Source organism: Pseudomonas sp. JDS08PS003, assembly GCF_045013505.1.
In the GTDB taxonomy this organism is placed as follows: Bacteria; Pseudomonadota; Gammaproteobacteria; order Pseudomonadales; family Pseudomonadaceae; genus Aquipseudomonas; species Aquipseudomonas protegens_B.
Window position 1 is genome coordinate 969,190 of the sequence record NZ_CP120724.1, and the last position, 56,284, is coordinate 1,025,473.

The 56,284-nt window shown below is 60.5% G+C and carries 49 protein-coding genes and 4 pseudogenes (2 of these 53 running past the window's edge); 22 read left to right on the forward strand and 31 right to left on the reverse strand.

What is annotated here, in order from left to right; translation table 11 throughout:
* Positions 1–1,283: pseudogene (locus tag P7C00_RS04345) on the forward strand (amino acid permease) (its annotated part extends 131 nt beyond the left edge of the window); the annotation flags it as partial.
* A 708-nt stretch (positions 1,284–1,991) separates the two neighbouring features.
* Here P7C00_RS04345 and P7C00_RS04350 read toward each other — a convergent pair.
* The 3 genes from P7C00_RS04350 to P7C00_RS04360 all read right to left on the reverse strand — a co-directional run bounded on the left by P7C00_RS04350 (position 1,992) and on the right by P7C00_RS04360 (position 3,939).
* Entirely contained in the window at positions 1,992–2,363 is a 372-nt protein-coding gene (locus P7C00_RS04350) for a MerR family transcriptional regulator (RefSeq protein WP_346633715.1), read from the reverse strand.
* A gap of 62 nt (positions 2,364–2,425) precedes the next feature.
* Complete coding sequence (locus P7C00_RS04355; protein ID WP_346633714.1) at positions 2,426–3,001, reverse strand: NAD(P)H-dependent oxidoreductase; 576 nt, start codon at positions 2,999–3,001, stop codon at positions 2,426–2,428.
* 56 nt (positions 3,002–3,057) lie between these two features.
* Positions 3,058–3,939, reverse strand: coding sequence for a LysR substrate-binding domain-containing protein (locus tag P7C00_RS04360; protein ID WP_404938193.1), 882 nt, complete (start codon positions 3,937–3,939; stop codon positions 3,058–3,060).
* A gap of 214 nt (positions 3,940–4,153) precedes the next feature.
* Here P7C00_RS04360 and P7C00_RS04365 point away from each other — a divergent pair, with 214 nt between their 5' ends.
* Positions 4,154–4,918, forward strand: coding sequence for a sulfite exporter TauE/SafE family protein (locus P7C00_RS04365; RefSeq protein WP_346633712.1), 765 nt, complete (start codon positions 4,154–4,156; stop codon positions 4,916–4,918).
* Here P7C00_RS04365 and P7C00_RS04370 read toward each other — a convergent pair.
* A complete protein-coding gene (locus P7C00_RS04370; protein ID WP_346633711.1) occupies positions 4,908–5,222 on the reverse strand; it encodes a putative quinol monooxygenase in 315 nt (104 codons plus the stop codon). The two genes, P7C00_RS04365 and P7C00_RS04370, sit on opposite strands and share 11 nt — an antisense overlap.
* 203 nt (positions 5,223–5,425) lie before the next feature.
* On the opposite strand from P7C00_RS04370, the gene P7C00_RS04375 reads away from it, so the two are divergent.
* The 8 genes from P7C00_RS04375 (at position 5,426) to P7C00_RS04410 (ending at position 15,051) form a co-directional block, all read left to right on the forward strand.
* Positions 5,426–6,016, forward strand: coding sequence for an NAD(P)H-dependent oxidoreductase (locus P7C00_RS04375; protein ID WP_404938194.1), 591 nt, complete (start codon positions 5,426–5,428; stop codon positions 6,014–6,016).
* Positions 6,017–6,091: 75 nt separating this feature from the next.
* Positions 6,092–7,003 carry a LysR family transcriptional regulator gene (locus tag P7C00_RS04380; protein ID WP_346633709.1) on the forward strand — a complete coding sequence of 304 codons (912 nt, stop codon included), beginning with the start codon at positions 6,092–6,094 and terminating at the stop codon, positions 7,001–7,003.
* A 342-nt stretch (positions 7,004–7,345) separates the two neighbouring features.
* The gene (ggt, locus tag P7C00_RS04385; protein WP_404938195.1) at positions 7,346–9,013 is read left to right on the forward strand and encodes a gamma-glutamyltransferase; all 1,668 of its coding nucleotides are present in this window, start codon (positions 7,346–7,348) and stop codon (positions 9,011–9,013) included.
* A gap of 212 nt (positions 9,014–9,225) precedes the next feature.
* Positions 9,226–10,671, forward strand: a complete 1,446-nt coding sequence (locus tag P7C00_RS04390; protein WP_346633707.1) for a SulP family inorganic anion transporter — start codon at positions 9,226–9,228, stop codon at positions 10,669–10,671.
* Positions 10,672–10,887: 216 nt separating this feature from the next.
* Entirely contained in the window at positions 10,888–12,237 is a 1,350-nt protein-coding gene (locus P7C00_RS04395) for a gluconate:H+ symporter (RefSeq protein WP_346633706.1), read from the forward strand.
* The gene (locus tag P7C00_RS04400; RefSeq protein ID WP_346633705.1) at positions 12,238–13,098 is read left to right on the forward strand and encodes a MurR/RpiR family transcriptional regulator; all 861 of its coding nucleotides are present in this window, start codon (positions 12,238–12,240) and stop codon (positions 13,096–13,098) included. It begins immediately after the preceding gene.
* A 1-nt stretch (position 13,099) separates the two neighbouring features.
* A complete protein-coding gene (locus P7C00_RS04405; RefSeq protein WP_404938196.1) occupies positions 13,100–14,566 on the forward strand; it encodes an amidohydrolase family protein in 1,467 nt (488 codons plus the stop codon).
* Positions 14,567–14,682: 116 nt separating this feature from the next.
* A complete protein-coding gene (locus tag P7C00_RS04410) occupies positions 14,683–15,051 on the forward strand; it encodes a glyoxalase superfamily protein (protein WP_123727367.1) in 369 nt (122 codons plus the stop codon).
* 6 nt (positions 15,052–15,057) lie between these two features.
* Here P7C00_RS04410 and P7C00_RS04415 read toward each other — a convergent pair whose 3' ends face one another.
* The 3 genes and pseudogenes from P7C00_RS04415 to P7C00_RS04425 form a co-directional block, all read right to left on the reverse strand.
* The gene (locus P7C00_RS04415) at positions 15,058–16,086 is read right to left on the reverse strand and encodes an AraC family transcriptional regulator (protein WP_404938197.1); all 1,029 of its coding nucleotides are present in this window, start codon (positions 16,084–16,086) and stop codon (positions 15,058–15,060) included.
* Positions 16,087–16,258: 172 nt separating this feature from the next.
* Complete coding sequence (locus P7C00_RS04420; RefSeq protein ID WP_372342433.1) at positions 16,259–17,122, reverse strand: methyl-accepting chemotaxis protein; 864 nt, start codon at positions 17,120–17,122, stop codon at positions 16,259–16,261.
* Between the two features lie 42 nt (positions 17,123–17,164).
* A pseudogene (locus tag P7C00_RS04425) lies at positions 17,165–18,178 on the reverse strand (methyl-accepting chemotaxis protein); the annotation flags it as partial.
* A 359-nt stretch (positions 18,179–18,537) separates the two neighbouring features.
* Here P7C00_RS04425 and P7C00_RS04430 point away from each other — a divergent pair.
* Positions 18,538–19,215, forward strand: coding sequence for a histidine phosphatase family protein (locus P7C00_RS04430; protein ID WP_346633701.1), 678 nt, complete (start codon positions 18,538–18,540; stop codon positions 19,213–19,215).
* Between the two features lie 53 nt (positions 19,216–19,268).
* On the opposite strand, the gene P7C00_RS04435 is transcribed toward P7C00_RS04430, so the two are convergent.
* The 3 genes from P7C00_RS04435 to P7C00_RS04445 form a co-directional block, all read right to left on the reverse strand.
* The gene (locus P7C00_RS04435; protein WP_123727372.1) at positions 19,269–19,853 is read right to left on the reverse strand and encodes a DUF2589 domain-containing protein; all 585 of its coding nucleotides are present in this window, start codon (positions 19,851–19,853) and stop codon (positions 19,269–19,271) included.
* A gap of 75 nt (positions 19,854–19,928) precedes the next feature.
* Positions 19,929–20,585 (reverse strand): DUF2589 domain-containing protein, encoded by a 657-nt coding sequence (locus tag P7C00_RS04440; protein ID WP_346633700.1) that lies wholly within the window; start codon positions 20,583–20,585, stop codon positions 19,929–19,931.
* Between the two features lie 81 nt (positions 20,586–20,666).
* Complete coding sequence (locus P7C00_RS04445; RefSeq protein ID WP_102861053.1) at positions 20,667–21,050, reverse strand: transcriptional regulator; 384 nt, start codon at positions 21,048–21,050, stop codon at positions 20,667–20,669.
* A gap of 168 nt (positions 21,051–21,218) precedes the next feature.
* Here P7C00_RS04445 and P7C00_RS04450 point away from each other — a divergent pair, with 168 nt between their 5' ends.
* Positions 21,219–21,776 carry a pesticin C-terminus-like muramidase gene (locus P7C00_RS04450; RefSeq protein ID WP_346633699.1) on the forward strand — a complete coding sequence of 186 codons (558 nt, stop codon included), beginning with the start codon at positions 21,219–21,221 and terminating at the stop codon, positions 21,774–21,776.
* A 42-nt stretch (positions 21,777–21,818) separates the two neighbouring features.
* On the opposite strand, the gene P7C00_RS04455 is transcribed toward P7C00_RS04450, so the two are convergent.
* From P7C00_RS04455 to P7C00_RS04470, 4 genes are all read right to left on the reverse strand, one after another.
* A complete protein-coding gene (locus P7C00_RS04455; protein ID WP_346633698.1) occupies positions 21,819–22,277 on the reverse strand; it encodes a hypothetical protein in 459 nt (152 codons plus the stop codon).
* An 84-nt stretch (positions 22,278–22,361) separates the two neighbouring features.
* Positions 22,362–22,910 carry a hypothetical protein gene (locus P7C00_RS04460; RefSeq protein WP_346633697.1) on the reverse strand — a complete coding sequence of 183 codons (549 nt, stop codon included), beginning with the start codon at positions 22,908–22,910 and terminating at the stop codon, positions 22,362–22,364.
* Between the two features lie 148 nt (positions 22,911–23,058).
* Positions 23,059–24,525 carry an ArnT family glycosyltransferase gene (locus P7C00_RS04465; RefSeq protein ID WP_404938198.1) on the reverse strand — a complete coding sequence of 489 codons (1,467 nt, stop codon included), beginning with the start codon at positions 24,523–24,525 and terminating at the stop codon, positions 23,059–23,061.
* Positions 24,526–24,651: 126 nt separating this feature from the next.
* Positions 24,652–25,011 carry a winged helix-turn-helix transcriptional regulator gene (locus P7C00_RS04470; protein ID WP_404938199.1) on the reverse strand — a complete coding sequence of 120 codons (360 nt, stop codon included), beginning with the start codon at positions 25,009–25,011 and terminating at the stop codon, positions 24,652–24,654.
* Between the two features lie 106 nt (positions 25,012–25,117).
* On the opposite strand from P7C00_RS04470, the pseudogene P7C00_RS04475 reads away from it, so the two are divergent.
* Positions 25,118–26,181 (forward strand): annotated as a pseudogene (locus tag P7C00_RS04475) (zinc-binding alcohol dehydrogenase family protein).
* Positions 26,182–26,342: 161 nt separating this feature from the next.
* Here P7C00_RS04475 and P7C00_RS04480 read toward each other — a convergent pair.
* A complete protein-coding gene (locus tag P7C00_RS04480; protein WP_404938200.1) occupies positions 26,343–26,831 on the reverse strand; it encodes a hypothetical protein in 489 nt (162 codons plus the stop codon).
* A gap of 85 nt (positions 26,832–26,916) precedes the next feature.
* The gene (locus tag P7C00_RS04485) at positions 26,917–27,387 is read right to left on the reverse strand and encodes a hypothetical protein (protein ID WP_346633691.1); all 471 of its coding nucleotides are present in this window, start codon (positions 27,385–27,387) and stop codon (positions 26,917–26,919) included.
* 365 nt (positions 27,388–27,752) lie between these two features.
* On the opposite strand from P7C00_RS04485, the gene P7C00_RS04490 reads away from it, so the two are divergent.
* Positions 27,753–28,070 carry a hypothetical protein gene (locus P7C00_RS04490; protein WP_011059155.1) on the forward strand — a complete coding sequence of 106 codons (318 nt, stop codon included), beginning with the start codon at positions 27,753–27,755 and terminating at the stop codon, positions 28,068–28,070.
* Between the two features lie 47 nt (positions 28,071–28,117).
* Here P7C00_RS04490 and P7C00_RS04495 read toward each other — a convergent pair whose 3' ends face one another.
* Complete coding sequence (locus P7C00_RS04495; protein WP_346633690.1) at positions 28,118–28,900, reverse strand: helix-turn-helix transcriptional regulator; 783 nt, start codon at positions 28,898–28,900, stop codon at positions 28,118–28,120.
* Between the two features lie 115 nt (positions 28,901–29,015).
* Here P7C00_RS04495 and P7C00_RS04500 point away from each other — a divergent pair, with 115 nt between their 5' ends.
* From P7C00_RS04500 to P7C00_RS04510, 3 genes are all read left to right on the forward strand, one after another.
* On the forward strand, positions 29,016–29,900 hold the full coding sequence (locus P7C00_RS04500; RefSeq protein WP_404938201.1) for an EamA family transporter: 885 nt from the start codon (positions 29,016–29,018) through the stop codon (positions 29,898–29,900).
* A 156-nt stretch (positions 29,901–30,056) separates the two neighbouring features.
* Positions 30,057–31,697: a glycosyltransferase family 39 protein gene (locus tag P7C00_RS04505; RefSeq protein ID WP_346633688.1), complete on the forward strand. Its 1,641-nt coding sequence runs from the start codon at positions 30,057–30,059 to the stop codon at positions 31,695–31,697.
* A 70-nt stretch (positions 31,698–31,767) separates the two neighbouring features.
* On the forward strand, positions 31,768–32,223 hold the full coding sequence (locus P7C00_RS04510; protein ID WP_346633687.1) for a GNAT family N-acetyltransferase: 456 nt from the start codon (positions 31,768–31,770) through the stop codon (positions 32,221–32,223).
* Positions 32,224–32,380: 157 nt separating this feature from the next.
* Here the strand turns inward: P7C00_RS04510 and P7C00_RS04515 are convergent, their stop codons facing one another.
* From P7C00_RS04515 to P7C00_RS04525, 3 genes are all read right to left on the reverse strand, one after another.
* On the reverse strand, positions 32,381–33,436 hold the full coding sequence (locus tag P7C00_RS04515; protein WP_346633686.1) for a hypothetical protein: 1,056 nt from the start codon (positions 33,434–33,436) through the stop codon (positions 32,381–32,383).
* Between the two features lie 102 nt (positions 33,437–33,538).
* On the reverse strand, positions 33,539–33,916 hold the full coding sequence (locus P7C00_RS04520) for a RidA family protein (RefSeq protein ID WP_346633685.1): 378 nt from the start codon (positions 33,914–33,916) through the stop codon (positions 33,539–33,541).
* 26 nt (positions 33,917–33,942) lie between these two features.
* Positions 33,943–35,079: an NAD(P)/FAD-dependent oxidoreductase gene (locus P7C00_RS04525; RefSeq protein ID WP_404938202.1), complete on the reverse strand. Its 1,137-nt coding sequence runs from the start codon at positions 35,077–35,079 to the stop codon at positions 33,943–33,945.
* 165 nt (positions 35,080–35,244) lie between these two features.
* Here P7C00_RS04525 and P7C00_RS04530 point away from each other — a divergent pair, with 165 nt between their 5' ends.
* Positions 35,245–35,874, forward strand: a complete 630-nt coding sequence (locus P7C00_RS04530; RefSeq protein ID WP_346633683.1) for an XRE family transcriptional regulator — start codon at positions 35,245–35,247, stop codon at positions 35,872–35,874.
* Between the two features lie 98 nt (positions 35,875–35,972).
* Here the strand turns inward: P7C00_RS04530 and P7C00_RS04535 are convergent, their stop codons facing one another.
* Both P7C00_RS04535 and P7C00_RS04540 read right to left on the reverse strand, forming a co-directional pair.
* Entirely contained in the window at positions 35,973–36,410 is a 438-nt protein-coding gene (locus P7C00_RS04535) for a GNAT family N-acetyltransferase (protein WP_041774060.1), read from the reverse strand.
* 293 nt (positions 36,411–36,703) lie between these two features.
* Positions 36,704–37,252, reverse strand: a complete 549-nt coding sequence (locus P7C00_RS04540; protein WP_015634094.1) for a GNAT family N-acetyltransferase — start codon at positions 37,250–37,252, stop codon at positions 36,704–36,706.
* A 156-nt stretch (positions 37,253–37,408) separates the two neighbouring features.
* On the opposite strand from P7C00_RS04540, the gene P7C00_RS04545 reads away from it, so the two are divergent.
* The 3 genes from P7C00_RS04545 (at position 37,409) to avs3b (ending at position 46,088) form a co-directional block, all read left to right on the forward strand.
* Positions 37,409–38,263, forward strand: a complete 855-nt coding sequence (locus P7C00_RS04545) for a helix-turn-helix domain-containing protein (RefSeq protein WP_404938203.1) — start codon at positions 37,409–37,411, stop codon at positions 38,261–38,263.
* Between the two features lie 909 nt (positions 38,264–39,172).
* Positions 39,173–45,406: an NACHT domain-containing protein gene (locus P7C00_RS04550; protein ID WP_404938204.1), complete on the forward strand. Its 6,234-nt coding sequence runs from the start codon at positions 39,173–39,175 to the stop codon at positions 45,404–45,406.
* On the forward strand, positions 45,384–46,088 hold the full coding sequence (avs3b, locus tag P7C00_RS04555) for an AVAST type 3 anti-phage proein Avs3b (RefSeq protein WP_404938205.1): 705 nt from the start codon (positions 45,384–45,386) through the stop codon (positions 46,086–46,088). The genes P7C00_RS04550 and avs3b overlap by 23 nt, the downstream gene beginning before the upstream one ends.
* 405 nt (positions 46,089–46,493) lie before the next feature.
* Here the strand turns inward: avs3b and P7C00_RS04560 are convergent, their stop codons facing one another.
* The 7 genes from P7C00_RS04560 to P7C00_RS04590 form a co-directional block, all read right to left on the reverse strand.
* Positions 46,494–47,525, reverse strand: a complete 1,032-nt coding sequence (locus P7C00_RS04560; protein WP_404938206.1) for a type I restriction enzyme HsdR N-terminal domain-containing protein — start codon at positions 47,523–47,525, stop codon at positions 46,494–46,496.
* Between the two features lie 658 nt (positions 47,526–48,183).
* On the reverse strand, positions 48,184–48,330 hold the full coding sequence (locus P7C00_RS04565; protein WP_404938207.1) for a hypothetical protein: 147 nt from the start codon (positions 48,328–48,330) through the stop codon (positions 48,184–48,186).
* Positions 48,331–48,405: 75 nt separating this feature from the next.
* Complete coding sequence (locus P7C00_RS04570) at positions 48,406–48,681, reverse strand: hypothetical protein (RefSeq protein WP_404938208.1); 276 nt, start codon at positions 48,679–48,681, stop codon at positions 48,406–48,408.
* Entirely contained in the window at positions 48,678–49,658 is a 981-nt protein-coding gene (locus P7C00_RS04575; protein WP_404939909.1) for an integrase domain-containing protein, read from the reverse strand. Before P7C00_RS04575 ends, P7C00_RS04570 begins: the two co-directional genes overlap by 4 nt.
* The gene (locus tag P7C00_RS04580) at positions 49,636–49,995 is read right to left on the reverse strand and encodes a hypothetical protein (protein WP_404938209.1); all 360 of its coding nucleotides are present in this window, start codon (positions 49,993–49,995) and stop codon (positions 49,636–49,638) included. Before P7C00_RS04580 ends, P7C00_RS04575 begins: the two co-directional genes overlap by 23 nt.
* Entirely contained in the window at positions 49,979–51,379 is a 1,401-nt protein-coding gene (locus P7C00_RS04585; protein ID WP_404938210.1) for a YfjI family protein, read from the reverse strand. Before P7C00_RS04585 ends, P7C00_RS04580 begins: the two co-directional genes overlap by 17 nt.
* A 1,005-nt stretch (positions 51,380–52,384) precedes the next feature.
* Positions 52,385–52,666: a hypothetical protein gene (locus P7C00_RS04590; RefSeq protein ID WP_404938211.1), complete on the reverse strand. Its 282-nt coding sequence runs from the start codon at positions 52,664–52,666 to the stop codon at positions 52,385–52,387.
* Positions 52,667–53,250: 584 nt separating this feature from the next.
* On the opposite strand from P7C00_RS04590, the gene P7C00_RS04595 reads away from it, so the two are divergent.
* Entirely contained in the window at positions 53,251–53,700 is a 450-nt protein-coding gene (locus tag P7C00_RS04595) for a hypothetical protein (RefSeq protein WP_404938212.1), read from the forward strand.
* Between the two features lie 285 nt (positions 53,701–53,985).
* Here the strand turns inward: P7C00_RS04595 and P7C00_RS04600 are convergent.
* Both P7C00_RS04600 and P7C00_RS04605 read right to left on the reverse strand, forming a co-directional pair.
* Positions 53,986–55,358: pseudogene (locus P7C00_RS04600) on the reverse strand (transposase).
* Between the two features lie 480 nt (positions 55,359–55,838).
* Positions 55,839–56,284, reverse strand: the final stretch of a protein-coding gene (locus P7C00_RS04605; protein ID WP_154946590.1) for an integrase domain-containing protein. The gene runs 811 nt beyond the window's last position; 446 of the gene's 1,257 nt are visible here — the last part of the coding sequence; its start codon lies beyond the right edge, outside the window; the stop codon is at positions 55,839–55,841.

The window sequence follows — 56,284 nt, forward strand, 5'->3', positions numbered from 1 at the left end:
TGCCTACGCCATTGGCTATGCCGGCCCCAGCGTGCTGTTGAGCTACGCCATCGGCGCGCTGATCACCCTGCTGCTGATGGGCTGCCTGGCGGAAATGACCGTGGCCCATTCCACCTCCGGTTCCTTCGGCGCCTATGCCGAGTTCTACATCAGTCCCCTGGCCGGGTTCCTGGTGCGCTATGCCTATTGGGCGGCCATCGTGCTGGCGGTGGGCGCCGAGGTCACGGCCATTGCCATGTACATGAAGTACTGGTTCGCCAACGTCCCGGAATGGGTGTGGATCGTCTCCTTCTCCAGCGTGCTGGTGCTGCTCAACGCCATCAGCGTGAAGACCTTCGGCAACTTCGAATACTGGTTCTCTACCATCAAGATCGCCGCCATCGTCGGTTTCATCCTCCTGGCGGTGTACGTGGTGTTCGGCTCCGGCAATCCTGACTACGGCGTGCACAACTACACTGCCCACGGCGGCTTCTTTCCCAATGGTTTCGAAGGCATGTGGATCGCGGTGATCGTGTCGATCTTCAGTTACCTGAGCGTGGAAATGATCGCGGTGGCGGCAGGGGAGGCCAAGGACCCGCAACGTGCGGTGAAGCAGGCGTTTCGCGCCACCATCGTGCGGCTGGTGGTGTTTTACCTGCTGACCCTGGCTCTGATGCTGGCCATCGTGCCCTGGGTCCAGGCGGGCAAGGCCCAGAGCCCGTTCGTTACGGTGATGCAGACTATCGGTATTCCCGGAGCCACCGGGGTGATGAACTTCGTGATCCTGATCGCGGCCCTGTCGGCGATGAACAGCCAGCTCTACATCACCACGCGGATGATGTTCAGCCTGTCCCGCGCCGGCTTTGCGCCAAAGTCCATGGGCGCCCTGAGCAAGACCGGGATTCCGCTGAATGCCTTGCTGCTGTCCAGCTCCGGTATCGCCCTGGCGACCCTGATCAACGTGCTGTACCCGGAGAGCTCATTCGTTCTGATGATGGCGATCTCGATGTTCGGCGCGATCTTCACCTGGTTCATGATCTTCCTCACCCACTACTGCTTCCGCCGTTATCACCAGCGTCAGGGTGAACAGCAACTGTCGTTTCGCATGCGTCTGTTTCCCTACAGCACCCTGCTGGGGCTGGTACTGATGGGAGCGGTGATGATCACCACCTTCTTCACCGAGGCGTTCAAGATGACCCTGGTGTTCGGGGTGCCCTTCCTGCTGTTGCTGACCCTGGTCTACTGCCTGTGCTTCCGTAAGCCCAGGACGGTCGCCGGACTGTCCGAGGTCTGAGGCCACGCCTCCCGGATGTCCAGCAGCTTGGCCTGCTCTCGTACGTATAGCTCGTACGTATCGGTGGAGGCCGGTGTACCGGCCGATCACCCCATTCGTAGGCTTCGCATCTTGATCGATACGATTCTCCGCGAGCTGAGCGATCTGCTGGACACCCGCTATGCGGACGCTGGGCGGCCGTCGATTCCGTCTGAGCGGATTCTCCGGGCATCGCGGGTGCAGGTTGTGTATAGCGTGCGTAGTGAGCGACTAAGGAGGGTGGTTAGGTCTCGCCACCTTGCGAGGCTGGGTCACCTGGGCCTTAGCGGCTTACAATGTGATCCGCCTGGGCGCAATCGCTGGGTGGTGGCAGCCATCCCCGACTTGAGTTGTGGTGAGTGTCGCGCTTGCGACGAACGAGCTGACTTGAAAATCGAAAGCCTTCAAAGGTGCTGCGCATGACAAATTGGCAACGTGGTGACTTAGTCGAGCTAGACGGCCTTCTTGCGGTCGTGGTCGGCATTGAGGGGGACCCAAATGTCCCCGAGGAACACATCGCAGCTTGGTTTGGTGCCCCAAGTTGCATCCGAAAGTCTGAGGGCGGAGCTGGTGGAGCGAGTCCGGAGGTCTGGACGGTGCCAGCGTACTTGTTCGTGCGAGCCGCTGAGCCTGATTGGCGTCACTAATTAATTGAGTTTTCTATCGGAATGCACTTTTCTGCTCCTTTCTTAACGACCCGCTAGAGGCTGCCCAGGGGGCACTCCTCGCGAGCCTGTTGCAGGCTGGTCTCGAAGACTTCGAGCCGGCTCTGCAACTGCTGCAAGTCATCGATCTGTTGTTGCAGCTCGCGCCTCTTTTGCGCCAGGGCGGCCTGGGCCCGATCCCAGGGGAACGCCTGGCCCGCGTGCGTGGCGAACACCTGCTGCAATTCCTTGAGCTTGAAACCCAGCTGCTGGGCGCACTTGATGAACATCAGCTGTTCGACGCTCTGGGCGTCATACAACCGATAGCGGCCCTGGCGCGGCGCGGCCGGCAGCAGGCCGATGGCTTCGTAATGGCGGATGCTCTTGACTGTGGTCCCGGACAGTTGCGCGGCTTGGCCGATGTACATGAAAACTCCTTGTTCAGTACCGGTTGCGGGCGGTGGACGGCGTTGCGCATTATCCGGCGGATTCACAGCCTGGCAAGGTACTGCGCCTGCATCAGCCAATCGGCCTTGCGCTCTTCACTGGCGTCCAGCACCGGGCCAAAGGTCAAGGTGCGCAGCGGCTTGATGCCACAGAAGGCCAGGGTGGTGCGGCGCATCTGCTGCAAGCCGGGCATGCGATAGAACCAGCGGAAATACCAGGGCGGGGTGTCCATGGTCACCAGCAGGTGGGCGGTGCGGCCCTTGAGCAGTTGCTCGGGAAAGGCCTTGCCGGGGCGGTACTTGAAGGCGAAGCCCGGCAGCAGCACGCGGTCGAGAAAACCCTTCATCAGGGCCGGAATCCCGCCCCACCAGATGGGGAACACCCAGGTCAGGTGTTCGGCCCAGAGGATGTCGGCCTGAGCCTGTTGCAGATCGGTCTCCAGGGGTTGGATCTGCCGGTAGCCTTCGCGCAGCACCGGATCGAAGTGCAGGTCGCCGAGCCTGAGCTGGCGCACTTCATGACCGGCCTCTTGCGCTGCCTTCACGTAGCGCTCGCTCAATGCCGCGCACAGGCTGTGGCGCGAAGGGTGGCCGAGAATCACCAGGATGCGTTTGCTCATTGCCGTGGTCCTTGAGGAATAAACCTCAAGGCTAAAGTCTGCCCCTAAGGGGAGAGTCAAGGCGGCAGCAATGCCGCGCACAAACCTTGGGCATACAGCGGCAGTGCCGCGAAGTCGCGGGCGCACAACAGCAACCGGCGACGGGCCCAGGCTTCGCTCAAGGGGCGCGACTGCAAGGGCAGGTGACGGTTGCGCTCCAGGGCGGCCAGGGGCACCAGCGCCAGCCCGGCACCACGGGCCACCATGCGCAGCAGGGCGTCGAAACCTTCGGCGCGGATGCGCAGTTGCATGCGTCGTCCCAGGTGCAGGGCCTGTTCCTCCAGATACACCGCCAGGGCGCTGTGGCTGGCCAGGCCCACGTAGTCGTGGGCCAGGGTGTCGCTGAAACTGGGGGTGGGCTGCAGGCTCAGTGGGTGATCCAGGGGCATCACCAGGACCAGCGGATCATCACGCAAGGGTCGGCTCATCAGCCCCTGGATATCCACCGCGTCGGAGACGATACCCAGGTCTGCCGCGCCCTGGCGCAAGGCGTGGGTGATGCGCTGGCTGGGCAGTTCCTGCAGGTCGATATCCACCTGGGGATGGTTGCACAGGAAGTCCGCCAGCAACTCTGGCAGGTACTCGCTGAGGGCGGTGGTGTTGCACAGCAAGCGCACCTGCCCCTTGATTCCCTTGGCGTATTCGGCGAGGTCCTGTTGCAGGTGTTCGGCGTACAGCAGCAGCGTCCGGGCATGTTGGGCCAGGGCCTTGCCGGCGGGTGTCGGGCTGATGCCGCGGCGCCCGCGTTCGAGAAACTCGATGCCCAGGGAGGCTTCCATGGCGCGGATTCGAGCGCTGGCGGCGGCCAGGGACAGATGGCTGCGAGCGGCCCCGGCGGTGATGTTGCCGGCCTCGAGAACGTTCAGGTACAGCCGCAGGTCGATCAGATCGAAGTGCATGAATGATTCCCCAACCAGCAGTTTCTTATGCAGGAGCCGACTTGCCGGCGAAGAGGCCTTCGGATTTTGCACCGGGCTTGAGCGCGCCTTCGCTGGCAAGCCAGCTCCTACGGATGTGTGGGCAATAGGTTTTGTATGTGCCTATTGCCTGACAAGAGGCTGGCTCAGTATATGGCAGATTTCCAGCTCGGCGAGCAGGGCGCAGGATAGGCCCATGAACAGCTCTCTCGCGTTTTATCAGAATCTAGGAATGGCCCTTTCTCTGCTGGTCATCGGCACCTTCGTACTGGCCGGCATGGTCAAGGGGGTGATCGGTCTCGGGCTGCCCACCATTGCCATGGGCTTGCTGGGGTTGGCTATGGCTCCGACGCAGGCTGCGGCCTTGCTGATCATTCCGGCGACCCTGACCAACCTCTGGCAACTGGCCTTTGGCGGGCACCTGCCGGCCTTGCTCAAGCGTCTGTGGCCGATGCTGCTAGCGATTTTCGTCGGCACTGCAGCCGGTTCCCTGTGGCTGGGCCTCGATGGCGGGCATGGGGTGGTGCGGGGGCTGGGGGGTGCCTTGCTGCTGTATGCGCTGAGCGGTCTGTTGCTGCCGAGCTTGCGGCTCGCCCCTGTCCATGAGTGCTGGCTGGCACCGTTGTGCGGGCTGATTACCGGCGTCATCACCTCCGCCACCGGGGTGTTCGTGATCCCGGCGGTGCCCTATCTGCAGGCCCTGGGCTTGAACAAGGATCAGTCGGTGCAGGCCCTGGGCCTGTCGTTCACCGTCTCGACCCTGGCCCTGGCCGCCGGCCTGCTGTGGCGTGGCGCCCTGGGCAGCGCTGAGCTGGGGGCTTCATTGCTGACCCTGGCCCCGGCGCTGTTGGGCATGTGGCTGGGGCAATGGTTGCGCCAGCGCATCAGCGCGCTGCTGTTCAAGCGGGCGTTCTTTATCGGCCTGGGGCTGCTGGGCGGGCATCTGTTGATCAGCGGCTAGCTGAGGTCGCGCTAAGCATGTCGATGGCGCGGATTTCGAAGTCCTGCTCCAGGTAGTCCATGCGGGCCTCAAGGAACTGCCGCATGTGCGGCAGGTTGGAGTGGATATCCAGCGCCTCCTGTGAGGCCCAGACCTCGTAGAAAATGAACAGGCTCGGGTCCTGCCGGTCCCGCAGCATGTGGTATTCGATGCAGCCTGCTTCGGCGCGACTGGCCGCCACGTGCCCGAGGAAGAAGGCTTCGAAAGCGTCGGCGCGCTCGGGACGGGTCTTGGCGTGGAGGATAAAGGCCTGGGGCGTGGACATGCTGTAAGCGCTCGCTGCGTTGGAGGATGTTGAAAATTCTAAGGCAACAATCCGCTGTCGATTCGTGCGTTTGAGTCAAATGTATTTTGAACAACCCGGGCTTATTCTCCGGCCCTTGCCTGATTACCCTGCCGCCATCGTTTTCAATCTTCACAGCCCGCCGCTACCGATGCGCAACGGGTTGTTCCCGATGAGGCTGGATCATGAAAAAAGTACTGCTGCTCAATGGCGCCAAGCAATTCGCCCACTCCGATGGCCGCTACAACGCTACCCTGCACGACACCGCCCTGGCGGTACTGGATCGTGGCGGCCTGGAGGTCAAGGTCACTCACATCGACGAGGGCTATGACATCCAGGAGGAAGTGGCGAAGTTTCTCTGGGCTGACGTGATCATCTATCAGATGCCCGGCTGGTGGATGGGGGCGCCGTGGATCGTCAAGAAGTACATCGACGAAGTCTTCACCGAAGGCCACGGCAGCCTCTACGCCAGCGATGGCCGGACCCGTTCCGACGCCTCGCAGAAGTACGGCAGCGGCGGCCTGATCCAGGGCAAGCAGTACATGCTGTCGCTGACCTGGAACGCACCGCAGCAGGCCTTCGACGACCCCACCGACTTCTTCGAAGCCAAGGGCGTGGACGCGGTGTACTTTCCATTCCACAAGGCCAACCAGTTCCTCGGCATGAGCGGTCTACCGACCTTTCTCTGTGTCGACGTGATGAAGCGCCCGAACATCGAAGGCGACGTGCAGCGTTACGCGGAGCACCTCAAGGCGGTGTTCAATCTCCCGGGCTGAATCCGGCTACTATTGAGAGCCTTGAGGCCGGCCTCTGGTTTTGCGGGGGCCTACCACCGCTGATAAAGGACTCCTGTGAAAGCCCGATCCGACGAGTTGCAAGTGTTCGTCTGCGTCATCGAGTGCGGTTCGATTTCCGCCGCCGCCGAGCAATTGGCCCAGACCCCTTCGGCGGTCAGCCGCACCTTGTCGCGGCTGGAGGCCAAGCTCGACACCACGCTGATCAACCGCACCACTCGGCGCATGGACCTGACCGAAGAAGGGCGCTATTTCTTCGAGCAGGCCAAGCTGATTCTCGACCAGATGGACGAGCTCGAAGAGCGCCTGTCCTCGCGCCAGCGCAACCCGTCCGGGCGCCTGCGGATCAACGCCGCGGCGCCCTTCATGCTGCACGCCATCGTTCCCTACGTGGCCGAGTTCCGGAGCCTGTACCCGGATATCCAGCTGGAGCTCAACAGCAACGACCTGATCATCGACCTGCTGGAGCAGAGCACCGACATCGCCATTCGCATCGGCGTGTTGGCGGACTCGACCCTGCATGCCCGCTCCCTGGGCTGCAGCCCGCTGCATATCCTCGCCAGCCCGGACTACCTGGCCCGCCACGGCACGCCGCAAAGCGTGGCCGAACTGGCCGAACACACCTTGCTGGGCTTCACCCAGACCGAGACTCTCAATCACTGGCCATTGCGCCATGTGCACGGTGACCGCTGGCAGATCCAGCCGGGCATCAGTGCCTCCAGCGGCGAGACCCTGCGCCACCTGGCGCTGGAGGGGCAGGGCATTGCCTGCCTGTCGCATTTCATGACCATCGACGACATCCGCGCCGGGCGCCTGCAACCGGTGCTGGCCTCGTTCAACAGCGGTTATCGCCAGCCGATCAACGCGGTGTACTACCGCAACTCGCAACTGGCCCTGCGCATCCAGTGCTTCCTGGATTTCATCCAGGGCAAGCTGGCGGACTACGCCAACCCCCAGTTCCAAGGCTGAAGGCTTCCCCGTTCCCTGCCTGCCCCTCGTAGGAGCCGGCTTGCCGGCGAAGGGGCCCTCGGATTTTGCGCAAGTCTCGAAATCGCCTTCGCTGGCAAGCCAGCTCCTACGGTGGCCGCACGCAGCGGATCTCTCTGGCAACCGATCCCTTGTAGGAGCCGGCTCGCCGGCGAAGAGACCCCGGGTTTTGTGCAAGTCCCGAAATCGCCTTCGCTGGCAAGCCAGCTCCTACGGTCATCCATGTTTGTGGGTTGGGACGGGTGTACTGCGATTGGCGATTGCCCAAACCCAGGTTCCGGGCCTATGTTCTTGCCGTTCGATAACAAGAAAAGGAAGGACCTTATGCGCATTCTGTTGTTCAAGTCCCTGGCCCTGACGGCCGCCATCGCCGCCAGCAGTTCGGCTTTTGCCGTGACCCTGGAAGGCGGTGCGGTGGCCGCGCCCAACCAGTACGGCGCCGATGTCGCGGCGCAAATCCTGAAGAAGGGCGGTAACGCGGTGGACGCCGCGGTGGCCACGGCCTTCGCTCTGGCAGTGACCTACCCCGAAGCCGGTAACATCGGCGGTGGCGGTTTCATGACGATGTACGTCGACGGCAAACCCTACTTCCTCGACTACCGGGAAACCGCGCCCAAGGCCGCGACCCGGGACATGTACCTGAATGAAAAGGGCGAGGTGATCGAGAACCTGAGCCTGGTGGGCGCCCGCGCCGCCGGGGTGCCGGGCACGGTGATGGGCCTGTGGGAAGCTCACCAGAAGTTCGGCAAGTTGCCGTGGAGCGAGTTGATCACTCCGGCCGTGGGCTACGCGAAAAACGGCTTCAAGGTGGCGGACAAGCAGTATCAGTACCGCGAGGATGCGTTGAAGCTGTTCAACGGCACCACCAACTTCGGCGACTACTTCGGCAGCATGAAGCCGGGTGAAACCTTCCGTCAGCCGGAGCTGGCCGCCACCCTGGAACGCATCGCCGACCAGGGCGCCAAGGAGTTCTACAGCGGCAAGACCGCCGACTTGCTGGTGGCGCAGATGCAGGCCGACAAAGGCCTGATCACCAAGCAGGACCTGCAGGACTACAAGGTCCAGTGGCGCCAGCCACTGCAGGTCACCTTCCGCGGCAACACCCTGTACACCGCACCGCCGCCCAGTTCCGGCGGGGTGGCTCTGGCGCAGTTGATCAGCATCAAGGAAGAGCGCGCTGCAGACTTCAAGGGCGTCGAGTTGAACTCGGCCAAGTACATTCACCTGTTGGCGGAAATCGAAAAACGCGTGTTCGCCGACCGCGCCGACTACCTGGGCGATCCGGCGTTCTCCGAGGTGCCGGTCAAGCAACTGACCGACCCGGCCTATCTGAAAAAGCGCGCCGCCGAGGTCAACCCGAATGCCATCTCGGCCACCGAAAAAGTGCGCCCCGGGCTTGAGCGGCACCAGACCACTCACTTCTCCATTGTCGATGCCCAGGGCAACGCGGTGAGCAACACCTACACCCTGAACTGGGATTACGGCAGCGGTGTGGTGGTCAAGGGCGCAGGCTTTCTGCTCAATGATGAAATGGACGACTTCAGCGCCAAGCCAGGCGTAGCCAACGCCTTCGGCGTGGTGGGTGGCGATGCCAACGCCATCGCCCCGGGCAAGCGCATGCTGTCGTCCATGAGCCCGAGCCTGGTGACCCGCGACGGCAAGGTCACCCTGGTGCTGGGCACCCCCGGTGGTTCGCGGATATTCACCTCGATCTTCCAGGTGCTGAACAATCTCTATGACTACAACCTGCCCCTGGAAAAAGCCGTGGCCGCGCAGCGCGTGCATCACCAACTGCTGCCCAAGGACACGATCTACTACGACGCCTATGCGCCGCTCACCGGCAAGGTCGCCGATGAGCTGAAAACCATGGGCTACACCCTGGAAGACCAGGGTTGGGAGATGGGCGATATCCAGGCGATCCGGGTCAACGGCACCCAGCTTGAAACCGCTTCCGACCCACGCGGCCGCGGTGTCGGCAAGGTCGTCAAATAACCGCTGAACCCCGGTAGGAGCCGGCTTGCCGGCGAAAGGGCCCGTGAATCTGATGCCAGATCCAACGGCCTCTTCGCTGGCAAGCCAGCTCCTACATTCGTTGTGCAGGCTCCGACGGCCGGCTGGTCGCCGGAGGCTCAATTCCGTAACATTCCCCGCCTTCTTTCCGCTCTCCCAGGGCCGCGTCCGTCGGTCCGCCTATCAGGTCAATCATGAAAGCAAAACGTCTGCGTGCCGATGTCCTGGCCGGACTCACAACCTCGTTCGCCTTGTTGCCCGAATGCATCGCCTTCGCCCTGGTGGCCCATCTCAATCCATTGATGGGCCTGTATGGCGCCTTCTTCATCTGCACCCTGACGGCGCTGTTTGGCGGTCGGCCGGGCATGGTGTCCGGCGCTGCCGGTTCCATGGCGGTGGTGATCGTCGCCCTGGTGGTGCAGCACGGGGTGCAGTACCTGCTGGCCACGGTGTTGCTGGGCGGGCTGGTGATGGTCGCCTTTGGCCTGCTGCGCCTGGGCAAGCTGGTGCGCATGGTGCCGCACCCGGTGATGCTGGGTTTCGTCAACGGCCTGGCGATCGTCATTGCCCTGGCTCAGCTGGAGCATTTCAAGAGTGGTGAGCATTGGCTCAGCGGCCAGCCGCTGTACCTGATGGCCGGGCTGGTGGCGCTGACCATGGCCATTGTCTACCTGCTGCCACGGCTGACTCGGGCCGTGCCGCCGGCCCTGGTGGCGATTCTCGGCGTGGGCTTGCTGGTGTACCTGCTGGGCCTGCCGACCCGCACCCTGGGTGACATGGCCCACATCGCCGGTGGCCTGCCGAGCCTGGCGCTGCCCCAAGTGCCGTGGAACCTGGAAACCCTGGGCATCATTGCGCCCTACGCGTTTCTGATGGCCATGGTCGGCCTGCTGGAAACCCTGCTGACCCTGAACCTCACCGACGAAATCACCGAGAGCCGCGGCTACCCGGACCGCGAATGCGTGGCCCTGGGCGCGGCCAATGTGGTTTCGGGAATGTTCGGCGGCATGGGCGGCTGCGCGATGATCGGCCAGACCGTGATCAACCTCAGTTCCGGTGGCCGCGGGCGCTTGTCCGGGGTGGTGGCCGGGGGGCTGATCCTGCTGTTCGTGCTGTTCCTGTCGCCGCTGATCGAGCGCATTCCCTTGGCGGCGCTGGTGGGGGTGATGTTCGTGGTGTCGCAGCAGACCTTTGCCTGGGCCTCGTTGCGGGTGATCAACAAGGTGCCGATGAACGACGTGCTGGTGATCCTCGCCGTGACCGTGATCACAGTGTTCACCGACCTGGCCATGGCGGTGTTCTGCGGCATTGTGATCGCGGCCCTCAACTTCGCCTGGCAGCAGGCCCGGGAGCTGTACGCCGATGCTCACCTGGAGGCCGACGGCAGCAAGCTCTATCACTTGCACGGGACCCTGTTCTTCGCATCCACCACGCCGTTTCTCAATCAGTTCGACCCGGCGGGTGACCCGCAGCAGGTGACCGTCGACTGCCGCCACCTGAGCTTTGTCGACTACTCGGCCGTCGCCGCCTTGAAGACCTTGCGCGAGCGCTATGCCAAGGCCGGCAAGCAGCTACGGGTGCTGCACCTGTCGGAGCGATGCAAGAAACTGCTGAAACGGGCCCGGGTGCAACACGACTGAGGCCTGCGGGCGAGTGAGAGAGCTCGCCCGTTTTTCAGTGATAGGGGGTGAAAATACCCACTGCGGATTTTCATCGCCGCCGCTTTTGCATAGCTGTTCGCGACAAAGCCTGCCTCTTTACGAAAATTAGTTTCACTTGGCTTGAGACTCATCTCCTTAAGTGATTAATGAGTTTCACAACCATTCCAAAGTGACACTGTCTTCAAGGAGGAACCCATGGCTCCTGCATCGGGTTACTGGCTGCTGGGCTACGCCGCAGTCGCCATCATTGCGCTGATCGTGCTGATCGCTCGCTACCGACTCAATCCCTTTATCGTCATCACTCTGGTGTCCGTCGGACTGGCGTTGATGGCCGGCATGCCGCCGTCCGGCGTGGTGGGTGCCTATGAAGCCGGGGTCGGCAAGACCCTGGGCCATATCGCCCTGGTGGTGGCCCTGGGCACCATGCTCGGCAAGTTGATGGCCGAATCCGGCGGTGCCGAACAAGTGGCGCGGACCCTGATCGATCGTTTCGGCGAGCGCAACGCTCACTGGGCCATGGTGTGCATTGCCTTCCTGGTGGGGCTGCCGCTGTTTTTCGAAGTGGGTTTTGTGCTGCTCATCCCCATTGCCTTTACCGTGGCGCGGCGGGTGGGGGTGTCGCTGCTGATGGTGGGCCTGCCCATGGTCGCCGGGCTGTCGGTGGTCCATGCCCTGGTGCCGCCCCATCCGGGGGCGATGCTGGCGGTGCAGGCCTATCAGGCGTCGGTGGGGCAGACCCTGCTGTACGCGCTGCTGATCGGCGTGCCCACGGCGATCATTGCCGGTCCGGTGTATGCCCGGTTTATCGTGCCGCACATTCATCTGCCGGCCGAGAACCCCCTGGAGCGTCAGTTCATTGCCCGTGAGCCGCGCCTGCGCCTGCCGAGTTTCCGCCTGACCATGGCCACCATCCTGCTGCCGGTGGTGCTGATGCTGATCGGTGGCTGGGCCAACCTGCTGGCGGAACCCGGCACCGGGCTCAATCAGTTCCTGCTGTTTATCGGCAACTCGGTGATCGCCCTGCTGGTGGCCACCCTGGTGAGTTTCTGGACCCTGGGGCTGGCCCAGGGCATCAACCGTGAATCGATCCTCAAGTTCACCAACGAATGCCTGGCGCCCACGGCCAGCATCACCTTGCTGGTAGGTGCCGGTGGTGGCCTCAACCGGATTCTGGTCGACTCCGGGGTCACCGAGCAGATCGTCGGCCTGGCCCATGAATTCCAGCTGTCGCCGCTGTGGATGGGCTGGTTGTTCGCGGTGCTGATGCGGGTCGCCACCGGTTCCGCCACCGTGGCCCTGACCACCGCTTCCGGGGTGGTGGCGCCGGTGGCCGTCGGTCTGGGTTATCCCCATCCGGAGTTGTTGGTGATTGCCACCGGGGCCGGTTCGGTGATTCTGTCCCACGTCAACGACGGTGGCTTCTGGCTGGTGAAGGAATACTTCAATATGACCGTCATTCAAACCTTCAAGACCTGGACCGTGCTGGAGACGCTGATTTCGGTGATCGCCTTTGGCTTGACCCTGGGACTCGCGGAGCTGTTGTAGATGGACATTCTTTATCAGATCCGTTCGCGCCTGGATGACTTCAGCGCCGGGGAAGGGCGGATCGCCCGCTTGCTGCTCGACGACGTGGGCTTTGCCGCCTCCGCCAGCCTCGACGAACTGGCCCAGCGCGCCGAAGTCAGCGCCGCCACCCTGTCGCGCTTTGCCCGCAGTGTCGGTTGCCGCGACCTGCGCCAACTGCGTTTGCAACTGGCCCAGGCCAGCGGTATCGGCAGCCGCTTTCTCGACCCGGCCGGGGCGCCCGAACAGTCCGGTTTCTACCGGCAGATCCTTGGCGATATCGAGTCTGCGCTACATCAGCACCTGGCCGGTTTCGAGGAGGCACGGTTTGCCGATGCGGTGCGCTTGCTGGGGCGGGCACGGATGATCCACGCCTTCGGCATGGGCGGCTGCTCGACCCTGTGCAGCGATGAACTGCAGGTGCGCCTGGTGCGCCTGGGCTACCCCATCGCCGCCTGCCACGACCCGGTGATGATGCGGGTCACCGCCGCCGCCCTGGGGCCGCAACACGCAGTGATCGCCTGTTCCCTGACCGGCCTCACTCCCGAGTTGCTGGAACCGGTGGCCCTGGCCCGCAACTACGGTGCCGGCATCCTCGCCATTACCCTGCCCGAGTCACCCCTGGCCCAACTGGCGGACGTGGTGCTGCCCCTGCATAGCGCCGAAACCTCATTCATCTACAAACCCACCGCGGCCCGCTACGGCATGCTGCTGGCCATTGATGTGCTGGCCACCGAGCTGGCCCTGGCCCTGCCCGATGACAGCCAGGAACGCCTGCGGCGAATCAAGCTGGCCCTGGACCATTACCGGGGCGGCGACGACTGCCTGCCCCTGGGAGACTGACATGCGCTATGACACGCTGATTCGCAATGCCCTGATCATCGACGGCAGCGACCGCCCGGGCTATCCCGCCGATTTGGCGATCGGCGACGGTCGCATCCAGCGCATCGGCGAGCTGTCCGCCGCCACGGCCGAGGAAGAGATCGATGCGAGCGGCCGGGTCCTGGCCCCGGGCTTCATCGATGTGCACACCCACGACGACACCGTGGTGATCCGCCAGCCGCAGATGCTGCCCAAGCTCAGCCAGGGCGTGACCACAGTGATCGTCGGCAACTGCGGGATCAGCGCTGCGCCGGTGAGCCTCAAGGGCGATCCGCCGGACCCGATGAACCTGCTGGGTCAGCGCTCGATGTTTGTCTATCCGCACTTTCGCGACTATCGCGCGGCGGTGGATGGGGCGCGCCCGGCGGTGAACGTCGCGGCCCTGGTGGGCCACACGGCGCTGCGCAGCAACCACCTCTCGGACCTGCATCGCACCGCCAGCGCCGCCGAAATCGCGGCCATGCGCGAGCAACTGCGCGAAAGCCTGGAGGACGGTGCCCTCGGCCTGTCCAGCGGGCTGGCCTATGCCAGCGCCTTCTGTGCCGAGACCGATGAAGTGCTGCAACTGGCCCAGGAACTGACGGCGTTCGGGGCGGTGTACACCACTCACCTGCGCAGTGAATTCGAACCGGTGCTGGAGGCCATGGATGAAGCCTTTCTGATCGGCCGCGCGGCCCGGGCGCCGGTGATCGTCTCCCACCTCAAATGCGCCGGCGCCGGCAACTGGGGCCGCAGCCCGCAACTGCTGGCGGCCCTGGAACAGGCGGCCCAGGACCATCCGGTGGGCTGCGATTGCTATCCCTACGCCGCCAGTTCCTCGACCCTGGACCTGAAACAGGTCACCGATGCCTATCGCATCACCATCACCTGGTCCACGCCGCACCCCGAACAGAGCGGTCGTGATCTGAGCGAGATTGCCGACGAGTGGGGCGTCAGCCTGCGGGTCGCCGCCGAGCGCCTGCAACCGGCGGGGGCGGTGTACTACGGCATGGATGAAAACGATGTGCGACGCATACTCGCCCATCCACTGTCGATGATCGGCTCCGATGGCCTGCCGGAAGACCCGTTCCCCCATCCGCGGTTGTGGGGTGCCTTTCCCCGGGTGCTGGGCCACTTCAGTCGCGACCTCGGCCTGTTCCCGCTGCACACCGCGGTGCACAAGATGACCGGGCTTTCGGCTGCACGGTTCGGCCTGCACCAGCGTGGCGAAATTCGCCAGGGGCACTGGGCCGACCTGGTGCTGTTCGACCCGGCGCGGGTGCGCGACGTGGCCGATTTCAAGCACCCGCAACAAGCGGCGGAAGGGATCGACGGGGTTTGGGTCAATGGCGTGCGCAGCTATGCCGAGGGCCAGGCCAACGGTCAGCGCTCGGGACGTTTCTTACCGCGGGAGGGGGATTTGCGCCGGGGCTTCGCATCCGCAGTCTGATTCTTTGATCTTCATCACAGTGATGGCGCTGTGCTATTAAAGAATCCTTGCGCGGCGCCGAAGTGCTGGGAATCGCCGCCTGTATAGTCGGCTTATTTCAGTCAGGGAGTCGTGCAATGAGCTTTGGCAAAACCACCCCCATCCTGCGGATCTTCGATGAAGCCAAGGCCCGGGAGTTTTACCTGGACTTCCTGGGCTTCAACCTCGATTGGCAGCACCGCTTCGAGGACAACTTCCCGCTGTACATGCAGGTGTCCCGGGGCGAGTGCGTGCTGCACCTGTCCGAGCATCACGGCGATTGCACCCCGGGCGCGGCGCTGCGGATCGAGACCGACGAACTGGAAGCCTTCCAGCAGCAATTGCTGGCCAAGGAATACCGGTTTTCCCATCCGCAGATCCAGGCCATGCCCTGGGGCAGCCAGGACATGACCATCAGCGATCCGTTCGGCAATCGGCTGGTGTTCACCAACGCCATCAGCGTCTGACCGGGCTCAGGCCTTGCCGGCGCTCAGCGCGGCCTGACGAAACTGTCCCGGGGTCAACCCGGTGCGGCTCTTGAAACTGCGGTGAAATGAACGCGATTCGGTGAAGCCCAGGCAATCGGCGATCCCTTGGATCGACAGCTCGCTGTGGCGCAGATAGTGCTCGGCCAGCTCCTGGCGCAAGTCATCGAGAATCTGTTGGTAGGACGTGCCGGCCTGTTGCAGCTGGCGCTGCAGCGTGCGCTCGGACATCTGCAGTTGTTCCGCCACCTGCTCCTTGCGCGGCAGGCCATCCTTGAGCAACTGGCGCAATACGTTCTGCACCTGCAACGCCAGGGGCGCATCGGCCAGCGCGGCCATCATCGCCTGGGCGTGATCCTCCAGGGTCTTGAGCAGCCGCGCATCGGCCTGGCGCAGGGGCAACTGCAGGTATTGCAGTGGCGCCACCAGGGCCGAGCAGGCTTGCCCGAACAGCACCGGACAGCCGAACAAGGCCTCGTACTGCGCCACCTCGGCCGACTCCGGCAGCGAGTGCTCGAACCACACTGCACTGGGTGAGAGCTGCGAGTCGGCGATCCAGCGCGCATACAGCAGCCAGGAGGCGAGCACGTTTTCCACCAGGTGCCGGCGAATGTCCGGGCGCCGATGACGACAGCTCCAGATCAGCCGCACCTGATCGCCCGCCACCTCGGCCCGGCTGGTGCCCATGTCCCCCACCAGCTTCTCGAACGGCATGATGCGGCCCATGGCCTCGCCCAGGGTGGCGCAGTTCATGGTGATGTAGCCCAGCACATTCCAGGAGTTGGGTTTGACGAAGCGCGCCGAATTGAGGCCGAACAGCGGATCGCCGGAATGCTGGCAGAAGTAGTCGAGCAAACGCTCATGGACCTCCACCGGCAGGCGCAGACTGGTGTCGTTCAACTGCGCGGCCTCAAGCCCCGCCGCCGCCAGCGCCGGTGCCGTGGCAATACCCAACTGCTCCGCATAGAGCAGATATTTGAGCAAGGGCGGGACCGAAGTAAAACCGAGGCTGGGCATTGGGGTTTCCTGGTGACAGATCCTTCGGACAGCAGGACGCAGACCGGGAAAGGTAAGGGCAAACCCTGATGGGTGTAAATGCTCGGCGCGAGGGATGGGTGCCTTTCGCCGGCAAGCCGGCTCCTACAAGGGTCTGTAGGAGCCGGCTTGCCGGCGAAGGGCGCGCCAGGGATCAGACGCGGAAGTGGCTGACCATCATTTGCAACTGGCCGCCCAGGCGCGCCAGTTCAACACTGGAGGCGGCGGTTTCGTCGCTGGCGGCGGCGGTCTGTTCGGACACGTCGCGCACGTTGATGATGCTGCGGCTGATCTCTTCGGCCACGGCGCTCTGTTGCTCGGCAGCGGCGGCGATCTGCTGGTTCATCGATTGGATGTTGGACACGGTGCGGGTGATGCTTTCCAGCGAGGCGCCGGCCTTGCGGGTCAGCTCGACGCTGCTGTCGGTGAGGCTGCGGCTGTTGTTCATCACCGTGGCCACTTGCTGAGTGCCGTTCTGCAGGCCGGCCACCAGTTCCTCGATCTCTTCGGTGGACTTCTGGGTGCGCTGGGCCAGAGCCCGCACTTCGTCGGCGACCACGGCAAAACCACGACCGGCTTCACCGGCACGGGCGGCTTCAATGGCGGCGTTCAGTGCCAGCAAGTTGGTCTGTTCGGCCACGGCCTTGATCACGTCCATGACGCTGCCGATCTTGTCGCTTTCCTGTTGCAGCACGGTCATGGCGTCGGTGGAGCGCACCACTTCACTGGCCAGGCGCTCGATCTGCTCGATGGCCTGGGCCACCACTTTGTCGCCTTCGCGGGCTTCACCGTCGGCGGCGGCCGCGGCCTGGGAGGCTTCTTCGGCGTTGCGCGCGACTTCCTGCACGGTGGCGGTCATCTCGTGCATGGCGGTGGCCACCTGGTCGGTCTCGACTTTCTGGCTGTTGACCCCGGCGCTGGTTTCTTCGGTCACGGCGGACAGTTCCTCCGCGGCGCTGGCGATCTGGGTCACGCCGTCGCGGATGCCACCGATCAGTTCGCGCAGGGTCACGCCCATGCGCACGATGCCTTGCTGCAGCACGCCCAGTTCGTCGCGGCGGGTCACTCGCAGGTTCTCGGTGAGGTCGCCGGAAGCGATGCGCTCGACCACGGCCAGGGTTTCCTGCAGTGGACGGGTAATCTGCCGGGTGATGATGACGGCAGCCAGTACGCCGACCAGCAGGGCCAGCAGGGTGCTGATCAATTGCAGGCTGCGGGCCTGGGCGCTTTCGATGTCGCGGCGCTCCAGCTGGATCTGGTACAGGGCGTCGCTGCGGCTGACGATGTCGGCGCCCTGGTCGGTCATTTCCTTGCGCGCCTGCACGGCGTCGGTGAAGGCGACCTTGAAGGCCTGCAGCGAGCTGCGGTAGCCGCTCAGGGCCGTTTCCAGCTGTTGCAGGGCATCACGCTGGGTGATGCTGAAATGGCTCTTGAGCTGATCCATTTCGGCAATCGCCGCGTTGAGCTGGGTGACGGCTTTCTGTTCGGTGTCCGGGTTGTTGGTGGTGACGTAGCCGCGCACTTCATAGCGGGCCAGCTGGAAGGCTTCCTTGGCCTGGGTGATGGCCTGGAATTGTTCGAAGCGCTCGTCGCTCAGGGGCAGTTGCTTGACCCAGGTGTTGATGCCGTTGATCAAGTCATTGGCGCGTTCGGCGTTCTGGTTCATCGCCAGGCGCGCAGCGTCGCCAGTGCGGTAGGCGTTGCGCATCTTGTTCAGCGAGTCCTGATAGGCGCTGATGGTCGCGCCCAGGCCTTGCAGGAGCTTGATGTTTTCCGGGCTCTGGAACGAGGTCAGGAGTTTTTTCTGCTGGGCGCTGAAATCGTCCAGGGTGTTCTGCACGCCCTGGGCGGCGGTTTCGTCGCCGTTGGCCAGCATGTACTGCAGGCGGGTGACCCGCAGCTTGGTCAGGCCGCTGTTGAGCTGGGTGATATCGCTCATCCAGTTACTGCGGTCGATCAGGCTGCCCAGGCTGGTCCAGCCGGTCAGTGCCAGGACGCTGGTGAGGGCCAGGACCAGGCCGAAGCCCAGGCCCAGCTTAAGGTTGACGCTGATGTTGGCAAACCAACTGCTCATTGAATTCCTCCAGGAACGTAGCTCTTCTTGATCTTGAGTTGGCTGGAAGATTGTTGTTGTTGGTGACCAGCAAGGTGTTTTGTAGGGGGTGTATCGGCGGGATGTGCCATAGCTGAAACGATTTCGTCGGCATTGTCCCAAGACAATGTTTTAGGCGATGGACGGTTATTTTGCGGGATGAACCGCCAGTCCGTTGAGCTTTTTTTCACATTGATTTCACCGCTCCCCCACGCCGCCCACCCTAGAGTCGGTCCGGTTGCTGCCAGAGTGACCGGCAGCGCTCAATTGTCATCCGGGTTCTGTAGCCTCGCTACGTGCTGCTCAACACCTCGGATCATCCTCAAAGGGGCGGCAGGACTGTGGCTACAAGACTCGTGCTGGCGGTGGCCAAGCGTCCGCCTTTATGGCGTTCCCTGGTTCGTTACAAGAACACACTGGCGCTGCTGCTGGGCGGTTTGCTGCTGCTCCCCTTGAGTCTGTACCTGTTCAAGCCGGCGGCGGTGCCCGACCTGGCCCATGGCAATGTGGCCGGGATCAAGGCCTTGACCAGCAGTTGGGCCAAGGGCGACATGATCGTCCTGGTGCGTCATGTGGAGCGTTGCGATCGTTCCAGTGCCGCCTGCCTCGGCCCGGCGGACGGCATTACCGATCGAGCGCGGGAGGTGGCGGTGAGCATTGGCGCGCGCTTCGAGCAGTTGGGCCTGGAACGCACCGACATCTATAACAGCCCTTCGACCCGTACCGCGCAGACGGCCGGCTATATGTTCAGCAAGGTCAGCAGTGGTGACGGCTGGCTGTACAACTGCAAGAACAGCATGCTGCGCGACGTGCTGGCGCATAAGGTAGCCGGCCGCAATCTGGTGCTGGTGACCCACAGTGAGTGCATGGACGAACTGGAGAAACAACTGCAACTGTCGACCCCGACCCTGGGTTACGGCGCCTCGCTGTTCGTGTCCACCGATACCCTCAACGGGGCGCCGAAAATGCTCGGGATGATCGAGGCCAGTGACTGGCGTTCGGTAAACCTCAAGCCCTGACGGCCCCGGGGAGCCGGCCGTCGCGGTCAGCCGGGCGAGGCCGGCAATCGGGCTCAGGGGGCCATCAGGTCCGGATCGGCGGGCGGGGTTGTCGCGGGGGGCAGCGTGCCGGGCGCAGGACTTTCATTGATCCGCTGCGGACTGATCAGGTTGGTGAACTCTTCGATCAGGCGCTGGATCGCTTCTGGCGGCTCGCAGTCGCGAAACTCCATGCTGATCTGTACTTCGTCCGGGTCGCGCTCCTGGCCTTCGCGCTTGCCGCTGCCGAAGGTGACGAAAAACTTCTCGCTCTGCAGCTCGCCATTCTCCAGGTCGTGGCTGGCTTTCTGCAGTTCGGTGCCCTGCATGCGCACCGACAGGTCGACGGTCATCTTGTGCAGGGCCAGGCCCTTGGGCGAGACCAGGGCAATCAAGGGGACGTTGATGATGTGCTGTTCGTTGAGCGCCACCTCGACCATCTTGGCCTTCATCGGCGTACCCAGGTCGTTGACGTTGTAGTCGAAGAACTGGTCGAACAACTTGATGTATTGCTGGGCGATCAGGTTGTGGGTCGCGGCGGCGGCCTGGTGCATGCCACGGGTGATGTGGCTCAGGTCGCTGGCGGACATGGGCTCCTTGCGACGGGAAAAAAACGCCATGGATCATGCTCCTTGTTCGATGGCTGAAGTGCCCCGCCGTGGCGGCGGGGCGGGTGGCTGGGTCAAGCGTGGCTGTCAGGGATTGGCGCCGCTTTTTTCCGCCGGTGCATCGGGCATTTTCAGCGCGTTGGCGGTGGGCAGCTTGTCGGTGTCGGTGGCGGTGGCACTCGGCAGCATCACCGGTTTGGTGGCGGCGTCGGTGAGGAAGTCGATGACTCGCATCAGGGCTTCCGGTGGGTCCTGGCGGATGATCTTGGTGCTGATGGCGTAGCGTGCCCGGGTGTCGGTCTTGCGGGTCTGCGTGGATTTGTGGCTCGCCGCGCCCTTGACCGAAACACTGAACGGGCCCCAGCCCATCTTCGCCTCGAAACTGCCGGAGGCTTCGGTGGAACTGGTGTCTTCAGCCATCTGGCTGATGGTCAGCTCGAACTCGATGGAGCCTTCCTCAATGGTGATGTTGGGGTGACTGATGGCCGCCAGCAGCGGGATGCGCATCGATTTCTTCACCGTACCCTTGTAGACGCCCTGGTCATCCACCAGGGTTTCGTCGTAGTCGAACTGCACCGATACCGCCTGGCCGTTCTGGATACACACACCCATGAGGAAGTCCGCATAGGCTTTGCTCGCGGCGACCTGCGCCTGGATCATTGCCATCAGCGGACCGGTGATCATCTTGTCCAGGGGCAGGGCGGCAATCACGCCGCCGATCAAGCCCTTGTCGATATCTGGCATGGTCAATCTCCTTATCGTTTATGCGCGAGTTGCGCCCTTGCACCTTAAGCAAGCCAACGCCGCCGATTCAGCGGGAATCGATTACCGGTGAGTGTTGGCTTCCAGGCGGCGGATGTTGCCGATTTGCCGCAGGCTCAGGCCGTACTTGTCCGCCAGGACGCTGCGGGAGATGCCTCCCAGGCTTTCCAGCTGGATGTGCTGGTTGCGGATCTGCCGGCAGAAGTGGTCGGCCTTGGGGATCTCCAGGGCCAATCCGGCGAAGCGTTCGATCAGGGCGTTGAGGGCATCGGGAGGCAGGATCAGCGCCAGCGAAGTGCGTTCGGCGTGCTTGGGGATGTACTTAGGACGGCCGCCGTATTCACGCGTCAGGCGGTAGGCGTTTTCCAGGCCGATGCAGTCGATGAGGGCCTGGAGCGAATGGGGTAGCTGGCGAATATCGATAAGGCTGAGGTCTTTCACGTCCATTTGGTACCTCCTTGGAATTATGGATACAGCTGGTTCGATCCTAAGGAGGTGTGTCGTCCTCTGTTCAGTGGGAAATTTCCCCCCTATTAAAGGGAACTATTACATTCTGACGTTGTATCGGTCGCTGGTGATGCACTGGATTTTCTTCAACTGGAGGAGGAAATCCCCATGTCACGCTATGCGATTGATTTCAGTTTTATCGCCGCTCTGGAGGGAGCTGGCATTACCCGCGGTTATGTGCCCAATCCGGACAAGAGCAAGAGTGGCGTCACGGTGGGCACCGGCTTCGATCTGGGGCAGCGTGGGGTGAAGGATCTGCAGGCGCTCAATCTGCCGGCGGATCTGGTGCGGCGCTTGACGCCCTATCTGGGCCTGACGGGGCCCAAGGCCAAGGCGTTTCTCGATGACCAGCCCTTGACCATCGGCAGCGACGAGGCCGAACTGATCGACGAGGCGTACAAGGCGCCCTTCGTCGATCGTCTGGCGGCGAGCTACACCAAGGCCAGCGGGGTGGATTTCGCCCAACTGCCGGCACCGATGCAGACCGTGATCGCCTCGGTGGCCTTTCAGTACGGCGACCTGGCCAGCCGCACGCCGAACTTCTGGGCCCAGGTGGTGGCCCGCGACTGGTCCAGTGCCCTGGCCAACCTGCGTAACTTTGGCGACAGCTACGGCACCCGCCGGCACAAGGAGGCCGATCTGCTGAGCTCGCAGCTCGGTTCATGATCCGTTGCCGCCCAGGCTACCGGCCTGGGCGGCTTGCCGGTTTCAGAGGCAGGGGATGATTTGCAGCAGGCTTGCGCTGCCCATGTAGCTGCTGTCGTCGGGCCGTGTACCGGTGGGCAGCGAGCGCCAATCCACCAGCAGGCACAGCGCCTTGAGGGACTTGCCCTTGGCCTGGCCGATGGGGTTGGAAAACTCATAGCGGTACTGCGCCTGAGTGGTGTTCTGCGGGGTCACGCTGCTGGCATTGATCAAGGTGCTGCGAGCCATGTCCGGCAGTTTGTCCTGGGTGATGGTGAAGCGCGGTTGTTCTCCCGCCGTATCGAAAACGCCCTGGTCCCGGGCGCGCTTCCACAGCTGTTGCCATTGGCTGCTGCCGGCGGTGGTGCTCAGGGTCGCGGCGTAGGCCTTCAGGGTTTCGGCTGGGGTGCTGGTGGTGTCCAGGGCGTGGGCGGCGCCGGCCAACAGGCTCAGTCCGATGATCAGTGAACGCAGAATCAACATGGGGCAACTCCTTTTCCAGGCCGCAAGGGCCCGACACGAACACAGGGAAGATCCCGGCGACAAGCTATCGCCGGGGGGCAAGGCTCAGCGGGCGTCGAGGTAGTCCCAACGCAGGCCTTCCTTGTTGTTTTTCGCTGTCAGCTCCTTGGCCACGGTGTTCTCGATGGCGTTGACGTTGATGTTTTCCACTTCAAGGATATTTTTGTCCGCCAGTTGTTTGCGGAACTCGGCCTTGTTGGTGAGGAACTGGCAGGCGTGCCCCAGTTCATGCATCAGCACCAGGGCCGGGGACAGGCGCTCGACCCGATCACTGGCGAACAGCGCCAGGAATTTCTGGAAGTTGCTCAGATCCGGCTGTTTGTATTTCTTCTCGATGGCGTACACCTGGGACTTGAGGTTCCACACCACGCGGCCGGCGGAAGTGGTGGAGCTGGTTGCCGGTGGAATCCAGCGGTCGGTCTTGTCCGCCGCCGCCGAGTTGGTGACTTCCACGGTCAGTTCTTCTTTGACGGCGATCAGCTCGTCGAGGAGGAAGTTGGCCAGGTCGGATTGGCGCAGGTAGTGGCAGGCATCGTCGAAACGCTTCTGGGCAACGGCCTGATCCATGGTGGAGGTGGTAACGGTGATGGTCATGACTGACTCCTTTGGGGGGAATGCCCGTCGTTGGGCAGGAGTCATGGTTTCAAGGGCGGCAGGCGGGTATCAGCGGGAAAGGGTTCAAGGGGTATGGGCGGAGGGGATGGGCAAACGGCACCTGATTCAGGTGCCGTTTTTTTGCGCTTCAGCCAGCGGGCGCCAGGTTGACGAAGTAGTAGGCCTGGCGACCGACCATGATGGTCTGCTGGATCTGCAACGGCGGCTTGGGCGCCTCGGCGCCACCGAGTACCGCCATGTGCTGCGGCGACTCGCTGAGAAAGGCCTTTAGCTGCGCCTCGGTCTGCAGGTCCTTGAGCAGGCGTCGGGTGTAGAACACGCTGGCCCCGGCGATGCGTTCGTTGGCCTGATACAGCGCCAGCTGATGACCGCTGGCCTGCAAGGCCATGATCTGCTCGGTCACCGGGACGAACGACAGTTTGCGATCGGCCTTGGGCGCGGCCCACTGCGCGTTGGCCAGATAGCCGCCGATCACCAGGGCCATGAGCGCTATCAGCAAGCCCTTGCGCTGGCGCCCCACGGCACTCCAGAAACCCGTGCCCGGGGCTCGTTGGGCCAGGCGTTGGTAGAGCACCGCGCCATATTCCGCCGCCAGTACCGCCGCGGCCGGAGTCAGGGACATCAGGTACACCGTGCGCTTGCTCGACGCCAGGCACAGCAGGGTGAACTGCGCCAGCAACCAGAGGCTGAAAAACAGCAGGTAGCGGTTCTGCACCAGGGTTTTACGGAAGTGCCACAGCCCCAGGTAGACCAGGATGTTCCACGGCAGGAAGGCCTGGGGCAGCTTGGCCAGGTAGTAATAGAACGGCTCGTAGTGCCCGGCCTCTTCAAAGGAGCCGCCGAAGCGCCCGACGCTGTTGGTCCACAGCACTTCCCCCAGGGCCTGCAGGCCGCCGCGCTGGTAGAGCAGGTACAGCCAGATCAGCAGGGGCACCAGCCCCAGCAGGGTCAGCAACCCGGGGCGCAGCCAGTGGCTGAAGGTGAAGCGCTTGTCGATCAGGCTGTCGGCCAGCAGGTAGGCGAAGATCACCACCCCCGGCATGGCCAGGCCCAGCACGCCCTTGCTCAGGGTGGCGATGGCGATGCCGACGGCGAACGCCAGCCAGGCCAGCAGCGCTGGTTGCTGCGCGGCCTGACGTCGATGGGCCTGGAAAAACGCCAGCAGGGCCAGGGTCACTCCCAGGCTGAGCAGGGCATCTTCACCCACGCCGCGCACGTTGCTCCAGTAACTGGCCATGGTCGCCAGCATCAGCCCGGCCACTGCGGCCAAAGTGGCTGGCCGGCCGAAGCGACGCAGCATGGCGTACAGCAGCATCACGCTGAACAGCCCGGCAAAGGCCGAGGCCAGGCGCACCGCCAAGGGCGTGCCGCCGAAGGCGCGGATGGCGCCGGCGTCGAGCCACAGGCTCAGGGGCGGCTTTTCCAGGAACGGCGTGCCGAACAGGCGCGGCGTCACCCAGTCATCATCCAGGTGCATTTCCATGGCGATCCCGGCGACCCGGGCTTCGGTGGAACCTTGCAGTTGATGGTTGCCCAGGGCGAAGAAGAACAGCAGGCAGGCCAGCAGGAACAACAGCGGAGCGGGTCGTGACATGAATTTTGCGCCGGCAGATCGAGGGGCGCAGCCGGAAGGCCGCGGGCAAGCGCAAAAGTATACGGAGGCAACTCTTAACAAATTGTGAACAAGTAGGGGGAAAAGGTGCGGTTCGGTCTTGACGACTCAGTCGGACCTGCTCGGGTGGTTTTGCTGTTGGCGGCTGATGCGTCCTCGACCCCAGGTCGACAGCGCCTCGATCACCGGTTGCAGGGATTGCCCTTCTGCGGTCAGGCGATACTCCACCCGCGGCGGCACCTCGGCATACACCGTACGCGACACCAGGCCGGCGGCTTCCAGGTCCCGCAGTTGCTTGGTCAAAAGGCGTTGTGAGATCCCCGGCAGACGCCGCTGCAGCTCGTTGAAACGCAGGAACTCGTTGGCCAGCAATTGATGCAGGACCACGCCTTTCCAGCGGCCGTCGATCAGGTCCAGGGTGACCTCCACCGGGCAGCCTGGAATGTCCTGGTAGTGCTTGTTCTTCATTGCCTGACGACCCTTTTGCGTAGCTGGTACGCAAAAGTACCGTACTTGTGCGAGTGGGGCATGAAGGATTTAAGTGTGCGCTTTGCGTCGTCAAGGAAGTGTTGCAATGAAGGCCATCGTCTACCTCAAAGGTTCGCACCTGTCTGATCCTCAAGCCCTCTGCGAGGTGCAACTGGAGCCGCCGCCACTGGAACCGCATGACCTGCTGGTGGCGGTTGAAGCGGTGTCGGTCAACCCCCTGGATACCAAGGTCCGCGCCGGCAAGGTGGCGGTGCCCGAGGGCGTGCGGACCCTGGGCTGGGACGCCAGTGGCGTGGTCCGCGCGGTGGGCAGCGCAGTGACCCTGTTCGCCCCGGGGGATGCGGTGTTCTATGCCGGCACCTTCACCCGTGATGGGGCCAATGCCGAGCTGCACCGGGTGGACGAACGCCTGGTGGGGCACAAGCCGGGCCGCCTGTCCTTCGCCCAGGCGGCGGCCATGCCACTGACCTCGCTGACCGCCTGTCCTTCGCCCAGGCGGCGGCCATGCCACTGACCTCGCTGACCGCCTGGCAATTGCTCTTCGAGCGCCTGGGCCGGGTGCCCGGCGACCTCTCTGAGCAGAGCACGCTGTTGATTGTCGGCGGTGCCGGTGGCGTGGGCTCGGTGCTGATCCAGCTGGCGCGCCAGCTGACCGGGATGACCGTCATCGCCACGGCTTCGCGGCCGGACAGCCGCCAGTGGTGCCTGGACCTGGGGGCTCATCAGGTGCTGGACCATTCCCATTCGCTGGTGGCGCAACTGGCAGCCCTCGACCTGCCGTCGGTGACCCACATTGCCGCCCTGAGCCACACCGAACGGCACTATGCCGAGCTGGCCGAGATCATCGTGCCCCATGGCCACATCGCACTGATCGACGATCATGAGTTCTTCGATGCGGTGCCGCTCAAGGCCAAGAGCGTGTCCCTGCACTGGGAGATGGTATTCACCCGCGCCCTGTTCCAGACCCCGGACATGATCGAGCAGCACCGGATTCTTGAGCGGCTGGCGCAACTGCTGGATCAGGGTGTGATTCGCAGCACCTTGAGCGAGGTGTTGAGCCCCTTCACCGTCGACAACCTGCGCCGGGCCCATGCCCGCGTCGAGCAGGGCGGCTTGCTGGGCAAGGTGGTAGTGGCCCGCGACGCCTAGCCCAGCGCCTCCTTGTAGGCGCTGGCTGGGGTGGCGCTGATCTGGTGTTGGCTTGGTAGGCGCTGGCTTGCCGGCGAAGGCCTCATCACGTCTGGCGCAGGGCCGGAGGGCCTCTTCGCCGGCAAGCCGGCTCCTACGGGAGGGGGGGCAGGGAGGGCTGATCAGCGCAGGTGGCGGCCGCTGCGCCACCAGAAGATACCTCCCAGAAAAGCCCCCGAGCAGCCGAACAATGGCGCCAGCGGCAGGTAGCGCGGCAAACCATCGGGTAGCGGTTCATCCTCGTCTCGGTCGGTGTAGAAGCTGGAGGGGGCCAGGCTTGCCACCACGGGAATGGTCGGCATCGCCGCCAGTGCCCCGCAGAACAGGTAGATCAGCACATTGCGCCAGGCAAAACGCTGGGCCAGCCAGAAGAACAGGGCGCAGGGCAGGGCCGTGATAATGCCGATCAGCACGCCACTGACGACCAGGGTCAGCAGGCCCACGAATAGCGTCTGGAGAATGATGTCTGCGTTCAACGAGCCGGCGCCGGCCAGCATTGCCAGCATGATCAGCAAGGCCAGGACCACGGCCAGGGCCGTGACACCGATGAAGTAGGCGGCGAACCAGTCTTCAGGGTACACGGTGCGAAGGGCTGGAGTTTTTGCAGGCATGGGAGACATCGCTTCTTGAGGTGAGTGACAAGGCTGGGATCGTGGGCGCTTTCTTCGCCGGCAAGCCGGCTCCTACAGGAGGGAGTCAGCGCAGGTGCCGCCCGCTGAGCCACCAGAACATCGCTCCCAGAAAGGCCCCGCAACCAGCGAACAAGTGCGCCAGCGGCAGATAGCGCTCAAGGATGTTGACGCCGTACGGGAGGTTGAAAAAACCGGGAGACAGGCTCACCACCATGGGAATGGTGGGCAGGGCCGCCAGGGCTCCACCCAGCAGGTAGATCCACAGGTGGCGCCAGGTGAAACGCTGGGCCAGCCAGAAGAACAGGATGCAGGGCAGGGCGGCAACGACGCCTATCACGACCACGCTCACCAGCAGCACCACCACGCTGAAAGTCAGCGCGCTGGACAGCTCGCTCCACGGGTCCCGGCTGCTGATCTGCACGATCAGGTTGACCAACAGCGTCAGGACCACGGCCAGCGTCGCGACGCTGATGAAATAGGTAGCGACCCAATCAGAGGGCTGAACGGTACGAAGAGGTTTGGACGGCTGGGGCATGGGGGCAATGGCTTCAGGCAGAGGATGACCGGACCCAGGCTATCGGCAGCAAGGCGTTTTGATTGTGGAGTTTGCGTGGTTTTTTCGCGGTGAATGCGCGTGACGGATGACGCCGGGGGAGCAAATCCCTTATACAGGCAGCGGCCCGTCGACAGTTCACGGGCCCGGTTTGCATCACCCACCCAGAAGGAGATGGACATGTTCAAGTTCCTGACTATGACCGAGTTGCCCCGTACCCCTGCGCATCGTGATTCAGGCTCCGTCAGCGGAGCGATCAATGCCTGGGAGCTGAAAAATCGGGCTCTCAATACGAAGGGGTTTGTCACATGTCCAAAGAATTACTCGGAGTTTCTGCTGTAGGGCTGATGGTGCTGGGCGAGTTCTGCGCCATCTACAGTGAAGTGGTGGTGGCGCGGCTGGCCCATTCCGGCAACACCTCGGGTGCCGAACTGGCGTTGCCGGTGCTGATCATGTGCCTGGGCGGTATCTGCCTGCTGGCGGCCTACTGGCTCGGCTATGTGGCGGTGGGTGATATCTGGATCATCACCGTGGTCTCGGTGACATCGCTGCTGCTCCTGGAGCCGCTGGTGATCTGGGCGCTGTTCCAGCAGGCGCCCGGGCGCGGTGCTTTGATCGGCTTTTGCCTGGGGGCGCTGGGGATGTTGTCTGCTGTGTTTCTGTAGCGGCGCGCAGACCCGGCCTGGCAGGCAAGCTGCCGGGCCCGGGTCTTTCACACCCGGCCCTGGGCAAAGTAGCGACTGGGCGGCTCGCCCAATACCTTGCGAAACACACCGCTGAACGCGCTTGGGCTGCTGTAGCCCAGGTCGGTGGCAACCCGGGTGACGGGTTGTCCCTGGCCCAGGCGTACCACCGCTGCCAACAGGCAGGCCTGCTGACGCCATTCGACGAAACTGATGCCGCTGTGTTGCCGGAATAGGCGGGTGAAGGTGCGGCGGCTCATCCCGGCGCGCTCGGCCATGGCATCGATCCCCAGCTCCAGTGACGGTTGCTCCAGCATTTCCCGGCAGACCCTGGCCAGGCGCGGCTCGGACGGCAATGGGGCGTTGAGGCACAGTGCCGGCATGGCGGCGATTTCATGCAGCAGCAGGTTCATGAGCTGGCCCTGCGCGCTGTCCTCGGCGTAGAGGGCGGGGATGTCTACGGCTCGTAGCAGCAACTGGCGCAGCAGTTCCGACACCTCCAGCACCTGGCAATGTCCGGGCAAGCCCAGGTTCTTCATGGCCTGAGGGCGCACATAGGTGTTGAGCATGGTCACCGGCCCGCTCATGTGCATGGCATGGGGCACCCCGGCCGGCACCCAAATGGCCCGCTGTGGCGGCACCACCCAGTTGCCCTGCTCGGTGTAGACGCTGATTACCCCGGTGGCGGCGTAGGCGAACTGCCCGCGTCGATGCTGGTGTTCGGCGAAGTGCTGGCCGTCCGCATAGTCGATGGCCGTGACCAGCGCATCTCGGGGGATGTTTTCGTAGGGGTCGATATCGATAGGGTGCATGGCCCGAATTTACTGATAGTTGACCTGATACTGCAAGCGGGCCATGTCGTGCTCCGGCGATAGTTCGGCCCCGGCCGGGGATTTGCTCGCGGCCGCCTTTCCTGGACCGCGCGACATGCAGAAAAAACACCTGTTCCTGGCCCTGCTGGTAACGGCCTTGTGGGGCCTGAACTTCCCCATCACCAAACTCGGCCTGGCCAGTGTCGATCCGTTGCTGCTCACCGCCTTGCGTTTCACCCTGGCGGCACTGCCCTGGGTGTTCCTGGTGCCGCGCCCGTCAGTGGCGCTCGGCTGGCTAGCGGCCTATGGGCTGATTTTCGGCGTAGCCATGTGGGCGCTGATCAACCTGGGGATCGATCAGGGCGTGGCTCCGGGCACCGCTTCGCTGTTGATCCAGTTCAGCGCCTTTTTCTCCCTGGGCTGGGGGGTGTTGCTGTTCGGCGAGCGCCTGCGCCTGCAGCAGGTTCTGGCCACGGCCATTGCCCTGTGGGGGCTGCTGCGGATCATCGGCGACAGCCCCGGGCACGCCACCAGTCTGGGTTACGCCTTGCTGTTGGTGAGCGCGTTCAGCTGGAGTGTGGGCAACGTCATCATCAAGCGCTGCGGGGTTCGGGAGGTGTTCGCCTTCGTGGTCTGGGCCAGCCTGTTTGCGCCGTTGCCGCTGCTGGCGTTGACCTGGATAAGCCATGGGAGTGCGCCGTTTCTGCAACTGGCCGGGCAGGTGTCCGTCAGTGCGGCCTTGTCCCTGATGTTTCAGGTCTATGCCGCAACGCACTTCTGTTACTGGGGCTGGAACCTGTTGTTGCGTGAGTATCCGGTTTCCCGGGTGGCGCCCTTGTCGCTGCTGATCCCGGTGTTCGGCATGGCCGGTTCGGTGCTGATCCTGGGGCAGCGGGTCGGGGTCGAGGAGGGCGTATCCATGGGCTTGATCCTGCTGGCGCTGGCAGTGGGGCAGTTCGACTGGCGCCGGTTTACGACCCTGCGCCGCAGCTCCGTGTAACCGCAGCCTCGCGGACTCGACAGCGGCAACAGTCAGCTGGGCAGAACGGCGTCATGGGGATTTTCATCCCTGTTCAGGCACCGTTCAGGGGCTGCGCGCGCAACATGTTCAGCCTTATGCCGCGCCCTTGGTGCGGCGCTTTCTGGTGGGGCGAAGATGGTTCGAGAAACGCGTTTAGGGATTGAGTCCTGGGGTATCTACCTGGTGGCCCTGCTGCTGTTCACCTTTGGCATCTGGGACGAGCAGCCCCAGGGATTCGACGGCCGTTGGGCGCTGTTTCTGCAGGAGATGTTCCGCCACGGCGCGAGCCTGTTCCCGACCACTTACGGCCAGCCGTATCCAGACTATCCGGGCACCGCGACCTTCTTCAGCTACCTGTTCGCCCAGGCCTTCGGCGCCCCCAATCACCTGGCCAATATCCTGCCCACCGCGCTGGCCTCGGCCGGGGTGCTGGCGCTGCTGTATCGCCTGCTGGCGCCTTCGGGGCGCACCTGGGCACTGCTCGCGGTGTTGCTCACGGCGCTCACCAGCCAGCTGTTGGACAAGTCCCGCTCGGTGTGTCTGGACCAGATGGTTTCGCTGCTGTGCCTGGGCGCTTTCTACCTGCTGCACAGCGGCGAGCAGCGTGGCTCGCGGCTGCGGCCACTGATGGTGCTGCCGCTGTTCGTGCTGGCCTTCGCCATTCGCGGGCCCTTGGGGCTGGTGGAGGTCTGCGGCGTGGTCTGCACCTATTGGCTGCTGGGCGAGAGTCGTACCCAGGAGGCGCGCCGTATCTTGTTCAAGCGCGTGCTTGGCTACGGTTTCAGCGGCCTGCTGTTGCTGGCTGCCTGTTGGTGGCTGTTACTGAAGCTGGCTTATGTCAGTGGCGGCGAGGCCTTTGTGCAGCAGGTCTACCACATGCAGGTGGGCGGGCGCCTGGATGAGAGTGGCGAGCCGTTCTACTTCTACTTCCAGTTGGCCCTGTACCGCTATTTCCCCGTGGTGCCCCTGGCCCTGGTGACGTTGTGGATGCTGCGCCGCCAAGTGTTCCGGCGCCATGCCGACCCGCAACTGCGCCTGGTACTGCGTCTTGGCGCCTGCGGCCTGATGATCCTGCTGGGCTTGTCGGTGCCACACTTCAAACGCGCCTATTACATCTTGCCCATGGTGCCGATGTTCGCCGCGGTGGCGGCCTATGGCCTGCTCATGATCCGGGGCAGGCTGGACAAGGTGCGCAGCGCCTACCTGTGGCTGGTGGGGTTGCTGCCGGGGGTGTGCATCCTGGTGCTGTTCGTCCTGCGTCACAACTGGCACAAGCACGGTTACTGGCCGCCGGTGTCCATGCCGTTGCTGATCGCGATCTTCGCCGTGTTGCAGCTGCTGGCACTGTATGGCTGGCGCAAGACCCTGGGCAGTTTCGGACGGCGTCTGGTGCTGCTCAGCGGCTTGGCCCTGGCGGCGCAATGGACGCTGCTGGTGGCGGTGGTGGACCCGGCCAAGGATCTGCAGTTCGACACTAAGGCCTTCGTTTCCCAGGTTGAGCAGTTGCGCCAGGCGAGCCCCGGGCCGCTGGTGTTCTTCAACCTGGGCCAGGACACCTGGGCGGTGCGCTACATGATGAACCTGGACCGCGACGAGCAACCGCTGTTCGTCAGCGGCGACGACCCCGGGCACCTGGATGCGCTGCCTCACGACTCCTGGGTGATCATCGCGCGCAAGGACCGGGGGCTGCTGGATAACACCTCGCTGGAGAATCAGCTGCCGGTGTTCGAAGGGCGGCTCAACGACAACCCCTGCCTGGTGTTCCAGTTGCAGTAAGTGCTTGGCTGCGCGTGGGATGGGCCGTATTTTTGACCACTGCGATCAACGCGACAACCAGGGAGTGGTCATGGAATGTCAGGTTCGTCCGGCCGTAGCAGCCGATGCCGCGCGGGTCAGCCAGGTGATCCTGGCGGCCTTGCTCACCAGTAATGCCCAGGACTATCCCGCCAGTGTGATCGAGCGGGTCAAGGCCAGTTTCACCACCGATGCCGTACGCCAACTGATGCAGCGCCGGCAGATGTTTGTCGCCCTGGTGGACGGCGAGTTGCTGGGCACCGCCAGCCTCGACGGGCGCGCGGTGCGTTCGGTGTTTGTCGACCCGGCGCACCACGGCCATGGCCTGGGCCGGCAACTCATGGCGGCGGTCGAGCAGGCGGCGCTGGATGCGGGCTTGACCTCGCTGGTGGTGCCCTCGTCGGTCACCGCCGAAGGCTTTTATGCCCGTCTGGGCTTTGTCCGGGTGCGCGAGCATTACGAGGGCGAGGAGCTGACGCTGATCATGGAACGGGCCCTGTCCTTGTAGGAACGAGCTTGCTCGCAATGGGCGTTAACGATAACGCGGGTTCGCTGGGGAAATGCGGCGCTCTGGGGATTTTCGCGAGCAAGCTCGCTCCTACAGTGCCGGGTTGAACTCAAGGCACCTGGGATACGCCCCGGGTGCCTGCCCCATCGAACGGCGCCTACGCTACCACCACCCGCCGTGGTCGCAGCCAGCCGATCACCACCGCGGCAATCAGCAGGAACCCCAGGTAGCCGAAGAACGGATAGACCTGCCCCACCAGGCTGATAAAACCCACCAGGCTGCCGACAAACGCCAGGACGCCGGCGGTTATCGAACCTAGGCGGAACTGTCGGGTGCCCGCTGGAAACAGCCGCGCAGAGAAGGAGTACAGGGTGCCCACGGCGGTGTTGAGGATCATGCAGAAGATGATCAGCGCCATCAGCAATCCAAGCGCCGGGGAGACTTCGCTGGCGATCGACAGCATGGGCATCGGCAGGTCCGCCACGCTGTCCAGGCGCGACAGCAGGCCTAGGCTCATCACCAGCATCAGCAGGCCCAGCAGGGCGCCGCCGAGGATGCCGCCCCACATTGCCTGTTTCTCGCCCTTGGCCGCGCCGCCCATGATTGCCAGGATCGGCACCCCGGCCACGATGTTGTAGGACACGTAGAGCAAGGCGCCCAGCAGCCAGTGGCTGGCGCCGGCTTCTTGCTTGGCCGCCAGTTGATTGAGTTCACCGAAGCTCAGGTCACGGGTGGCGGCGCCATACAGGGCCACGCCGACCGCGGTGATGATCAGGAAGGGCGTCACCGCGCCGATCATGCCGATGACCTTGTGCACGTCCAGGCACACGATGGCGACCACGATCAGGGTCACCAGCACGCTGCCGGCGATGGCCGGAATACCGAACTGCTGTTCCAGCAGGGCACCGCCGCCGGCCAGCATCACCACGGTCACGGCGAACATGAAGAAGGTAATCATCAGGTCCACCAGGGCGCCCAGGTGTTTGCCGCACAGGGCCTGCACCACGTCCTTGTGCGACGCCGCCCGCAGGCGGCTGCCCATGCTGGCCAGGGCCATGCCGAGGAAGGTGAACAGCGCGGCGCTGACCACCGCACCTGCCAGCCCCCAGACGCCGAAGTCGACGAACATCAACAGCAGTTCACGACCGGAGGCGAACCCCGCGCCGACAATCACACCGACGAAGGCGCCGGCGATCTTCAGACTTTCTTTCATGACGATTAGCCTCGATTTGTTGTTGTTATGTGGGGTGGACGGCCGCGTCATCTATTGGCGTGGCGGTCCTGGGCATCGCACTTGAGGGCTGGGGCGGGTGACTCAGCTTTCGCCGACCCAGGCCTGGACTTCGATCTCGACATCGACCCCCAGCGCCAGTTGGGCGCTGACGGTGGAGCGCACCGGGAAACCGTTCTTGAAGTGACGCTGGTAGACCTCGTTGAAGCCGGCGAAGTGCTGCATGTCGGTGAGCCAGACGGTGCTCTTCACGACTTGGTCGAAGCTGGCGCCGCACGCGGCCAGGGTTTCGCCGATGCGCGCCATGGCGGCCTCGGTTTGCACGCGGATGTCGCCGTGCACCACTTCGCCTTCGGCGCTCATCGGCACCTGGCCGGAGAGGAACAGAAAGCCGCCGACGCGGATCGCCCGGGAGAAGGGGTAGGGCAGGTGGCTGGGGTAACGCTGGATGTCATTGGACATGGCAAGGGCCTCGTGGGCTGGGTGGGTTAACGCAAGCGAGCGGGGGCCAGGGCCTGGGCATCGACGCCCTGGCTCAGCAGTTCTTCGGGGACCGGTTGCCCCAGCAGCAGGGCGCAGGCCAGTTGCGAGACGCCGGCCGCCGACTGGATGCCGTAGCCGCCCTGGGCGGCGAGCCAGAAAAAGCCTTCGCAACTGTCATCCCAGCCCACCACCAGATCGCCGTCGGCGACGAAGGAACGCAGGCCGGCCCAGCTGTGGCGCGGGCGGCGGATGCTCAGGGAGGTGACGTTCTCGATGTGGTAGATGCCGGTGGCGATGTCCAGCTCTTCGGGCATCACGTCCTGAGGCGGCACTGGGTCGGCATTGGCCGGGGAGCCGAGCAACTGGCCGGCGTCGGGCTTGAAGTAGAAGCTTTCGTCGATGCCGATCACCGCCGGCCAGCGGCTGAAATCTTCATCCAGCGGGCCGTCGAAAGTGAAGGCGCTGCGCCGGCAGGGCTGCAGGCCGATGGGGGCCACGCCGCACAGCTGGGCCACCTCATCGACCCAGGCACCGGCAGCGTTCACCAGATTGCGCGCCTGCAGGGAACGGCCATCGCTGAGTGTGAGGTTCCAGTGGCGGTCTTCGCGGCTGGCTTCGACGATCTGTATGTCGCACTCCAGCTGCCCACCGGCCCGGCGCATGGCCCGCAGGAAGCCCTGGTGCAGGGCGTGCACGTCCAGGTCCTGGGCGGCGGTTTCCAGCATCGCCCCGGCGACGGCGTCGGGGCGCAGGCAGGGCACCAGGGCCCGGGCCTGCTCGGCCGTGATCAGGCGCACATTGGCGGAACGGGCGCGGGTTTCATCGTAGGTCTGCTGCAATTGGTCCAGCTGTTCCTCGCTGGCGACGTACAGGCAGCCACGGGGTTCCATCAGCGGGTGTTCGCAGAAACCCTGCGGCGGCCGCTGGTAGAAAGCCCGGCTGGCGCGGGTCAGGGCCTGGATCTGCGGGGTGCCATAGGCCTCCATGAACATCGCCGCCGAGCGCCCGGTGGAGTGGTAGCCCGGCTGCGATTCACGCTCCAGCACCAGCACGCTGGCCTGCCCGGCCAGCCGATAGGCCAGGGAAGCACCGGCAATACCGGCGCCGATGATGACGAAGTCGAAGCATTGGTTCGCGTGCATGCCGGGGTTCCTGAATCGCTGGAAAATGACAGGGGTTAAAATTCTCACATACGAGAAATGTAAGATATGAGAATTTTCCAGTCAACCCGGAGTCATGGGTTAATATTTCGCCACGTGCCCCGGCCAGCGTCGCGGTTGCCCTTATTTGCCTGACAGAGAGCCCCAATGAGTTCCGACCGAGCCCAGCCCGCCTCGAGCTCCCACGCCCATCCACTGATCGACCGAACCCAGGTCGGCGCACGCCTGCGGACCATACGCAAAAACCAGAAGCTGACCCTCAAGCAGCTCTCGGAACGCTCCGGCGTCGCGCTGTCGACCTTGTCGAAAATGGAGCTGGCCCAAGTCTCGGTCAGCTACGAAAAACTCGCCGCCGCGGCCCGCGCCCTGGGCGTCGACATCGCCCAGCTGTTCACCCCCGCGCCGAACCTGACCCAGACCCGCAGCGCCCAGGTGCAACCGACCGTGGTCAGCACCACCATCGCCGACGCCCCCGGCTACAGCACCGGCAACTACGACTACCACCCCATGGCCGGCGACTTCCCCGGACGCAGCATGACCCCCATGTATGCGCGAATCTTTGCCCGCGAGCTGCAGCAGTTCGAGGATTACATCCGCCACCCCGGGCAGGAATTCGCCCTGGTGCTGTCGGGGCGGGTGCGGATTCAGTTCGAGACCGGAGAGGCCGTGAGCATCGGATCGCAGGAGACGGCGTACTTCAACAGCAGCGTCGGCCATATCTACCTGGCGGAAGGGGAGGAGGATGCGGAAGTGATGGTGGTGATGTCGGAGCGCTGAAGCCCCTGATCATCCTCTGCGCCCTCCTGAGTCATAGGCGGTTGGAGTTGAAGGTAATTAGAACTGTTGTGCAAAGCCCGGATTGTATTTGGTGCAGTTCAAATCCTGATCCTCGCCAGCATATCTTCGCCGTCTGCATCCATACCAACCTCGACAAACCCGAAACTGGAGTAAAACCCTTTAGCTACGATGTTGTTGGGGTTGTAGCAAATTTCAATTTCTTTCAAATCTGCGATCTGTTTTATTTCATGTAGGGCGAGGCCCAGCGCTACTCTACCGATGGATTTTCGCTGATGTTCTTTGTCCACCATAAAGCGCCAGATAGAAACTTTGCCTTTTGACTCTTGTACCCACATAAAGAAGCCTACAGGCTCTCCATCCGCGATTATGGCGCGTGTGAAGTAACCTGGGTTGTACGCAGCCTCAACGAGCGACCAGGTATTACTTGCCACGTAGTCTTCCTGCTCTTCAGTGACCTCCAGTTCACAAATCGCTTCATAGTTTTTTTGCGTTACTTGGGTAAGTGAGATTTTCATAAGTCTCCTGAACTGGGGTGTTGATAAGGCTCAATTAACTTTCACGGACATTCAGTTCCTCCTGCGCCTTCGCCAGCAGCGCGGCGAAAAGTGCGGCGCTGTCCTGCGGCAGGCTTCGCACTCTAGCTGTTGCAGTTCGCGGCAGTGCTGGGGCGGCGGGGGATTCCGGTTAGCTCTCCGTGCAGTTCCAAGTAAGGTTTGAACTCCTCTGCGGCGTTCGTGCGGTTTACGTCGTCACCAGACTGCGTCCGTCGGTTGTGGCCGCCGTACACCGGTACCTTTGGTTTGTGTCCTTACTCTTTCGTATGGTCCAGCCATTCTTGGTAGGTGATACGGCTAATGTGTTCTGTCCGATAGTCTTGGAGGAACTGGTTGTATTTGTTTTCTTCCGTGTGATGAAAGCGAAAGCCACACTTGGATTGAGCAGCATAGGACTGGATGTTGTTGGCGAAGTAACCACACCAAAGTGCTTTGAGATTCAGGTTTTCAAAGGCGTGTCGCATCACCTCACGCACGGCTTCCGGAGTCAGGCCTTTGCCCCAGTACGGCACACCGATCCAGTAGGCGATTTCACCTTCCTGCTCACTGATTTCAAAATTGCTGTTGCTGCCTATGAGAATGCCCACACAACCGACAGCACGGCGATTTTCCTTCAGTTCGACCGCGTACACCTCGGGGTGATTGAAGACCGTACGGATGATGTCGGCACTGTTCTCCACACTGGTATGGGGGGGCCAGCCAGCGATGGGACCGACTCGGGCGTCTTTGGCATATTCGTATAGATCGGCGGCGTCTGTGGCCTGCCAGGGGCGAAGCAAGAGTCGTTCTGTTTCAAGTGTCATGTCCTGTACCCGAATGGATTGGTTCGTTCGGGACAGAGTATTGAGAGACAGATCAGCGGTACACGCCAGTACCTCGGCTTTTTCGGTACTTTTCGAAACAGCTGCGCCAAGCGGTGATAGGATTTTGGCTCTTGTTTGTTGTAGCGCTGGGTCACTATGCATCACATTCCGAAACTTTCCGCTCCTGACGACTCGATGCGGATGGGAGAAACCACGCTAGCGGAAGGGCAAGGTTTACCGCTCTCCTTCGGTCACGCTTACTTGACGCTACTGGTATGCCTCTGCGGTAGTGCCCACTTCACACTTAACTTCAAAGAACATGCGGTTAGGCGCGGTGCTGTGATGCTGCTGGCTGAGGACACTATTGCCTTGCTCAAACGTCGCTCGCGCCGCTTCAAGGTGTTTTTCTGCCTTATGCCGAAAAGTTTTGCCGCAGAGGTTGCCTACCCACTGCCCAATACCTTGTTCGTATTTCTGCATGACCATCCTCATTGCGTTCCATCCAAGGACGACATGCCGCTGATAGAGAGCTGGGTGACACAGATGCGGAACATTGCGCAGACCTGTCCCACCTACCAACGCATCATGTTGCGCAATCAGCTGCAGAACCTCTTTTTGAAAATAGCCGAGCAACTTCCAGCCAACCAGATAGAAAACAGGGGATTCAGCCGGAAGGAAATGCTCAGTTGGCGCTTCTGGGAATTGATAGGCAAACATTGTGTGCGCCACAGAGATGTGAAGTTCTACGCCGACGCACTGAATATCACGCCGTTCTACCTGTCGCAGTTGACCAAAGCGTTTTTCAATGACACTCCCAAGGGCCTGATCGATCGGCAGGTAACCTTGGAGATCAAGGCTCTTCTTTCATACAGTGACTTGGCTATTGGCCGTGTGGCCGACGAATTGAACTTCGTCGACGCGTCTTACTTGTGTCGCTACTTCAAGCGCCAAACGGGAATTTCGCTCTCCCGTTATCGTAAGCACAAGAGGGAGGAGGGGGGGCAGGACTGACCTGCGGTCGAAATGGAGGAGGGAAGGCGCACTACATTTTGATTACATATATAGCGTTCGCTTGAGGTCGGCTGCCGCATTTCGCAGCAAGCAGCATTCGGCAGACTCTGTTGAGAATCGGGCTGCCTAAACGGATTGAATAGTGACCGGTTAAAACGCTTTTTTTGCAAACGACTAACTGAATTCTGAGTTCGGAAGCCTCTGCCGAAGTAAAGAGTTCGACTTCGGACGCATAATTTTCTTCTGCAGGAACCATGGGCGACTTTTTCAACGGAGTCAGCCAAATGCAGTCACTCGAATGCGTCTACTAAACCAGGGCGGTTCAGCACTCCATGACATCATTCGGTACTCCAAAAACTACCCCTGACGGGCTTGGAGTACCTTGTGGAATACAAGAAGGTGTGGATTTTGTCGGACGTCTGTGGACGCTAATAGACGCCAAGGCCCTGTATTTTCTGGATTTCAGGCACAAAAAAAGACGTCTGTGGACGTCTTTTCTTGTTCAGTTGGTGGGCCGGGGTAATTTGAATCTGTTCTGTAAGCTATTGATTTATAACATTAATAACAATTTTAATTTTTGGTTGGAATACCAATTGGAATACTGCGCTCCACTTGACCACCTGTTTGCATTCGATCTGACCAGCACGCTTCGTAACTATGATTGGCAGTGAACTGCCCAAACCGGCCGGTCGTGGCGTCTACGACATAAGGGTTGATTCAAGCTATCAATCCAGCAGCTACCACCCCGCTACTACCCCAAGATTGCTAGTTGGTTCAGAATGGTCTCCGTTGCAGCGCCGGTGCACATCCGGTGAACGATCGCATCCGTAGGTCATTCGTTCCTCTCCTCACTGCGTTCGCCCAGCTGCTTGACTAGAGACATTCCACACACAAGGAGGTAAGCCATTAATGGCAGGCGATGATTTGGTGCGCCCGAGCCGGGACGGCGATCAGTTTCACTATCATTGGGCAGCGCGCCATTGCCTTTCTCTCTTGCCGGGATTGGGTGATCTTGTAGCCATTTCTATCGAGGGGGCCTCTGTGGCGGAGGGGGGCAGATCCGTGGAGGATGGGGACGAGCTCATTGATGTTGGCTTTTACTACGGTAGTGAGAACGTTGAAGATGCGCGAAGCGTTCATTACGTCCAGCTGAAGCACTCAACGCGGCATGCTTCAACACCTTGGACGGCAAGCGGCCTCAAAAAGACCCTCAAAGGGTTTGCCAAGCGCTACACAGGACTCAGCTCCAAGTTTTCCGCAGAAACGCTCCAAGAGAAATTTAAATTTACTTACACAACCAACCGTCCTATCGACATAAAGGTGAAAGAGTCGATTGAGGATTTGAGACATGCTCAGCGTTCTCGTCATCCCACGGTTCGACAATCGCTCATACGCTATACCGGGCTGAGTATCAGTGCGGCTAAAGAGTTTTTCAAAATTTTCTCGGTGGAAGAAGGTGAACCAGGGCTTTGGGCGCAGCGGAACCTACTCAGCCTTGATATCGCTGTGTATCTGGCTGGCACAGACTATGATTCTCCGGTTCAGCTCAAAGAGCTCGTCTCCCGCAAAGCCACGTCTGAATTCGCTCATGACCCTTCTATTCGCAGACACGATGTATTGCGGGCCTTGAAGGTCACGGAGCCGGAATTGCTTCCGGCTCAATGCTTGATTGCTTCTCCCACTAATGCGATGTCTCGAGAGCAAGAGGGCGAAATCCTTGCGTATTTGCTCACTTCTACGCAATCAGTAGTTCTGCACGCCGACGGTGGTGTCGGCAAGTCAGTGTTAGCTTCACGCTTGGCGGCATTGATGCCCAACGACTCCGTTGCGGTGCTTTATGACTGCTTCGGCGACGGACTTTATCGAAACGTACTGCACTATCGCCACCGACACCGCGATGCACTCGTCCAGATTGCCAACGAGCTCGCCTCCCTGAGCCTTTGTCATCCGCTAATACCATCTGCCCATGTGGATGCTAAGGATTTGATGCGTGCGTTCTTGGGCAGGCTTAACCAAGCCATTGCTGTAATACGCGGGCGTGATCCTGACGCATGTTTGTGCCTGCTCATAGATGCTGCGGACAACGCCGATATGGTTGCTGAAGAGTTGGGCGAGCGAGCATTTGTCCGAGACCTGATCCAGCTGGAATTACCAGATGGCGTGAAATTGGTAATGACCTGCAGGACGCACCGTAGGGAGCGCTTGGGAAGTCTGGTTAATGTTCATCAGATCGAGCTAAAGCCCTTCAGCAAAGCAGAAACTGCTGTGCACTTGCGTTGCAAATTCCCGGATGCGACTGAAGCGAACGTAGCTGAATTCGCATTTCTGACGAGTTCTAACCCTCGAGTTCAGGCTCTGGCTTTGAGTCGTGGGTTGCCGATGGGGCAGATGCTGAGAGAGCTCGGCCCCGCGCCTTCCACGGTCGAATCAGCAATTGGTGACTTGCTGCAGCTTTCCGTTGAAAAACTAAAAGAGCGGGAAGGGAATACGGAGGTCGCTCAAATCGATCTTATCTGTCAGGGACTGGCTGTGCTTCGGCCACTAGTGCCTGTCTCAGTTCTGGCACAGATCTCTGGCATATCTGAGGGTGCAGTTCGAAGCTTTGCATATGATCTTGACCGCCCGCTAGTCGTCAAAGGAGATAGCCTTCACTTCCTTGATGAGCCTACTGAAACATGGTTCAGAGAGCGGTTCAAGCCAACGCCAGCGATACTCGCCTCGTTCTTGGAGCGTCTACGACCGCTCGCGAAAAGTAGTTCTTATGTTGCCTCCACGATCCCTCAATTACTCCTGTCGGCCGGGTACCTGGATGAGCTTGTCGAATTAGCTCTATCTGAAGACGGCCTGCCCACCACAAATCCGATCGAGCGTCGGGATGTGGAGCTTCAGCGGCTTACATTTGCGCTCAAAGCATGTTTGCAAAAAAGGCGCTATGCCGACGCGGCGAAGTTGGCATTAAAGGGAGGAGGTGAGGCCGCCGGAGAGTCGCGTCAGATCAAGCTCATTCAGACCAATACTGATATTGCCGCTCATCTCCTTGCACCAGACAGAATTGAAGAACTCGTCTCAAGACGCACATTCGACGGCGGTTGGATGGGAGCACACCATGCTTACGATGCAGGCCTGCTCTCAGGTCGCGATCAGTTTAAAGCGGAGGCTGGTAGCCATCTCCGTATGGCGATGGACTGGTTATACGCGTGGTCAAGACGTCCTCAAAGAAAACGAGAAGCTGAGCAGGTCGACGATGCTGATCGAGCTGAAATCGCCATGGCTTACTTACGAGTCGAGGGGCCGGAGGAGGCCACGAAGTTTTTGAGTCGGTGGAAACCTCGCCGGCTCGCGTTTGACGCGAGTAGGCTGCTCGCCAGTCGGCTCGTCGACTTGGGGCAACTCGATCAGTTGGATTTGCTCGCCATCCACTCCGCGAACAACCTCTGGATTCTGCTGGGGTTAATAACGGAGGCTGCACGAATCGGTCATTGCATTCCCCCGGAGCCCATGGCCAGGGTCATGCGTGTCCTGATGGATCAACGTGTAAAACTAAACAAGAACTCCCAGTGGGAAGGTCGTTGGGAACTGCTAGACGCTGTTACATCTGCGGTAGCAACGTCGCTAAAGGTACTGCCGCGGCAGGACGATGCCTGGGCAGATTTACTATGCCGGTACCTACCCGAACGGCCCCCATCGGAACTCACAGATCGTTTTGGCTCACATCGTGGGTCGTTACTACGAGCCTACGCTTTGGAGTCGGCGCTACGAGGCAAGTCTCTCCTACTAGTCGACATAGCACCTCCTGACATCCGAGATGAGATGGAAAACAAAGCTTCGCGGGGAGGAGGCGGGGACGCCGCCGCTTTCAGACTCGCCATCGGCGGCGTGTTGTCTTGGTATGTGCTCGCTGCGGAAATCTCTTGTGGAAGAGCGCCGGCCGACTTGGCCAGCGCCATCGAACAGGCGCTGAAAGCCACTGAGAGCGCTGCGTCAAAGGACTACCAAGGCCAATTTAATATCCACCAGGTTGCAGCAGTAGAGTGGATACGCATACTCAATGCCTCCTCCACGACTGACACTGGACGTGTCGATGTGCTCCGGGCTTGGTGTCATGCTCGAAGGGAGCAATGGTGGCCGGCAACTCTTACTGCCATGTGCTGGATAGCTGCTCGAGCCAAGGGCATGCAGGACTTTTCGTTGGTGCTTGCGATAGCAGCTTTCGAAACGTTGGAAAACTCCAGAGAGCATGCTGACTCAAGAGCCGACGACTATTTACGCCTGGCTCGTGCAGTGTTTCCTGCCAATAGTAATGAAGCTGCGGCTTATTTTGATAGGGCAGTGGAGATCTCGAGTCGTATCGGCGACGAGAATTTGGACCGTTGGAGCGCACTACTGCATTTGGCGGAGGCCGCTGCGCAGCGTGGTGCTTCCCGTTCGCGCTCTGCTTACAGGCTTTCACGGGCCGCTGAGCTCACGTATGAATATGTGGCTCGCGACAAACATTTCGACTGGAATAGAACGGTCGATGCTCTTCTCTCTTCATGTCCTTCCTCAACGTTCTCTATTCTTAGTCGGTGGCGTGACAGGGATTTTGGCGATGCCGGGCGGTTGATCGGGATCGCTGTCCATAGTCTGGTTCACTCTGGCGAGCTTCCAGCCTTCGCCCCGTTGGTGTTATACGGTCTGGATGCTGGTTGGGATGGGCTCACTGACATCCAACAGGCGGTGTTAGCGGAGACTGATCAGGAGCGGAGAAAACTCATGCTTCAGATCGGTTATCGCTATCTGAGAGTAGAGCCTCAAAAGACCGATACCTGGATAGGGCTTGCGGAGCTCGGCCGCTCTCTGAAGCTTGAGCTTTTAGACCTGGATAGGTTGATTGCCGCAGCAGAGGCAGAGTCTGCTAGCAAAACTACTCCAGGTGATCATTCTGATCTTGATGATGAGCCGAAGGCAATTCAAGCGGGCTGGGATACCCTTTTTGCTGAGATTGACTTTTCTAGTCCGGAAGACCTCCGGAAGGCTTATAAAGGACGAAGTTCTATCGCACCTGGATCCACACCAGTCGAGTTTTTCCAGCAAGCTTTGCAGCATAGCGGGATGAGCCGAAGCGTTGGATTTGTGCGGGCTATTGCCGCTTGGCCAGACTTCGGATTGTTCGAGTTGCGGTACCTTTTGGATGCCATCCCTAAGGCGAGCCGCAAGCTGCTTTCGTTGCGCAAAGCTTTGAATGAAGCAACTCTAGCCGCTTGCCGTAACACCCCTGAGTATGCGCGGCGTACCGGCTGGGGAAATGTTTTCCCCTTTGAGGACCTTTATAGAGATGGCATCGTATCCGAAGATGAAGTGGTAGGTGCTGTGCTGCAAAGCTTTGAGAAAATTGAGGCTTTTGATGCTGCTGATTTCTTCCTACTGATAGACCCACTCTCTTTCCGTCTTCGACCCGATGAAGCCGATGGCGTCTTGAACTTCGGGCTGGACCTCCTCGAAGACATTCTTGAACCTGAAGATGGCGATGGGCCTTGGACTGATGACTTGATGCCTCCCTCTTCGTGTCTTATCTCGCTGGCTGGATACCTCTGGGTTAGCCTTGGGTCTCCTACGGCGTCAGAGCGTTGGAAGGCTGCGCATGTGATAAGAGCATGCATCGAACTTGACTGGAGAGAACTACTGTTGGCTCTGGTTGAGCGGGCCGATGCTGGCAACGGGAGCCCGTTCACTGATCAAGGCCTTCCTTTTTATGAATGGCATGCTCAGCAGTGGTTGTTGATAGCGCTTGCGCGTGGAGCACTCGATCGTCCTGAGGCTGTGATCCCATTTGTACCCTACCTGAAGAGATCAGCCGCCATGAAGCATGTGCTGATTCGCCACTTTGCCCGCGAAACGCTACTCGTCATGCATCGTACAGGAGCCCATATCCTAGAGGATGTTCCCGAGCTGCAAGCTGTGAATGCTAGCCAGCTTCCATTACTAGCTGGTCAGCGATGGCAACGGAAACGGTTGAACGAGACGTGTGAAGACGGCGGCGTTTCCGATGACGAAAAGTACTACTTCGGCATCGACATCAGCCCCTACTGGTTCGCTCCGTTGGGAGAGGTGTTTGGGCTTAGTGAGACATCGATAGAGGTCCGGGCGAGACGGGTACTTCGTGATCAAATGCCTATCACGTACGCCCTTGGCAGGGACGACCCGCGCTACAAACGAAAACTGTTTCCCAGTCTCGCCACCAGTCATTCGCACGGGTCAATGCCACGTGTAGATGATCTGCGGGCATATCATGCCTATCACGCCATGATGCTGGTCGCCGCTGACTTGTTGGAGACACACCCCGTAGGTACCTGTGAGTACGAGCTTAAGAATGACTTCCAAGTTTGGCTTCAAAGCCGATTACTCACCCGAGTCGACGGTCGTTGGCTTGCGGATCGTCGCGATCCTAATCTGACCAATCCTCCGATCAAGCTCCAGGGGGACAGCGCCCATAGCTGGTACTGGAGAGTCACGAAAGACTATCTGCACAGCCAATTGCGAGCGGATGACGGCCTTCAAGTTTTGTATGGGCATTGGTCAAGTGGCCACAGGGATGATGTTGAGAACATTAAGGTACAAAGTGCTTTCGTCTCTAAGGATGGTGCTGCGGCACTTCTTGCAGCCTTGCAGACGTCTCCTGTTGAGAACAGATTTTACATCCCTAGAGCGGATGAGTCGGAACCTGCGGGGGAAGCGTTCCGGATTTCTGCATGGGTTACTGACGAAAATTTAAGTGCACAGCTGGATGAGTATGATCCGTGGGCAGCAAAAATGGATTATCCAGGTCCGCAACCGTTACCCCACATCATCAGTGAGCTCGGACTTACCGCTTGCCCAGACCTCAGGCGATGGAGATCACCGTCAGGGGCGCTGTTGCGCAGCGAGTCATGGACTCGGTCCGTCGGTTACGGGCGAGACCATGATCACCTCTCAGGTACCCGACTAAGTTGCGATAGCTCGTTTTTGGGCGAGCTCCTGCAAGCGCATCCGCACGAGCAATTATTAATCTGCGTATCCGTACGACGGGTGCCTCCACGAGATAATGAAGCTCAGTTTGAGCCTTATCCGTGGCCCTATGAACACTATTACTTGATAGGCAACGATGAAATCACTCGAACGCTCTAAAGCTGTAGTGGATTTGGGTAAGCGGCTGATCGCTGAGCTCAACCTCGCCGACGATCTGTTAACCCAATGGATGGCGCACATGATTGCCGAGCGGATCGATGCCACAGAAAAGGCATCGAACGAGGACAAAGTGGCGGCGCAGGATGCGTGTCAGCAGGCGATTTTCAACTTATGGGAGCGTCGGAACAGTATTCCGTTGGAAGCGAGGCCGCTCCAGGAGCTTGAGCCACTCATCCACACGTTGGACTCCCTCAATGTTGATAGCGCAGTGCGTTACCGGCACTTCCAGGAGAGGCCAAGCGACGAAGAAATGGATGCTGTGGAGGGCTCTGCGAAGAATTTTCTCGAACTCGCGCGGAGGCTCGATTACTCGGCTCGTGTGCTAATCCACTTTTTGATTAGCTCGGCAGCAAAGGATGCTGCCGAGCAAGCGATTCCCTGGTTGGAAGCGCTGGCCAAGGCCGGTGCGGATTCCAGATATGTGCTGCCATATGTACAGTTTGCGCTAAATGGCCCGGGCGCTCACGAAGCTAATGAGCGCGAGCTAAAGTCTCTGGCGGAAAAGATCGAACATCTGGAGTCATTTTCTAATATCGCCACTGGAGTCGCTACAGAATTGAGGTCGCGGATGGCTCAACTCGAAGGTGAGGGGGGCGGTGGTGAGTCCGACTCTGAGCCATGAGATGGCATACCTATGCAGTTGAATCAGGTCGTTGGCACCACGATGTCATTACTCGCCTCATGCTGTAGGCGGCGCCCCCCAACTCATTTCTGTAATCTCACTTAGATGCTACGACCAGCCGCTTCGGGTCCAGGCTGTGTGAAAACGCATGCACCGTTTTGAAGTGTCTGCCAGTGTTTGGTTAGTCAGCAGACATGAAATTTGCGTAGAAACGCGATATTCGTTTCGATTCTGACTGTAGAACTTGCTCTAGAACGTTTTCACACAGCCTGCACCCAAAGCGGCTTTTTATCTTTCTCGGGAGTGCCCACCGTCAAGCAAGAAAAAGCCAGTGATCGATACGCCTGCTATCCGAAGTTCTCGCTCCGCGGTGTACTACCCTCCGAGGGTAAATAGTCAAGGTACTCAGAGATCGAAGCGAAGGCTATCTGACTTCTGATCGAGAAGAGCGATGAAATCCGTACCGCTCTCAATTTGCTTAACATCGGCCAACGAGAACACCAATAAGAAAGTGCCGTCGCGATCGTACGCTGACTGAATTTCTCGCAACGCGTCAAGACCAGTCCCCTCGCCTGTGATCCCGTTCTTTGCGAACAGAATGCCGAGTTGTGTCTTTGCCTTGCGCAGCTTGCCTAAGAAATCGCGGACGGGAGCTACACCAACTGGGCTGCTCCAGTTTTTGCACTCAATCAGGCAGTATCGACCTAGCTCCTCAAATAATGGGATGTCGAACTTCGATCCTCGATACTCGACTACAAGGTCTATCTCGCTGGATCGTGTAATGAGATTGCGGTACTTGCAGTGCAAAGATGGGGCGTTAGTAAAAAGTAAAGTAGCGAGTTCTTCAAGGGAGCGCCCCTTATCTTGATTGGTAGTCGCTGTTTCCACTTGTACGATCAAGTCGGCAATGGCCGCGCGCCCTTGCTTAATCTCGTGCTCACTTTGCGTCCAGCGTCCAAGTCGACCCAGCAATTCGGATGCGTCCGCGCCACTTAAATTGGCCAAATCGAATAATCCGACAGTTTCACCATCATCGACGGCAAGCTGTGATCTGCCAATAGTCATCCCCAAAGGACTACCGAGCGCTGACATATACGTACGAAGCTGTCGCAAGGAGTGTTCGTTGAGGCGCAAGCTGCTGCTCTTAATCTCAATAACTATCCACGGACGTGCTCCTACTGCAGGTGCGAGTACGACATCAGCACGCATTGCGCCGACGCTGTATTCGTACAGGGTTTCAGACTCCGCGTAACCAAGAGCACTCACAAGTTGAGGGATAATCGATCTCGTAAAGTCAAGTTCCGTGGCATGCGCACTAGCCGGAATCTCTCTAAGTATGCGTTGTAGCTCTCCAGCAGATTCGCTCAGGTAGCGCTTCAGTCTTACTTGCCCTTTCGGTGTAAGCACAGTGCGACCGTCGGCTATCATTTTTTCCATCACCTCTCTTCGGTATCTCCAGTGCCGATTCGGAGGAGGGGAGTTTCCTAAGATTGAATAGGAAAGCGCAGGTCGGTCACCGTAGGCTGTCGCGTCCAACATCACATAGGGACCGCGTGGATCGCTATCCGGATTGCGGTAATGTGCAGAGGGGGAATCCGCGTTGCCAACGCTTGAATCAAGCCTGTTCTTCATTGAGATCGCTGTTCCAATTTTGATCTGCGGGTAAGAGGATGGAGTGTAGAAGAAATGGCTGCAGAATTTAACAAAGTGATCAAAGCCAAAAGGAAAATCACAGTCGCTTCATCTTCAGCACAATGTCCCTTGCTGGCTGATTGTTGCCTGTCGCGAGAGGCCGCAGTCGACCGATTGTGTTGAAAAAGTCGACCTGCCTGGCTACCCATGCATTGAGCGGTGAGAACGCCATTTTTGCATGCTGCTACGTCAAATCTGAGCCTTGAGCCTTCTGCACAAAACACGGATTTCAATCTCAGACGCGTACTTTTCTGCCGTGGAAACCGAAGCCGACTTTTTCAACAGAACCGACCCTTTGCGGTCGGTCAGAACAGCCAGAAATCAACCCCTCAACTGCCGCTCATGTGTCTGGGAATCTAAGGGCAATTCAGAGTGTTACCTCATCCTCCAAAATGAGGGCTTTTCAGCCGTCGTCAACAAGATCAGTGTCGTGGTACTGCTGGCTCGACTTAATGCGTAAACGACGGCTATTGGCCGTGTTCGACCTGTCACGACTAACCGGGTTGGGTTGCTTTTTGCCATTGCGGCGGTGTTTTTCGATCAGGTTCATCCGCAAGAGAATATCCACGCTGAGATGGATGGCGGGCAAGCGAGTCTGGAGGGTTGCCTATCCACGATTCGAACGTTAGATCAGCATTTCTCGGTCGTTCCCTAACCTCTTCCAGACCAATAAGGTGGTGAGCCGATAGTAATACAGAGTGGCATCGGAATGGTCTTTCAGGTGTTGAGTGAGAAACCAGCGCACATGCTTGAGTTGCCAGGTCCAGGGATTGTCTCGTCGCCATCGTTGTTGAATGGCCGCTTGCATGATTCGGGCTTGGCGTAGGTGGCGTTGCTGCGTGACCTTCGAGCCGGTCAGTACGCCGCTCAGGAACAGCGCCATATCGAAGGACTTGGTCATGCTCGACCTCCAATGTAGGCCGACATCACATCGATCCGGTTGTGCCCGAGTTCAAGGCTGATCTGTTGGCGCGCCTGTTGATCAAGGTCGCGGTCAATGCGATAGCAGTGACCACCATTGACCGGAGCCGCGTGGCCAGTGAGCTGCTCGTAACGTTCGCAGGCGTAGGCCGCTCGCAGCTCATGGAAACCCTTCAGCCCGTGTTCATGCAGTGTTTCGCGGGCGGGGAGCAGGGTCTGTTGCAGGAATGCAGCATAGCTTTCGTCTCGGGCCAACAAGTTGCCACTGCGGGTCGGCGACGCATGACGAGCAAGCTGCAGTGCCGTTTTCACCTCTTCATTGGCCACAACCCATCGCGGCGCTGAAGCGCCTGAGCGACCGCCTTTGGTACCGTCCTGGATGTTGATGCGGCCTAAGTGTTCGGCTTCGCGTTGCAGTCGTGGCAGGTCAGCCAGGATCGCTTCGCGCAGGCGCATACCGGTTGTTCGGGCCAACAGGACAATCGCCGCCACCCGCACGCGTTGCAGTTCGCCCAGCGCCTCGAGTACTCGTCGCACCTGTTGGTGGTCTTGGCCATCGGGCGCGCGGGTGCGTACGCTCGAGCGCTGCTGTCCCAACGCCTGGCTCGGACTGGCGATCCTCACGTCCTGATCACCGCGCAGCGCGGCGAGGGTGCGGTTGACGCTGCTTAGGCGGTTCTGCGCGGTGGCGATGCAGAGTTCACCTTGCTGGATCTGCTGGCGCAGGTACGCGGCGTAGTCCTGCAGCGTCTGTCGATCGATCTGGCGTGCATCGTTGTAACCGGGGCCGTCCTCTGATCGACACCAACGCACGAACGCTTGCCAGCGATCGCTATGCGCTTTGACCGTGGCGAAGTGGCCGCCGGCAAACAGATCCTTGAGCGCTTGTGGGCCGGCGTAGCTCAGCTGGCGGCCATAGCCAAAGTTGCGACCCTCACGCCGACCGACCAGAGCCATCGTCATCACCGTGTTCGTTTGTTTGCAGAAAGAGCAGCAGGGCTTTCCAGTGAGGGCTGAGTCTGTCCACCTGCTGCCAGTGTGTCGGGCGGATCAGGAGGGCGTTCTCGTGGTGTTGCAGTAGTGCCCCTTCCTCACGCAGTTGCTCGATCAGCTGGGCGAGGTGGGCGGGGTCTAGGGGGGGTGTGGCGACAGCGGCGACAGTGGCGACAACCTGCGTCGTTTCTGGCCTGGCGCGTGGCGACAGGATGGCGACAGAGGCGGCGACACACCGCGATTCTGGCTGCGCTTGATGTTGCGCTTGGTAGCGGCGCACCGCGTCATTGAGGCGAAACATGGCGGACCTCGAAAGTTTTTCCGTCGCGGCTGCTCAGCCAGCAATGAGTGATCAGCTCGACGAATAAAGTGGCGGTATGGTCAGCGCTCTTGCGGGCAAAACGAGGGCCGTTGCGATTGACGTCGCGGACGGTGAACTGGGTCCAGCCTTTCTGCACCAGCCAGCGCAGCAACCGATCCGCTTCCTCGCGTCGGCTATTGACCGGCTCCTGTTCGGTCAGGCGCTGAATCTCGGCCAGGTAGTAATCCATCAGCGTGGAGGCGCGCTGGATGTGTGCTTCGTCCAACGCACTTGCCTCTTCCACCATGGCCAGCACGCCTGCGATACGTAGTACATTCGCCGCGGCCTTGCCCGCGACAGGCTGGATACCGGCCAGCTCGCCGAACTCGCCAGACTGGCACTCGATGGTGTCGTGAATATCAATCCAGACACGACGGGCACGGAGAGTCAGCTCCAGCGTGGCGGGATTGAGTGAGCCATCCTGGTGAAGCGACCAGGGCTGTTGCAACAGGGCGGTGATCCGCTGTTGGTAGCGCTGGACTTTGGCATCTCGGGTCAGGTCGATCGCCTTGTAGAGTCGCTGACCGGCTAGGCGCTCGGGCCAACTGATCAGGCAACGGCCCAGGATGCCTTGGCCATTGATCACCGGGTCTTTGAACAGCTGGTTGGCCAGGTAGGGCTGCAGCATCAGGTGCAGGCTGAGGCGGCGATCATAGGCACGCAGGCTTTCTCCGGCCATGGAGCGGGCCCGGTCGATCGGGCTGCCATCCCACAGCATCGACAAGGTGGTGATTGCCTTGAGCAGATTCTCTTTGCTCATGGTACTGCTGCCCAAGAACTGGCCACCTTCATCATTGAACAAGCCCATGCTGGGCAAGCCGTGGCACAGGCTTTTGACCAGGGCCTCAATGGTCGGCTCGGCAATGATCAGTCTCGGCGGCACCGGCTCGGATAGCTCACCGCCTTCCGCCTCCGCGTGTTTCTTTGAGGTTTTGGGTTTGGCCATGATGCTGGTGGCGGCGCGATAAGCTTTGAGCTTTTCCGCGTACAGGGTCCACTGCTGTCGCTCCCAATCGCGCGCCGCCTTCAGTGCTAGCTGATCCACCGCGCTTTTGCGATCACCCGAGGAAGCCACCGTCAGTAGGTAGAGGGACAGCGGATAGGTTCGACCGTCGAGTTGGACATTGGCATGACCCTGGCTCACCAGAGCAGCGCTGGCCAGCACCGATTGAGCGGCCATGGCGCAGGGCACGCCGATCACCTCGACCAGTCGCTCGACCGTAGGGCCCAACACATCCCCCAGTGCTTCGACCGGGTAGGGCAGTGGCGCCTGCTGGTATTCCAGCAATGGTTGTGGAGGCTCGAACGATTCGCACAGTTGCATCGAAATTCTCCTGAGATTATCGACTTCGTCCTCACTCATCCCGCCACGGTTGTTGAGTGTTATCAGGGATTAAGGCCCCTGCGACCTGTGAGGTTTGTCCACTTACGTGGGACTGGCGGCTCCTTACGACCGGGAGCTTGGGCATCTCATGATCTGGCCTCCTGAACACCGATAGCGGTGGGCGGGTGGAGACTGCGCTGGCTGACGAGACCGGCGCCGCGAGATCCTGAGTCAGGTGAAGGCAGTGATGTGATGACCGGGGCATACCTGACTGTCAGTCAGGTGCAGCCTGTTCTTGGGCTGCGGCACCATCATCGGTATCGCTGTGGCGAGTGAGCATTCGGTGTTTGTCACGCCGATTGTCACGAGGGGGAAAGCCGCAAAGCGCCATACGAGCAGGGCTGCAGCAGTGTGATATGCGCCCGTCTCTTTAGGGGGCAAAGAGACGGGCAAAAGGTCGGCGCAAGAAATAGCCAAGCGGATAAGTTGCTGCAGAGCAGCCAGGAGGGGGCATGAGTTGCCGCAGTGGGCATTCTGGAAGAAGTGGCATCCATCACATCGCTGTGACTGTGCGAGCCGCCGGACGCTAATCGCACTTGGGGTGAACCACCATGATGTGGCGTAGCCTCAAAGGTTCTGGCTACCTGGGTGCTGTCGAGGACAGCGCTGGTACGGTTCTGGTTTAGCGCTCGTTCTGCTCGAGGTCAACCGTAATTTGGGGGCGGCTGTTGCGCCAATCGATAGCGCTGGAAGACCTTGGAGGCCGGTGGCTTTCCATGGCCGGGTGGTCGTTTGTCGGTTTTTAATGTGAGCCTGCGTGATTGCATGGACTTGACCACCCATTTGCATCGTCACTGACCAGTCAATTGCATTCGTGCTGATCAACCGTTTGCATTCGACGTGACCAGCAAACGCCGTAGTGACGACCGGCGGAGAACGGCCAATAGCAGCCACTGGCACCGGCTGTTTTCAACCCTTCGCAGGCATCATCCGTGGAAACAGAGCCTAGGGCTTAATGACCTTCGCTATCAGAGCACCAAACACAGCCAGCGCAACCGTCCCCTTGCCGATCTCAGCGATGCCGCTGGTGCACTGCGGGCACAGTTCATCATCGTAGTATTCGCCGCCCTTAGCGTAGTTGTTGCACCCTGGGCTGCGGCAGACATAGATGTCTTCGCAGCACGCCGGACATGCACATTTGTCACGCCTTACAGCGTTCTCCTCGATGACAGGAGGTGTGACCATCTCAGCACAGAACGGACAAATACCCTTTGACTTGGTACTCATGATGGTATCCTACAGAGGACGCACAGCGATTCGGGTGGATCGGCACTTAGGGCAGTAATTGGGTGTGCCAAAGCCTGCGCGGCTCTTCCATTTGTTGCCGCAGACAGGTTTTTTGGGATCAAGGCATTCCGCCCAGTACACTTGATCTTTCTTCGCGGTAGCCATGAAACGTCTCCAGTTCGTCAATGGATATGAGCCTAGGAGAGACATTGAGAAATGTATACTGGCAATTTCAGATAAATAAATTGTTATTAATCAATCCGTTACGAAACTGTATATATATACAGGCTTATAAGTTACTGATTATTATGGAAAAAACGATAGAGTTGTGTATTCGTGCGATGCATTCAAAATGCCATTATGTGATGCGTGTCACAAAATCCCTGGTGTTGGGTTGCAATATCCGGGCACCGAATGCTTGAGTAGTTAAAGGATATCTAGATCGATTCATCCATCTCAAGCCTATCCAGGCGGCCACGAGTAGGCCCACGTTTTCTCTTAGAGTATGTAAAAGGCATCGAGACCTCAGCTACGGCCGCCACTCTCCCCCCTTTCTGAACACGCAATTAGTCGAGGAAATTACGTTGGCCGACCATGATCCAAAGATTTACGGAAACAGTAACTCCCTACCTCTTTTTAACAATCTCATGACAGTCGCTAGACAGTTACCAATTCTGGGCAACCCCCAAGGCACTGAAATTCGATACCTTCTCCATTTCAGCAAAGACAACGGTATCAAAGCTTTCGCGGCCTTACCGATGGCGTACTGCTGGGCTGATGTGTTCAGCGCGAACATACCGATTGTCCTGGCGATAACCAATGCGCCGCAGCCAACTGAATACACCTCGATCTACATCCTGCGCATCGGAATGGACGACAATCAGCAACTCATCCATAGCCCAGTTGTTGGTGACTACGTCCAGGGTAAGCCAGGGACTTGCATTGAGTACGGGCTCGCTGTACCAGTGAAAGCCGGTGATTTTGGGCGGGTAGCAATCAACCTCGAACCCACTGAGACGTTCTTCCTGCCTTAGCCAGCGCTCGATCAGTGCCGCTGAAAACGAACAAACCTGCAACAAAGCCAGGCTTGGCAGATGTGGAGCTGATCGGGGATGAGTCGCCCCCAGTTTGATAGATGCTCTGAGTGTCTGCTTTTGGCCGATTCTGTTGAAAAACTCGGATTTGCAGATCGGCTGAACTCACGCACGATCTCCACCGGAGAACCTACTCACCACATTGAGTGGTTTTCTGGCCCTTTGTTGAGCTTTGCAGCTCGGTTATTGGGTTGGTTTGAGGGTTTTTGCTTTGTGCAGGCGCACCTATCCCGTAACCGGTGGCCCTTGAGAGGTAAATTTGGCCAACCGACGCAGGTTCTGCACCGCTGCAGCCAGCGTGAACTCATCGGTCGCGCCACTCATGCCACGTAGTCGCAAGCGATCCAGTTCAGGATGCGTTTGAGATGGGCAAACAACATCTCGACCTTTTTACGTTCGTGGCGAGAGCGCACATACTCCGGCGTCGCTGCGATGCGTCGAGCCACATCACGAGCGGCTTCATGGACGCTGCGGACGATCTTGCGAAACGCAGTGTTGGGGCAACACTTGGCCTTCATCGGACAGGCTACGCAGTCGGCCTGTCGAGATCGGAAGATGATGGTGTTGGCTTTGGTGACGTGCGAACGCTCGTTTTTGAAGGCTCGCCATTCGCTGCGTAATGCATTGCCGGCCGGACAGCGGTATTCCTCAGCCTCTTCATCCCAGTGGAAATCGTTGCTCGAAAAACTGTCGTTCTTGCGCTCGGTTTTGTTCCACACCGGCACATGCGGCTCGATGTCTTTTTCCTCCACCATCCAGGCCAACATCGGCGCGGTTCCGTAAGCGGTATCGCCAATGAGGCGTTCTGGCTTGATGTTGAACTGCACTTCGACCCGCTCGATCATCGTCTTGGTGCTCTCGACTTCTGCGGTTCGATGAGCCGGCGTGGGTTCCACATCCATGATCACGCCGTGCTCGGTATCGATTAGATAATTTGTGGAGTAAGCGTAGAACGCTGGGCCACCTGGAGCTGCGGTCCAGCGGGCTTGAGGATCAGTCAGCGATAGGCGCTTCGGTAGCGTTTCGGCCAGAGCCTCTTCATCGAGGGCTTTAAGATACTCACGCACGGCGCGGGTGCTCAGGCCTGGGTCGCTCCAGTTGACCTGTTCCTCACCCGGTACGCCGCGCTGCCGGCTGGCGTCCGCCTTGATGATGCTGGCGTCCACGGCAAAGCCTTCGCCTTTGACCAGACCAGCATCCACGCAGCGACGCAGCACTTCATTGAACAACCAGCGAAAGAGATCGCTGTCCCGAAAACGGCCATGTCGATTCTTGGAAAAGGTCGAGTGGTTGGGGACTTCATCTTCAAGACTTAACCGGCAGAACCAGCGATACGCCAGGTTCAAATGGGTCTCTTCGCACAGCCGTCGCTCAGAGCGAATACCGTAGCAATAGCCCACGATCAGCATGCGGATCATAAGCTCAGAGTCAATCGAAGGACGCCCAATTGGGCTATAAAAATCGGCGAGGTGATGGCGCAGGTCGCTCAGATCGAGACACTGATCAATGCTGCGCAGAAGGTGATTTGCGGGGATGTGATCTTCAAGGTTGAACGAGTAAAAGAGTCGCTCCTGCCCACTCGATAACTGTCCTATCATGCTGCGTGCTTCCCTGCTGGCCGATGCGAGAATTTTGCCGCAGGCCAGACGGGGGAGCCACTTTTTCAACAGAATCGGCCGATTCTTGCCTGTCGCCACCGACAGCTATGGGGCGGTTGCAGTCCTTCAGTGCTTGGCTGACGCACTCGCGGCTGAGTGGCATCCGCTGACATCCATCAACTGCAAACGGTTGGTCAGCGCGAGTGCGAATGACTGGTCAGTGGCAATGCAATTAGGTGGTCAAGTGAGATGCAATTACGCAGAGCCCATGCGAGTGGGAATGCGGAGCCTTCCCGCTCGCGTGGGCTTGGCCGAGAAAGCCCCAAGAGAGAGGCTTGCAACGGCGACAGTCGCCACTTCTGTCGCCATGCTGCAAATCAGGTATTACGCGGGTTGTCGCCGGTGTCGCCGCTGTCGCCAAATCAACCATCACTCCATCTGGGGAGTCATTTTCGGTTACCGGCGGCGTCCGGTGAGCGCTCACCGTATCGGCACGACGTTGTGGTCCCTGGTTTGATTGATCGCAGATGCCGACAGGTTGCCAGTGGCCGCTTTCTGGATGTGCTCACTCCACCAAGCCATCATCGGACGCCGGCGTTCGATGTAGTCAGCTCGGTTGTAAGCGCTTCGGACTTCGTCCTTGTCGACATGCGCCAGCGCGACTTCGATCAGCTCCGGATCCCACCCATGCTCGTTCAGGATGGTGCTGGCCATGGAGCGCATACCATGGCTGACCAAGCGGTCCTGGAAGCCCATGCGTTTCAACGCCATGTTGGCGGTCTGGCTATTGGCGTGGGTGCGCGGATTTCTATCTGCCGGGAACACGTATTCCCTGTGACCACTGTGCGGCTTGAGCGCCTCCAGTAACGCGAGTGCCTGTTCGGTCAGCGGGATGGTGTGCGGACGACGCTTTTTCATGCGCTCCG

What these genes read in the sequence shown, in the direction of transcription:
- P7C00_RS04465 (WP_404938198.1), bottom strand. Translation starts at nt 24,525, where the DNA reads ATGTCACGACCCGCTCCGCTGTTGTTCCTGCTGGCCTGCCTGCTGTTC.
- P7C00_RS04505 (WP_346633688.1), top strand. Translation starts at nt 30,057, where the DNA reads ATGGTTCGAGAAACGCGTTTAGGGATTGAGTCCTGGGGTATCTACCTG.
- P7C00_RS04460 (WP_346633697.1), bottom strand. Translation starts at nt 22,910, where the DNA reads ATGACCATCACCGTTACCACCTCCACCATGGATCAGGCCGTTGCCCAG.
- P7C00_RS04585 (WP_404938210.1), bottom strand. Translation starts at nt 51,379, where the DNA reads ATGCAACTGTGCGAATCGTTCGAGCCTCCACAACCATTGCTGGAATAC.
- P7C00_RS04530 (WP_346633683.1), top strand. Translation starts at nt 35,245, where the DNA reads ATGAGTTCCGACCGAGCCCAGCCCGCCTCGAGCTCCCACGCCCATCCA.
- P7C00_RS04435 (WP_123727372.1), bottom strand. Translation starts at nt 19,853, where the DNA reads ATGGCGTTTTTTTCCCGTCGCAAGGAGCCCATGTCCGCCAGCGACCTG.
- P7C00_RS04485 (WP_346633691.1), bottom strand. Translation starts at nt 27,387, where the DNA reads ATGCCCCAGCCGTCCAAACCTCTTCGTACCGTTCAGCCCTCTGATTGG.
- P7C00_RS04445 (WP_102861053.1), bottom strand. Translation starts at nt 21,050, where the DNA reads ATGGACGTGAAAGACCTCAGCCTTATCGATATTCGCCAGCTACCCCAT.
- P7C00_RS04410 (WP_123727367.1), top strand. Translation starts at nt 14,683, where the DNA reads ATGAGCTTTGGCAAAACCACCCCCATCCTGCGGATCTTCGATGAAGCC.
- P7C00_RS04440 (WP_346633700.1), bottom strand. Translation starts at nt 20,585, where the DNA reads ATGCCAGATATCGACAAGGGCTTGATCGGCGGCGTGATTGCCGCCCTG.
- P7C00_RS04540 (WP_015634094.1), bottom strand. Translation starts at nt 37,252, where the DNA reads ATGACACTTGAAACAGAACGACTCTTGCTTCGCCCCTGGCAGGCCACA.
- P7C00_RS04510 (WP_346633687.1), top strand. Translation starts at nt 31,768, where the DNA reads ATGGAATGTCAGGTTCGTCCGGCCGTAGCAGCCGATGCCGCGCGGGTC.
- P7C00_RS04545 (WP_404938203.1), top strand. Translation starts at nt 37,409, where the DNA reads ATGCATCACATTCCGAAACTTTCCGCTCCTGACGACTCGATGCGGATG.
- P7C00_RS04450 (WP_346633699.1), top strand. Translation starts at nt 21,219, where the DNA reads ATGTCACGCTATGCGATTGATTTCAGTTTTATCGCCGCTCTGGAGGGA.
- P7C00_RS04590 (WP_404938211.1), bottom strand. Translation starts at nt 52,666, where the DNA reads ATGAGTACCAAGTCAAAGGGTATTTGTCCGTTCTGTGCTGAGATGGTC.
- ggt (WP_404938195.1), top strand. Translation starts at nt 7,346, where the DNA reads ATGCGCATTCTGTTGTTCAAGTCCCTGGCCCTGACGGCCGCCATCGCC.
- P7C00_RS04405 (WP_404938196.1), top strand. Translation starts at nt 13,100, where the DNA reads ATGCGCTATGACACGCTGATTCGCAATGCCCTGATCATCGACGGCAGC.
- P7C00_RS04470 (WP_404938199.1), bottom strand. Translation starts at nt 25,011, where the DNA reads ATGAAGAACAAGCACTACCAGGACATTCCAGGCTGCCCGGTGGAGGTC.
- P7C00_RS04365 (WP_346633712.1), top strand. Translation starts at nt 4,154, where the DNA reads ATGAACAGCTCTCTCGCGTTTTATCAGAATCTAGGAATGGCCCTTTCT.
- avs3b (WP_404938205.1), top strand. Translation starts at nt 45,384, where the DNA reads ATGAAATCACTCGAACGCTCTAAAGCTGTAGTGGATTTGGGTAAGCGG.
- P7C00_RS04550 (WP_404938204.1), top strand. Translation starts at nt 39,173, where the DNA reads ATGGCAGGCGATGATTTGGTGCGCCCGAGCCGGGACGGCGATCAGTTT.
- P7C00_RS04575 (WP_404939909.1), bottom strand. Translation starts at nt 49,658, where the DNA reads ATGGCTCTGGTCGGTCGGCGTGAGGGTCGCAACTTTGGCTATGGCCGC.
- P7C00_RS04390 (WP_346633707.1), top strand. Translation starts at nt 9,226, where the DNA reads ATGAAAGCAAAACGTCTGCGTGCCGATGTCCTGGCCGGACTCACAACC.
- P7C00_RS04480 (WP_404938200.1), bottom strand. Translation starts at nt 26,831, where the DNA reads ATGCCTGCAAAAACTCCAGCCCTTCGCACCGTGTACCCTGAAGACTGG.
- P7C00_RS04490 (WP_011059155.1), top strand. Translation starts at nt 27,753, where the DNA reads ATGGTGCTGGGCGAGTTCTGCGCCATCTACAGTGAAGTGGTGGTGGCG.
- P7C00_RS04420 (WP_372342433.1), bottom strand. Translation starts at nt 17,122, where the DNA reads ATGGGCGTGACCCTGCGCGAACTGATCGGTGGCATCCGCGACGGCGTG.
- P7C00_RS04355 (WP_346633714.1), bottom strand. Translation starts at nt 3,001, where the DNA reads ATGAGCAAACGCATCCTGGTGATTCTCGGCCACCCTTCGCGCCACAGC.
- P7C00_RS04580 (WP_404938209.1), bottom strand. Translation starts at nt 49,995, where the DNA reads ATGTTTCGCCTCAATGACGCGGTGCGCCGCTACCAAGCGCAACATCAA.
- P7C00_RS04455 (WP_346633698.1), bottom strand. Translation starts at nt 22,277, where the DNA reads ATGTTGATTCTGCGTTCACTGATCATCGGACTGAGCCTGTTGGCCGGC.
- P7C00_RS04500 (WP_404938201.1), top strand. Translation starts at nt 29,016, where the DNA reads ATGCAGAAAAAACACCTGTTCCTGGCCCTGCTGGTAACGGCCTTGTGG.
- P7C00_RS04565 (WP_404938207.1), bottom strand. Translation starts at nt 48,330, where the DNA reads ATGAACCTGATCGAAAAACACCGCCGCAATGGCAAAAAGCAACCCAAC.
- P7C00_RS04560 (WP_404938206.1), bottom strand. Translation starts at nt 47,525, where the DNA reads ATGGAAAAAATGATAGCCGACGGTCGCACTGTGCTTACACCGAAAGGG.
- P7C00_RS04400 (WP_346633705.1), top strand. Translation starts at nt 12,238, where the DNA reads ATGGACATTCTTTATCAGATCCGTTCGCGCCTGGATGACTTCAGCGCC.
- P7C00_RS04370 (WP_346633711.1), bottom strand. Translation starts at nt 5,222, where the DNA reads ATGTCCACGCCCCAGGCCTTTATCCTCCACGCCAAGACCCGTCCCGAG.
- P7C00_RS04520 (WP_346633685.1), bottom strand. Translation starts at nt 33,916, where the DNA reads ATGTCCAATGACATCCAGCGTTACCCCAGCCACCTGCCCTACCCCTTC.
- P7C00_RS04360 (WP_404938193.1), bottom strand. Translation starts at nt 3,939, where the DNA reads ATGCACTTCGATCTGATCGACCTGCGGCTGTACCTGAACGTTCTCGAG.
- P7C00_RS04535 (WP_041774060.1), bottom strand. Translation starts at nt 36,410, where the DNA reads ATGAAAATCTCACTTACCCAAGTAACGCAAAAAAACTATGAAGCGATT.
- P7C00_RS04395 (WP_346633706.1), top strand. Translation starts at nt 10,888, where the DNA reads ATGGCTCCTGCATCGGGTTACTGGCTGCTGGGCTACGCCGCAGTCGCC.
- P7C00_RS04350 (WP_346633715.1), bottom strand. Translation starts at nt 2,363, where the DNA reads ATGTACATCGGCCAAGCCGCGCAACTGTCCGGGACCACAGTCAAGAGC.
- P7C00_RS04515 (WP_346633686.1), bottom strand. Translation starts at nt 33,436, where the DNA reads ATGAAAGAAAGTCTGAAGATCGCCGGCGCCTTCGTCGGTGTGATTGTC.
- P7C00_RS04375 (WP_404938194.1), top strand. Translation starts at nt 5,426, where the DNA reads ATGAAAAAAGTACTGCTGCTCAATGGCGCCAAGCAATTCGCCCACTCC.
- P7C00_RS04495 (WP_346633690.1), bottom strand. Translation starts at nt 28,900, where the DNA reads ATGCACCCTATCGATATCGACCCCTACGAAAACATCCCCCGAGATGCG.
- P7C00_RS04570 (WP_404938208.1), bottom strand. Translation starts at nt 48,681, where the DNA reads ATGACCAAGTCCTTCGATATGGCGCTGTTCCTGAGCGGCGTACTGACC.
- P7C00_RS04415 (WP_404938197.1), bottom strand. Translation starts at nt 16,086, where the DNA reads ATGCCCAGCCTCGGTTTTACTTCGGTCCCGCCCTTGCTCAAATATCTG.
- P7C00_RS04525 (WP_404938202.1), bottom strand. Translation starts at nt 35,079, where the DNA reads ATGCACGCGAACCAATGCTTCGACTTCGTCATCATCGGCGCCGGTATT.